Source organism: Methylobacterium sp. WL6 (assembly GCF_008040095.1).
In the GTDB taxonomy this organism is placed as follows: domain Bacteria; phylum Pseudomonadota; class Alphaproteobacteria; order Rhizobiales; family Beijerinckiaceae; genus Methylobacterium.
In genome coordinates this window covers 1-48,559 of sequence record NZ_VRVH01000012.1, presented here as the reverse complement: position 1 = coordinate 48,559, position 48,559 = coordinate 1, and the positions used below count along the sequence as shown (strand labels likewise).

Here is a 48,559-nt window from a genome sequence, read left to right as displayed (position 1 = left end):
TCGCCTTCATGCCGGTCCACGTGCCGGCCGCCCCCTGCGCCGCCACGTGGACCGGCATGAAGGCGACGAGCTTGCGCGCCGCGCCCGGCACGGAGGCCAGCAGCGCATCGAACGCATCGAGCATGGGCATGGCGTCGCCGGCCTGGGCCGGGGGAGGCGTGCCCGGGCCGGCCGTCTCCGGATCGAGCGGGCTGCCGCCGCCGTGGATGTGGCGCGCGGCGCGGACCGGGTCGTAGCTGACCTCCGGCGGCGTGAACACGGAAAACCCGTCGCCGCGGATGCGGGCCGGGGCGAGGCCGAGGCGGTTGAGCGCGACCTGGGCCGCGATCCCGAGGCTCTGCCCGTTCACCTGCCGCAGCCAGCCCCAGGGCGCGCCCTCCGCATAGAGCCAGTCCGGGAACGGATGCGCGGTGCGGCGGGGCGCGTCGGCGGCGCACCACGTCGAATCGAGCGCGAACAGCACCGCGTGCACGGTGTTCCGGCGCAGGAACAGCCGCGCCAGGGTGCGCTGCTCGTCCGGCGTCGCGGCATTGACGGCCAGGTTGGCGAAGCGCGCCCCGAACGCCCGGTCGAGGGCGTTCGGATCGATGAGGCGCGCCGTCGAGGTGCCGAACACCGCCGCATCGTACCCGCCCGCGCGGGCGATCCGCGGATACATGAAGCGCTGGTTGCGATCCATGATCGCCCCCGGCCGGCCCGGGCGCGCGCGAAGGCCGTAGGGGTCCATCGCGGCGACGAAACCGATCGCGGCGAGGCCGGCCCCGAGGCCGGCGAGGGCGAAGGTCCCGGCGAAGCGCCGCCAGCGGCGGGAGGACGACGCCGGGGAGGAGAGGGGAGGGATCACGGCTGGCCTTCCGGCCCAAGGAGGGGGCGTTCGACCGCCGATGCCAGCAGACCATGGCGCCCGCGCGGCACGACGGCGCCCGCGCGCCCCGGATGCGACGCCGCGCGGGCCACGCCCATGTTGACCCGTCCGGCGGCCTCCCCTATTCCACCCACGCCTCCCCGGGCCCGGCCCGCGCGGCCGACCGCACGGCGGACGCGAGCGCGTAGCTCAGCTGGTAGAGCAACGGACTTTTAATCTGTAGGTCTTGGGTTCGAACCCCAACGCGCTCACCAATTATTACAGTGACTTAGCTCCAGGGTACGAAGGCGGTGAGCGCCTCGTGTCCGCGATGTGTCCGCAAATTGGAATTGCTTGACCTTCGCATTCGTCGTTCGGGCGCTTGGCTATCGCCCTGTTGATCGATCCTGAGGAGCTTTTTACGACGGGGCTTCTACAGGGACGGATGTGTGCGCACGCTTACGGCGCGCCATCATCCGCCTTCAGGCTGGCGATCAACTTCATGAGCGCCATCTCCTGCCCCCCCCAGGCCCTTTCCCACCGGCGGCGCACCGAATTTCATCATCGCCGCGCGGTACAGCGAGTACTCTGCCTGCGTTAGGTAGATGGCGACCACGCGCTTCTTCTGCTTGTCCGGGTCCTTAGCGAGGCGATCCTGCAGCGCTTTGACCGTATGCTGGGCAGCCCAATCCACTAGGAACTCGACCTCGGCCGTGGTTAAGACGCTTCCCTTCTCATTCTTCTCGGCCAGGAGGTTGAGCTTCGTGAACCCCACCGCTTCGAGATCCGGTGCGGGGATCTTCGAGGGACCGAAGACCCTCGCGATGCGCACCATCTGATAGGCTCGCCGTCGACCAACGACACCGTTCGTGGTGATCTTTCTGAAGTCCGAGGAGGATGCGGCGTGCAGCTCATGCAGCCGACGAGCAAGATCGTAAAAGCTCGCTGGTTTGCCGGCCAAGTCAGTGACGAGCTTCACAAGTTCGGCGGGGGTACGGGGTACAGCCAACGCTCTGCTCCTGCTGGCCTACTCGATCACGTAGGCGTACGGGCCGCCGGCGCACCTTGGCAACTGGATCCCGCATCCCATCACACAGCCAGTCGCAATCGCAGGGGCAGTAGAACTGCGGCGAAGCTAACTTGTGCAATTAATTGCGCGAAGGGTCTGTCTTATCAGCCCTTGTCCCGTCCAGTACGCGGTGCCACCTAGGCGCTTGATAGGCATTTACGCCGTTATTGCGGCGACTTCGCTCATCGCGATCAGGAGCGATGGCGTCTGCGTTGCGCCAGCAGCGGAATTACACTCGACGCCCGGTAGCGGACATTTAGCGCCAACGGGCTGACCCTCCGGTGCCGACCCCGAGGAGACGCTCACATGGGTCTGCGTGATGACTGAGCCTGACCGAAAGCGATTGGTCCGCTTCCGAGAATGGCCGTCGGACGGCGAGGCCTGAGGTCACCGGCGGCCGCGGTAGCGTTGGCCCTCAGGAGTAGGCTCGCGATGGTAGGGACGTGCGCACTGCGAGAAGCAGCTCGCGCTCGAACGGCTGCAGGTCGATTGCGTTGAGGTCGGTACCTGCGAGCATGCGCAGGCCTTGGTCTACGTCGTCGATGCGACCCCAAGCCCTCATCAGCTTCAACGCGATCTCGGCCGGGACGCCGTACTCGTCGAGCGCGAAGAGACCGGCCGGCATGAAAAGTGAGTCGGCCTGCGCGGCGAACAGGCCGTAGTCGCCGGGGGCACCGCGCCCGCGCCGCAAGACGACGTCGGATTGGATGCGGCTTACGGCCATCAACTGGCGGCCGAAGGCGTAGCCGACGTAGTTGCGCAGGAACGAAAGCGCGGACTCGACGGCCTCGCTGATGCCGACGTCGTCGCGCCGTTCGCGCACGCGCCGGTCGATGAACTTTCTGAGGTCGTCGGCCGCTATGAGGGCCGTGAGCGCCGCCTGAAGCTGGTCGCCCGCGAAGATGCCGTGCCGGCGCAGCGAATTCCCGCGGTCGATGTGGTCGTAAATCAGGTCGCATACTGTCCGGAGTTGCGGCGACGAGGGCACGCCGCGCCACCGGAGGAGGCTCGGGTCCCGGTCGAGGATCTCGGCCACGGCCGCGCAGGCTGCATCCTGCCGCTCGACCGGGACGTACCGGTTCGCCCTGATAGTCGCCGCATCGAGCATCGAGCCATCGAACGCGCCGGCAAGCCGGTCGCGCGAAACCTCCGAAAGGCTGTCCTCGGGTAGGTCGAGGAGAAGCGACAGGGGGGTGGCCGCGTCCTGGCGGCCGACCGGCAGATCGACCGTATGGTCGCCAGGCTCCACCGCCTCTTCAAGCACGAAGACCTTGCCAACAAAGTAGCGGTTCATGCGGCCGGCGCGTCCAGCGATGTTCCGGAACGTGAAGTCGTCGATGGTCTTCGCGTTCCTACGGCGGTCGAATATGACGACGTTCTCAGCGACGGTGTTGACGCCCTCGATGATCGTGGACGTACAGACGAGGATCTTGATCTTCCCCTGCTCGAAGGCGCGGACCATGTACTGCTGGATCGCGCGTGGCACGTTGCCATGGTGGATGCCGACGCCGCGTCGTAACGCCTGGACCACCTCCCATTCCGGCGGGTAATGGTGCGCCAGCCAGTTCGCCGCGTCCCGCGTCGCGTCGCAGGTCCCGAGGTCGCAGCCGACATAGACATGCTTCGCCGCGTCCCGGGCGCTGCGGGGCGATTGGCAGTACACGAGCGTCGGTCCGGCCAGCGTGCCGCAGAGCTCGACCATCTTCTCAACGCGCTCCTCGCCGCGCTGCCGCAGGTTGAAGTGGTGTATGTCGAGCGCGACCGTCGTGAAGTCGGACGGGATAAAGACGTGCCTGTAATCGGCTGCCAGTCCCCCAACCGACGAGATGTTGGGCCCTATGAGGTAGAATTGCGCGCCCTGCCGCGCCAGGCGATGGAAGCACAGGTTGAGGTCAACCGTCCGCTCGTCGTCCTCCTCGCGCAGGTCGAGCTTGTAGAACTCGTCGATGACAAAGAAGTCGACATCGCCAAGATCCTTGCGTCCCAACGCGCGCTCTTGGGTCAGGACGTAGACCGTAGGCCGCCCGTCCTCCAGCCGCGCCTGGCTCGGATGGGTGATGATATCGTGGGACTGGCCCAACGTAGAGGCGATCCTCCTCCGCGTTTCGTCGATCAGCGCGATCGTCGGAACGACGATGACCGCGCGCTTGTGTCGGCGCGTCGCAAGGACCGCGTCGATCACCAGGCTCTTGCCGACGCTGGTGGGCGCGCTCAGGACGACGTTGCGGCCCGCGACGAGCTCCTGGAACACGGAGAGCTGCAGGCTGTGGAAGAAGCGCTCCTCGCCGACCCCGTGCACGCGGTGCGCCTCGACGAGGATCTGGTCCTCCAGGTCACGGCCCTTCGCGTGATCGACGTAGGGGAACAGCCCAACCTCGCGCACCAGGGCGTCGAGCAGCGCGTCGTACCCCTCGGGCAGCGTGGCCTTGTGCGCCAGAAGGCGTATTACGAGCTCGCGGGCCGTCGCCACCGTCCGCTCGTCGTTAGCCAGCCGCGCGACCTCCCGGAAGATCGTGAATCGCTGCGCGGCGAGCTCGTCGGGGTCGGCTAGGCACGCGCGGATGAGGTCCGGATCCATCAACGCCCCCTGAGCCGAGTCGTGAAGTCCCGTTCGAGCGTCTGGGCGCACTCGACCGGGACCAGGAACAACGACACCTCCACGCCGCGCAGCTCGTCGCCGATGCGAGCCTTGATCCTCTCGTACTCATCCCGGACCTCCGCCTGGAGGAGGGTCACGTAGGCGAGGTCGAAACCCGCGCGCAGGGTATCGCTGTCGTATGCGACCAGGATCGGCAGCCGAATGACCCGCAGCAGGTCGGAGGTCTTGCCGGTCGCGCTCAGGACCCTGTCCAGGGTGTCGGCCCGGAGGTGGCGGGGTTCGCGGAGCTGCACGATGATGTCGCGCTCCTCCACCAGGACGTCGCGAGTCAGTGCGGTGCGCAGTTCCGACAGGACCTCGTCGATGACCGCCCGATGGGACTGGGCGGTGACCAGGCGGGAACGCCCAAGCCATATCTCGTCGCCGCCGGGCAGCGGGACGATGTGCGCGCTCGTCGATCGCAACTCCCCCGCGACCAGGAAGAAGATCCGGCATGCGATCGGCTCGGCCCCAAAATGGTGGCGCAGGATGGCGTGTAGCATCAAGCTGGCGACGAGGCGCGGCATGTCGGGCGGCCCGCGCCGATCCAGGGCCCTGAGCGCCTCGCCGGGCAGCCGGCGCGCCGACAGGTGGTTGAAGGTCGCCAGCATGCGGGGCGGCAACGCCACCTCCGGCAGCCAGTCCAGGAGATGCTCAATCAGCTCGTCCTTGCGCCACGCGTCGCCATCGTACTCAACGTCGTAGGCGTAAAGGGCGCGCTTGGCGTCGGCGTTGGTAACGCTGCAGAGTTCCGAGAAGAAGCTCGGGGCGTCCACCAGTTGGTAAACCTTGACGTGTGCCACGACAGTGGCGCGCATCCGGTCGAGCTCGCCCTCCCACCATGCCAGGCATTCGGACCGCCGCCACGCCTTCTTGGTGGGGTCTCTCGCGGCCGCGTCACCCATTGCGCGGGTCTTCGCCGTCAGCCGCGCGTACACCTCGTCGATCATGTGGAACGGGGGGGTGAGGCCGCGACCCTGCGCGAGCCTGAGCAGTGTCGTCGTGTTCCTAGCCTCCAGCGCCCTTTCGTCCGATTCGACCTCCCACAACAGGTTCCGCGACCAATGGGCGAGCGTCCGCCCGGAGCGAGACCTGATATCGGGGTACTTCTTGGCGAAGGCCTGGACTAGCGCCTCGAACTCCGCGTCACCTGAGCGCCGCAGCCGGTCCCGCGTGAATGGTGCCAGCTTGCCCGACACCGCCCGAGTGGTCACGATGCGGTACCATGGCTCATCGCCTCCAGCGTCGCAGAGAAGGGACCGCTCGCAGATAGAGGTGCCTTTTCTGCCCTTGTCGCGCTCCGTCAGCTCCTTGAGGTTCCACTTGCCGTCCGCCTCGGTGGTTTTGACCTGGACGTACTCGCTCACGCTCGACGCGACCGCCCCGCGGCGAACGACGATGTCGTCGGCGGTCTCGCATTCGAGCCGGTGGATCGTCGGGTCCTGAAGCATCTCAAGGGCGATCCTCGCCGCGACGTGGTCCTGGATTCGGAAGCCCCGTCGGGCGGCGATGCCGCCAGCGTCGGATGCTCGCGACGTGTCGGTAGAGCCGTCTGTCACCCTGGATCCCTGGACGCGTTGGCATGGCGGGGTCGGAACGACGTAAGGTTGTGGCAGGCTTTAGGAAAGCCCGTTTCGCGTGGGAGTGGATGGTGTCCGAGTGGTTGTGCCCGGCGAAACGCACAGCGACGCGGCGGCCGCCTGGGCGACGCCGACCGAACAACGGTCGCGATACGATCGAGCGCGGTGTCATCGAGCTGAGGATCACCGCTCTCCCGAAGACTCCGGTCGACGGGGTCTGAGTTGGCTGCTTGTACGCCGCAGGCCCGGTGCGGCGATGGCAGCGCTCGCGGACCTGTCTTATCCGCTAAGCGGACGTAGCAGAGCACTGGAGGCCGCATACTTGTCGTCCTTGGCCGATTACCCGGCACAGACAAGACAACCCTGGGGAAAGCCCTCGCGGCCAAGCGTTCCGCTGCCTACGTCCGCGTGGACGAGATCGAGCATGCGCTGACCCGCCAAGCGAAGCTCGGTCCCGACATCGGTGCGGCAGGCTACATCGTGGCCGCATCGGACCCCACCATGCCTACTTCTATGCATGAGTCGCCTTGATGCGGACGGACAGGAGACCACCGAACCGGACTTAACAAGCTATGTCATAGACAGCCTCGAAGCGGACCTATTAGAGTCTGCAACGGGTCAAACGCTTCCACCCAATCGCGACTTGGGAACGCAATTGAATGCACGAGCTCTGCGCAATTAATTGCACGAAGGCCATATTGCTGAAGCTCCTGGTGGGCTCTGATAAGAGGGAGTTATCGCGAGTTAGGGACAGACGACCCGAGGGTCAAAACCGCATCTATATCTTGCAGGGGCTGCGGTTTTGTATTTTGAAGCCGTCGCTTGCAGTGCGGAGGCGGCAATGGCGGACCTGTCCTGGCTCTCGGAAGCGCAGTGGGTGGTAATCGCGCCGTTCCTGCCCGGTAATCAGCCTGGTCGGAGCACAAAGACGATCGGCAGATCATCTTTGGCATCCTGCACGTGATCACCGCAGGCAGCCGCTGGTGCGACTGCCCCGGCCCCATATGGTCCGTCCACCACGGTCTGCAACCGCTTCAACCGTTGGTCCCGCCGCGGCTTCTGGCGGCGATGCTGGCCGCCCTGGCTCAGGCGGGCTGGGAGGGCGACGCGGTCACCCTCCACAGCGCCTATGTTAGGGCGCACCGCTGTGCCCATGGCGGCAAAGGGAGCCCAAAGCGCAAGGCATCGGCCCTTCGCGCGGCTGGCACACCACGAAGGTCCGCACTCTTACCGACGTCTTCGGCCGTCTCGGCGTCCTCCTGATGACGCGGGGCAACGCCAGCGACGTAACGAGCGCCCCGGCGGTACTGGTCGAAGCCCTGGGCGCCTCCGACGCCTGGCTGCCGACAAGGGCTACGACGCCTATTGGCTGCGCGCCGACCTGTGGGCCAAGAGCATCACGCCATTCATCCCGGGCAGGCACGACCGTAAACGCCGCCACGACCAGCGCCGCTACCACGAGCGCTGGTGCATCGAGGCCATCTTCAACCGCATCAAGGACTTCCGTTGCATCGCCACCCGCTACGACACGCTGGCGCGCAACTACGCCTCATCCCTCTCACTCGCCGCCGTCATCGCCTTCTGGAGTTGAACGAGTCTCGACCTCAATCAGTGCGGCAACTTTCAACCTATCATAGCCACCGGCGGCAGTTACGGCCCCGGATCGACATCATTGTTTGTGCCACCGCCATTTTTCCCGCTTTGCGCCCATTCCAGCTTGTGAACCAGAAGCCCTGCCTTGACTCCTGTCAGACACGACGCAACAAACATGTTAGGCATAATCGGAGGGAATGCACGGCAGTGGAAAATGGCGCTTTTGTTCCCGGCTGCCTATTTCTCTTCGAAGGAATAGATGGTTCTGGAAAAAGTACACAAGTCCGCCTTGCTAGCGCGAATCTCACCGCCAGTGGTATCGCCCATATTATTGTGGAATCCCCGGGACAATCAAAGCTCGCTATTGACGTACTTGAGGTCATTGCACGGCATGACGCATCCTCCCTTACGCCGGCCACCGAGGCATTACTGCACCTGGCAGTAATGCGATCTTCCCTTGAGGAATTTGTTTTGCCGGCCTTGTTGAAGGGCCGCCATGTCTTGATGGATCGATCCCATCTTTCGACCGCTGCCTATCAGGGCGCAGATGACATGGAAGTTTTTACGGCTGCACTCGACAGCGCAGCCATCTGGTTGCAGGCGTTACGGCCCAACAAGATATTCTTTTTCGACATCGACCCGCAGGTGGCTGCCGAGCGTATCCGTCTGCGCGACGACATCCAAGATAAATATGACAATCTCCCGGTCGAACAAAAGACTCTGGTGCGGGAACGTTATTTAAATTTGGCTGAACGTTACAAAGACAATTTTGTTAAGGTTGATACCGAAGCCGGTCTCACGACGATTGCGGACACTCTATTAACTGTCATCCTGAACGAAATTGAACTTAATGCTAAGGAGCTTGGTCGGTGAAAAGGGATTCGGGTAAATTGGTCGCCGGGGTCGGATTGCCAGGTTCCGGCAAGACTTCGGTTCTGTCTGCCACCGCAAAACTTCTAGGTTGCAATTCCTTTTTAGAACCGGAGGAAAACGGCTGGGACCGAGCTGTCATGCAACGGGACGTCTACGGGTTGATTGGTGCGCTGCACTGGTTCCGCTCCCAGCGGGTGCCCAACCTCATTGACGCCCGCAAAATCGCAGATGACGGCGATGTCGTGTTTCTTGACACCTTCTATGACAAGCTCTGCGTGCACTACTTAGGCAAGCCGGGAATGGAGTGGTTAATCCCCACCGCCGACAAGTACTTTGAAAACTTTTATGAAACCGCGAAAATTGATTATGAGACACTCCCGGACGCGGAAATTGTGGTGTTCTTCGACGTAAAAAAAACGGACTGGGAGAAAATGTTAGGCAAGCGTGGCCGTCAACTGGATCGACTTATTAACCTCTTAGACTCCTATCACACGACACAACTTTTTCGCAATGCGGCAGAGCGCTACTGCGAAGACAGTAAGGCGACGCTCATTATTTTTGATAACAATTGGTCGACCGTTGCAGACTCTGCTGCCCGTCTTGCCGATATCCTTAAGAAGCCGTTGGCCGAATGACCAGAAGTTTCGCGCGCGTCATTGTTGTCAATCAAGACGGACAAATGCTGGTGATTTGCCAGCAGCACACTCATGTTTCAAATTATTGCTTTCCAGGTGGCAAAGTCGAGCCGGCGGAAACGCCAAAGGCAGCTGCTGTCAGAGAGCTTTACGAGGAACTTGGCATTAAAGTAGCGAAGCGACACTTGCGCCACTGTCTGACCTCAAAATTCTATTTTGGGAACGAGGCCTGGATTGGACACTTTTACGTTTGCGCCTATGGCGGCAAGCGCCCGACGATCATGGAACTGGATAAGATTTCTTCGGCAGCGTTTTATCATTTGAACGATATGGTTTCGCTTCCGTGCGACGAGCCAAGTTTTATCGAAGTTGCCCGGAACGCTGAAAACACAATTTCCACAACCCAAGCAGAAATTGTCAATGTCAGAATCTTCGCCTAATCCGATCCAGGTGCTGAGATCGCTTAGACTTGGGTCTAATATTTTACCTTACACATCCGGCGAAAACTTTGAAAGCTGGCATGACGCCCAGGTTGGAGCAGCCTCGGTTTTCCTCGGCGACAAAAGAGGGACGTTACAACTTCCATCCGTATTAGTTGACACTATAAATCAGCGCACCCGCAAAGTTGGGAGGTCACTGGCCTCGATCACAAACTTCTGTAGCACTTACTCACACGCGGGGGTAGATTGGACTGGGTTTGCCCGCGACGTGGCGTCAGGCGCTGTCGATGATATTGTCCTAGGTGCGTGGCTAATGAGCGTGGCCGTATCTGGCCTCAATGAAGATGCAACTCACGCTCTAACAAAAGCAATGGCGTTCAGCGGCGACCGATACGACTACCGCTCTGACGTTGGTGGTCGCTTTTTACGGCGCTATCCAACTGGAGCCTTATCTGAAAAAATTGCGCTAATGATGCCAGTTGTCCTCTTGCACTTGCGAGAGCTCTATAACATTGACCTTAAGTCCCCGTTTCTTATCGCACGAGCCCTCGGGCACACGGGAGGCACGCGCGACAAACTCTCCACAATACCCGGCTTTCGTTTACCGGAGGCAGGCAGTGAGACAATTTCGCTGCTTGAGGAAATAGGCGTGTGTTACGTAGCAACATCGGACAACTTCAATCCGGCTGACGACAGGCTTTATTCCCTTCGCAGCTTGACCAATACCATCGAAAGTGAGCCTCTCATTGTTGCCAGCATTGCCAGCAAAATGCTTGCCTGCCCGGTTGACTTGATGCAACTCGATACCCGATGGGGTGAAGGAGCATTCTTCGACAGTAGGAATGCTGCAGAACGAACCGCTGGTAACATTTGCCGGATAATATCGGTCGATCGTCAGTTAGCATTTGCGACGATTACTGGCGCGCACCATCCAGATGGGTCGACCCTTGGGGCTGCTGCTGAGGTTGCTGAGGCTGTTGTCTGTCTACGCGATATAAAATCGGTATTCGATTATCGCGGAGTTTCTTACCAGCAGCGCCTAGTTGCAGACTTTACGGCGCGTTTGGTTGGCGAATTATTTTCTAAAAATATTTCGGAAGTTTACGGAGATGTTTTAAGGGCCTTCGCCGACGACACCTTACGAGCACCTTTCTTTAAACTCCTGATGGCTCATGGCGTATCATTTACTGACGCCAGCGCATTGTGGTCTGACCCGACATTAGCACTTCGAAAACTCAAAATGACAAGGACGGTATCACGTTGCTCAGGTCGCCTTCAGCGGCTCGATCAGGTTGCGTTAGGTGAATTTTTAAAGGGCCACTTTTGCGATTGGTCTATAGTGTTGCACGGGAGGTCAGGAGATTTTTTCCGGGCTGGTGATCCATTATTCGACCTTTATGTTTCCCCCGATTCTAGTGAGACGGCTGCACCTGATGCAAGTTGGGCCATCATGGAATAGTGATTCTTCGATTAATCCTCCGATGCCGCCTTCTAGCTTGGCCATAGCAGAATCAGTTAGTTTGTTATTTTTCCATTGAAATTTCGTCACCATATAATTTTCTTTTCGGTTAAAGGAGAGCGGCAGCGGCATTCTCCGTGAATAGCTCGCCGAAGCGGATGTATCTGCTGAGCATGGCGTCAGACGCGTGTCCTGTCTGCGCTCTAATACGCCAGGACGGAACGCCTGCTCGTGTCGCACTTGTCGCCAAGCCCGCCCGCAGGCTGTGCCCGGAGTAGCCCTGTGGGTCGAACCCAGCCGCGGCCGCGCGTGCCTGGACGATGATCGAGACAGCCTCGCCGGATAGGCGTTGCGAGCCAACCCGACCATGTCGTGTGACGGAGCGGAGAAGTGGCCCGCTGTCGATGCAGGCATCCGACAACCAGGCCTCCAGTGCTGAAACCGGACACCATCGGGTGCGACCATGCGGGATACCGACTTTGCGTCCCTCACCGAACTGGTCCGTCTTGGATCGGCGTAGGGTCACGATTAGGCCCTCACGGACGGTCTCGATGTCGCTGTGGTCGAGCCCCACCAACTCCGAGCGCCGGAAGCCGCCCGCAAATCCGATCAGCAGCAAGGCGCGGTCACGCCGTTCCTGAAGCCCTGGGCCAAGCCCGTCGACGATGGCACCAAGCTCCTCCCTCAGCAGGGGACGCGCTTCACGCCGCGCAGAACCTCGGGTGCGCCGTATCCCTTTCAACGTCGCCCTCACCAGTTCCGAGCGAACGGGGTTTGGGTGGCCGCGAGCTTCATGCGCCTTTCCGATCCCGGTGACCCGCCGCATCAGGGTCGAAACCTTTAGCGTCCCAGCATGATCGGCGAGATAGGCGGCCATCGTGGACGGGGTCGCAGGCAGCTCACCGCCCCATGCCTCGAAGTGCCTGAGATCCGAGAGGTAGGCGCGCTGCGTGTTGGGCGCCAAGCTCTGGCTGAGCAGTTCTACAACGTCCGACGGCAGGGTATGATCGGGCCCTGCCGCGCAATTAATTGCACAGTAATCGCTAAAGGTCAGAGGGCTGCGCATCAGCGAGCCCCACCATTCGGACGTGACGCATCGAACAGGCGCTGGCGGATCTCGTTCAGGTGGTCAAGATTGGCCCTGACGGCTTCGACTAGCGGAAGGACGCCAGCCTGCGGGACGCCCTCGCGCATGAGGTCGTTCTCCATGCCAAGCGTTTCCAGCGACCGCGACTGATCCCAAACCAGGCGGCGGCCAATCGGCGTCGCATCGGCATAGAAGGCTGCGACCCAGGTCGTCTCGCGATGCCGAAACTCGGGGACGTGTTGCTCCAGGCAGTTCCGCACGGCCTCGTTCTCGCGGCTCAAGAGGGTGATGGCGCGCTTGCCGATGCGGGTGTGCTTGTCGAAGGCGTAGGATGGGATCTCCCCCAGCATCCGGGGTGATGGGCACAGATCCTCATCAACGTCCGGGTACTCGCCCCCAAAAGCCGCCAACCAGATCAGCGGCACCATCAGGGTGATCGGCTCACGGGTCTTCAGTGCGGCAAGGCGGGTTGCCGACGCGAAACGATCCGGCACGCCGAGCATCCGGAAGGCATCGATCAAACCTGGCAGATCCCCCCGTCCGACGCGCTTTTCACCGGTCCACTCGATCCCGGAGGCGTACCACGCGGCAGTGGCTCGAACCGGCAGAGGGAGTGCTGGGTCAAGGACCATCGCGAGGCGGTCGGCAACACTGCGGCTCCCGGTGAGTTCGCGCGCCTCCTGTAGGCTGACGTGGTTCCTCGCCGAGCAGATGAGGTAATCGGACGAGCGATCTTTCGGTGCATGGGCAAGACGCCGCGCGAGCCAGACCGCGACCCGCTCTTCACTCCCGGCCGCCGTCCGCGCGTCCTTGTCGGTCCCGAGAGTGACCGCATCACCCACGGCCTCGACGCATCCTGCCCCGACGTCCTCGAAGGCGATTACCATGAAGCGCCGCCAGATTGTGGCGCCACGGGCATCGTGGAGGGTGATCGCTGCACGAGCGGCAAGGTCGGCATCACCACGGCGGATAGCCTTCTGCAGAAGGCTGCTCGCCAGCCAGTGATCTATTGCAAGCGGCCGGACCGGCTCGGCGCTGTCAGTGCATGCTGATGTCAGCTGAGGATGGATAACAAGGGTCACACAGGCTCTCCATGCGAGGCAGGGAGAACCGGGACATCCGATCCCTAGATTGAGACTAACTTGTTGCCATCGCTTTGCAATTTATTTTCCATGCACAATCAAAAATCTCGGGCAGGATCAGCAGGTTCCACCATTGCCGACCTGATCAAGCGTCCTGCCCATTCGATAAGGAATGTCGCCAAGTGTCGTTTGCTTCTTAGACCCGACCTCGAACCAGCGTCCGCGTCCCACACCGTGCCTGGAGCTGTCGTTCCGTCGAAGGCGGCCCCGAACGGCGATGCCGATCCGTCACCGTCGTTACCGCCACACCTTCCAGCGCGGCAACGATACACGGACTCCATTCCATTGTGCTGGTAACCTGGACAGGTCGTACTCATAATGCAAATTTATCTGCGCTCGCTCCTTCCACCTGAGGAACGTTAATTAGCGATCGCGGTACGCCAAACCGGACACCCACGTCCGGTCGGGATCGCACTATCCGAAACACGATGCTTGAGGGAGCCACGGGCATGCGAGTGATGTTGGCATTGTCCGGCCCAGTTGGTGTCGGGAAGACGTGTTTCACCCGGTTCCTCGAAGAGCGCTTCGCCGCCCAGACCCATTCAACCCAAGAAATGCTGCGCAGGCGTGGGGCAGCAGAAGATCGGAAGACACTTCAGGACGCGGGCGAAGATATCGATCAGGCTACCGGCGGGGCGTGGGTCTCGGATGACCTTGCCAAGGTCCTGTCGGACGATCCCAACCAGCTCGTGATCGTCGATGCGGTTCGGATCAAGAAGCAGATCGATCACCTTCGCCGGACCTTCGGTGCCCGGTGGCGCGTATGGCACGTCTTCATCGACGCCGATGATACGGTCTTGCGCCAGCGCTACGCCGATCGACCGAGCCCGCTCCGCGAGTTCGAGAATTACGACCAAGTGAAGGAGAGCGCGACGGAGCGCGGGATCCAGTCGTTGAAGTCCGTGGCCGATCGCGTCGTCGATGCCAGCTGCTGCGAGCTCGATTCTGTGGTCGCCCAGGCGGTTGCCGGTCTCGGGTTCTACCCGCTCGAGGTCGAACGGCTCGTCGACGTCGTCGTCGGAGGCGAGTACGGCAGCGAAGGAAAGGGCCACGTATGCAGCTACCTCGCACCTGGCTACGACCTGCTAGTCCGCGTAGGCGGCCCGAACGCAGGGCACAAGGCGGTTCTGCCGGAACGGATCACATACATTCAGCTTCCCTCCGGCACGGCGGCAAATCCGAACTCCAAGATCGTTATTGGCGCCGGTGCGACGCTCTACGTTCCCCAGATCCTCAATGAGATCGCCGAGCGCGGCCTTACGCCCGAGCGGCTCTCGATCGATCCGCAGGCCATGATCATCGAGGAGGGCGATCGCGAATACGAGTCGGGACGCGGGGATCGGATCGGCTCGACTAAGCAGGGCGTCGGTGCCGCCACCGCCAGGAAGATCCTTGGTCGGTTCGATGACAAACCCCTGGGCATCGCCGTTCGCCTGGCCGAGGGGGCCAACGAGCTCAAGGATTTCGTCCGTCCGACTGCCCCCCTACTGGAAGACGCTTTCGCACGTGGCCGGAAGGTGTTCCTGGAAGGCACGCAGGGGACGGAGCTGAGCCTGCATCATGGTTCCTGGCCGCACGTCACGTCGCGCGACACGACCGTCGCAGGATGTCTCGCGGATGCGGGCATCGCACCGGGCCGCGTTCGGAAGGTGATCATGGTAACACGGACCTATCCGATACGCGTCGGAGGGCCGTCGGGCCCTATCTCGCGGGAGACGAGCTACGAGAGGATTTCGGAACGCTCGGGAATTCCGGAAGCTGAGATCAGGGGGACGGAGACGGGCACGATCTCGCATAATCCTCGCCGTATTGCCGAGTTCGACTGGGAACAGGTGCGACACGCCGCCGTCCTCAACGGTGCGACCGACATCGCTCTGAGTTTCTCGGACTACCTCAGCATCGAGAATCGCAAGGCCCGCAGGTTCGAGGACCTGACCGAGGAGACGCGAGCCTTCATCGAGGGCGTGGAGCGTGTAACCAACGCGCCGGTATCGCTCGTTTCGACGCGGTTCGAACCCCGCGGCATCATCGATCGTAGGAATTGGCGATGACGTTCGAGGAACTCGTCTCCATTCATCCGCGGCTTTGGCACATGGCGACGGACGGTAGTTGGCCGTCAATACGCCAGCATGGCCTGCTCAGCACGAGCGCGTTGCTGGACCTCTACGGCTACGAGGGCGAGGCTCGACGGGTGATTGAATCGACCCGTCGACCCCAGTCGATTCCGATCGTCTCCGACGGGCTTCCAGGAGCGACCGTGCGCGATCAGAAGCCGATGTCGGATGGCGCGTTGGAAAAATGCCTGCTCGACGGTCTGACGCCTGAAGACTGGTACCGGACCCTAAACGATAATTGCTTCTTCTGGCTGTCCCAGAAGCGCCTCCGGCGTCTGCTCGGTGCTCGGGCGTACCGCAACGATCCCCAGCTCGTCCTTACCATCGAAACCGCCAGCCTCGTTAACGAGTACAAGGATTCGATCCTGCTCAGTCCGATCAACAGTGGGTCGACAATCTGGAATCCGGTCAAACGCGGTCGCAGCACGTTCTTGCCCATCGCGGAGTACCCGTTTGCCGAATGGAAGGCAAAAAGAGGAAAGGCGAACGCCGTCGTTGAGCTCGTTGTCACCGGCGGTGCGCCGAACATCGCGAACCACGTCGTCGCAGTTCATCGAGTCGAGCAGACGGTACCGACCGAGCTCTGGCGACGGCCGGGCTCATCGCCCGACGACGGGCCCTGACGATTGCGGGCAGAGGGTTTAGCCAACGACGATCCGTGCAGGCCGGCCGGCCTTCCGGACCACATCGGCGACGTGACTGGTGAGACCGACGTTTCCAACAAGCGCGAGGCCGGTATCTTCCGGCAGCTTGCGCAATGCGGCACGCAGCTTCTCCAATCCGTCCAGCGCCTCGAACCGGACCCATTTTTCGGGGTCACCGGGCACCAGTACCCTGGCGGTGCTTCCGGTCGCACCTAGGTGGAGCTGGACAATCCAAACCTTATTGCCGTCGTGAACCCATTCGAACCGAACCGGTCCGAGCGCATCTTGCAAGCGTCGGTGCGATGCGCGGACGTCCTCGATCACGAAGGCCGGAAGGAGTTCCGGCGCATTGACCCCCAGCATGAACAGGTCGCCTTCGCCCTGACGCCCTTCGACGGCAAGTCCGCCGTCTGCCATTACAATGGCGGCACCCGAGTAGCGCGCGGGCACCGCAGCCTGGCTAAGGACGGAGGAGATCGCGGAGCCGGTGGCATCTTCTTTAGCAAGAAGCGCAAATGGGTCGATCCAGCCCTTTACCGTTGTGTAGAGTCCTGGCTCCGGTTCGCGCGGGCAGGTGCGCGTCCATACCTCCCGACTTCCGGTCAGCGATCCGAAACCGAAGGGGGCGATCCGACGGCTGATAACTGTGGTCGAGGGCGTGGACAGCCCGACAAGGGACGCCATCAGCAAACCGTAGGCCTTGTCGCCGATATGCCGGCTGAAGTTATTTGGCCAAGTCAGGCCTGGAACATGCACCTCGGGGCCGATCTGCTCGTACTCCCACAGCAGCGTGTGCTTCTGGCGCCAGCCGCGCGGCCTTGGGTGGACGCTGAACTCAAGCCTGGCTCCATGCGTGTCGCCGAGGTCCGGCCGGAAGCCGTAGACCGTCTCCAGCATCGCCAGACCGAGGTGGAGAGGAAGGGACGCGACGCCGTCCTTCTCGACGCATCGCGGCGTATCATCGGGCGAGAATTCGAGCACACCTCCCTGGGCCACGCCGGAGACGCCGCCATCACGGACATCCACAGTCTCGTTGGCGATGACGAAGACACCCTCGCCCAGAAGACGTCCTAGCGCCGAGACCGCGTCCTCTACGTTGGTAATCCCGTAAATAAATTCGCGGCTTCGCGGGTTGTCTGGACTGAAGCTCCGCAGATTAATCGAGGCCTCGGGGCTGAGCCTCAAGAGCGTCTCCAGCGCGAGGCGTTCCGACAGGAATGGGTCGTTCGGCGTATGCCCGGCGATCCGGCTGTATTCCTGCCGCACCCGGCCAGCAGCCGGCGAGAAGCTGACGAACTGGGCGACGTTGCCTGTTTCCGCCAACCGGTCAAGCGAACGGTCCTTTCGGATCGTCGAAGATTCATCCTGTTGTGACATAAGCAATTCGTCGTTCACCCACTATTCGGCTACCGGTCTCGAACGCGCCGCTCAGGCGACGCGAACATGACGGCGGAATACCGTAGGGGTCAGCTCGTGGAAGCGGGCTAAAAAAGCCTCGCGCGCCTCTTCGGGCGGAAGATGCCGGACGCGGATCTGCGCCACCTCCACGCGGTCATAGGAGGCCCAGCGCGAGGTCTCGGGAGGCATGATTTGCATCTGCTCGGCGGCCAACACGCGCAGATCCGCCAGCTTCACGTCCTTGGGCATGGGCATCGGAACGTCGAAGCGCTCAAAGATGGCCCGTTCGACCCGAGCCTCGATTCGTTTGAAATCCGGTAGAAGCTGCTTCAGCGGGCGCGTGACGTCGCCGATGAAGGCTTCCGCGGCGTCGTGCATGAGGGCTGCGTAGGCGTGCTGATGTGCGACCTCGCTCACCAGCAGGCTGTGCTCGGCGACCGAGAAGAAGGCGCTGCACTGGCCCGCATAGCGACAGGTCTTGGACAGGCCCGCGGCAATGTCCTCAATGGTAAAAGCGCTGCTTTCGGGATCCAGGAAATCGAACCAAGCCCCGCTCTGCAGCATCATTCTGGGGCCTACGGCAACGTTGACTGCGATCATCGATCTGCCCTCCGCCGACAGACGCACTGGAACATCGAACGACCGCCTTGGCGCAGGGGGGGGTCGACTTGTTCCCGCTTCCAAACTCCGGCGATCCGTTCTGCAAAGCAAGCTTGCGGATCACCTAAGATGATTGTTATGCAGAATAGTGAATGAAACAAGGGGCGCGGATTGGACCCGCTTTTCCTCCGACGACTCCGCAATGCACTCGGAGTCAGTCAGACCGAGTTCGGCCGGGCGATTGGCCTGTCCCAGGCACAAACGTCGCGCGCATTGAGCGGAGCGAACCGCGTGAAAAGAAGAACGGCCGAACTCGCCTTTGCACTCGCCGAAGCGCACGCACCCGAGATCGCATGCGAAGCCCGCCTGTTGGACGAGACCGCGAAAGCCCTCCAAGAGTCCGAGAAGTTTCGATCTTTGGTACGCGCCGCGCTCGATCTTATTCATAAAAACGAATGAACTTTACTCTCTCGACCCGTGTCGATGTCGCCGCGAACATCCTGTCCAAGTCTGGCTGCCGAACCCCTACTAGGACGTTATCGTTCGAACTTTTTGAGCCCGATCGTGCATCGACCGGTGACGAGGGGAATGCATTCGTGGGCGCTTGCGGCGCCCGGCTTCAGCGCACGGTCGTACAACCTTCGGCGATGCTCCCTCAAATCGAAACTTGTTGGATCGAGCAAACCCTACGAACGTCATCCCATCGAACGACATCGTGCAATTAATTGCACACGTCATCGAAAGTGATGCCTTGCTTCATTGGCTCAAAAAGGCTCGTCAACCTCGTGTAGCTATCTGCCTGCCTTGTCGGGCTTCCGGCGCTGAACGAGTTGCTCGATGTCCATGTCGAGGACCGTCGCAATCCGGTCGAGGACGACGATGGTTGGATTGCGCTTCCCGCGCTCGACCCCGCTCAGGTAGGTCTGATGGACGGACGCTAGATGGGCAAGCTCCTCCTGCGACAGGCCACGCTGCCGCCGGGCGTTCTGCAAATTCAGGCCGACGCGGACCCGCACATCCATGAGGCCATGGACGGAACGCCCGCGCTTGCGGCCATAGACTATCAGTCATAAACGTACGGTCGGGTTGGGCGCCGTATGCCCTTGCCGGACATCTCGGCCGCGCGGAGCACGTCATCAGTGCCACCATCGTCACGGCATGCTGTTCCGACCCTGATCCAGGATGGTCTCCCCGTTCAGCCCCTCCAACGGATCGTGCTGGGACAGGACGCTGATAGCGGGACGAAGCGCGAGGCTTTCATCCAGGACCTGATCCATCGGCATCCCGAGATCATCCCCATCACGGAAATCGAGCCGGCGTTCTCGCCCCTGATCTCGGTGTGCCGAGAATTGCCGACCCCCGCAGGCTTTCTCGACAACCTCTGGCTGACCCCGAATGGTGGCATCGTCCTGGGGGAGGCCAAGCTGTTCCGAAACCCGGAGGCGCGACGCGAGGTGATCGCCCAGGCCCTCGACTACGCCAGGGCCATCGGCGGGTGGCACTACGCCGATCTTGAAGCCGCGGTGAGGAAGGCCACAGGCTGTCCCGATTGTTGTCTCTTTGATGTCGTCCGGGACAGCTCCGATCTGGACGAAGCGTCTTTTATCGACGCGGTCGAGCGGAGGTTGCGTCAGAGCCGGTTTCTCGTCCTGATCATCGGCGACGGCATCCAAGAAGGCGTCGAAGCCCTCACGAACCACCTCCAACTCCATGCGGGCCTGCACGTCGGCTTGGCGCTCGTCGACCTCTCGGTTTGGAAGGTCGGTGACGGGCTCCTTGTTGTCCCGCGCATTCCGCTTCGGACACTGCTGGTCGAACGCGGCATCGTGCTGTTCACGCCAGAGGCCGGCGTGCAGATCCAGGCTCCCGCCCGCATGGTCTCGGCGGCGAAGGGATCTCCTCCCAAGCCCTACACGGCGTCTGAGCCCGAGTTCTACGAGGTGCTGGAGCAGCGGCGGCCTGGGCTCGCGGCCCAACTTCACCCCTTCATGGATGGCTTATCCGAAATCGGGGTGATCCCCGAGTACCGGCGCTCGGTCGTTCTGCGATGGCAGGCCGGCCCCGACACGGTTGGCTCGCTGGGCTACATCGACACCGACGGCCGGGGCTCGTTCGGTGACGCCTGGAACACGGCCGTGAAGCTCGGACGAGCGGACGTCGGGGATCGCTACCTCGATCAACTCGCTTCCCTCGCATCGGGCTCGGTCCGTCGATCGGACAAATCCGTGCCGCGGGTTCTAGGCGCGGACGGCAAGACCGTGGATGTTGTTCAGCTTCTGCACCAACCCTTGGCATGGCACGAGGCAATCAGTCTGTTCGTTCGGTCCCTGGCTTAATCCGCGTGAGAAGCCAGCAACGACCTTAGTGCAATTAATTGCGCAAGACAGGAAGCGTTTCTGCGGTGTGAGCACTGAACGGTTCCCTTCAAGGCTTAAATTCGGTCAGCCGTGAGGCTCCCACGATCTTCGACCAGCCTTCCCATAGAGCTTCGGGGTTCCACCAGGATTGTGCATACAGCTTCAGGTGAGCTCGGTATTTCGCCCTCCGCTCTTTGGGTAGAAGGGCAAGGGCAGCAGCAAGCCCTCGGACCTGTACGCTGTCGCCGAAGATACGCCACTCCCAAAATTTCATGTCGGCGGCGGGAGGCGGAAGAGCGAACGTCATTACAAGGCCTGAGAAGGGATTTGCGAGCTCTGAGAGCTTCGAAAAACCATAAAATGTTGGGTTTTTGAGCCGGCGTTCAACGCGGATCTTCGTCTTTCCCGACCAGCCCTGCTTTTTGTTCAGGCGCTTAGCTTTGACATTGTAGATCGACGTCTGATCACCCTTCTTACCAAGGGTGATTGTCTGCACTTGGCCATTCACACCCCACACCGTGCTCGTGATGCCTTGCTTTGGCAGGCACAGAAAATTCTCGACCCGAACCCCGACAACATCGACGGCGATGTCGATGCGCGTGACATGCCCGTTGGTGACGACGTACTCCCAGCCGTCCGGCAGGATGCTATCCATCCAGGCTGCCAGTTCCGTTAGCCCTTCGCCCCCCAACTTCCTCGGATTAAACTCCAAACGGATCCGCTCAGCTTTCCCGGGTTCACTTCGTCGATATTGAATGAGTGGCCGAGCAGGAGTGCTCTTGATATTGATGAGACGTGCCGCGTGGTAGCCGTTGGTTGCCTGAGCGGACGCGAGCTGGAAATCAGCTTTGTCCAGGAATGCCGTCCATAGGGCCTTGTGTATGTTCTCGGCATCAGCGTCGTTGGCCGGCTTCACTACGATGCTGATCTTATCGATGAACGGAGGTGATACCGTTATGGTGGTGGCTGCCTCCCCTATCGGCTTTGCGGGTAGAAAGCTGCTTTCCGCCCCGGTTTGGTTCTTGTTAGAGGAGCCTTTGTGGACGATCTTTATGGGCATTCCGTCTCAGCGCCTCCTTGCACTCCGATACCGCGAAAGGGCGCTTCAAAGGATTGATGTAGTTTCGTGAGCTAGGAGCCACGCTTCTAGAGCACTCACGCGGTATCGGACCTGACGACCAACGAGGATCCGCGGGGGCCCCTCGCGTAGGAGATGCCACCGGTCGAGCGTACGTGGAGACACGCCAAGTAGCTCGGCGGCCGCGGTTCGGTCCACCAGTTCCGCGAACAGGTCTCGCCGCTGAGGGTTTGCTGTATGCGCCATAACGATCACCCCAAGATGCCAAATTAATTGGCCGTCGGGCTTGGCCACGGAGGACAGCCCGACGGAATACACCGTCGACGTCCTGCCCTCCTTGGCCGATCTGCGGGGATAGGATTGCTTCGAGCTTAGTTGCTCGATCTGCAGCCACCCGCTGGATCAATGACGCGGATCTGAAATGGGGGAGGGGACACGCGCTGTCAACAGGATGACCCAACTATTCTCAAGACCGCACAAATACGCACTCATGACTGTGCAATTAATTGCATAATACATGTGTATTGATATCTGAGCGCAGTTCCGATGAGGTTGTCTAGCGTGAGCCCTTGCGTTGCAATGCCATGATGCTGCTGCCGAGGCGCTCGACGGCAGCCCGCTGCGGATGATCGAACAAGTGCGCGTACCGCATGGTCGTCTGCGCTTGGGTGTGCCCCAACAGCGTTCCGATGAGCGGAAGGTTGGCCCCGTCCGACACAAGGGTCGACGCAAACGTGTGACGGAGATCGTGGAGGCGCACGCCATCGATCTCGGCGGCCCGACATAGCGATGCCCAAAATTTCTTGATGTCGGTGATGGCGGTCTCGCCGTCGCGCCCTGGGAAAACCGCCGAGGCGCCCGGCGCATTTCTCTTGCGCTTCTCCAGGAGTTCAATGGCGGAGCCTGACAGGGGAACTCGATGCAAACGCCGCTGCTTTGTGCTCGCCGACGGTTTCGTCCACACGCCTTCAATCAGATCGAATTGATCCCAGGTGGCCGACAGCACCTCCATCCGCCTCGCCCCGGTAAGGAGCAGGAGAAGCACCGCGTCGGCGGCCGTTCGGTTCGGATGGTCGACGAGGAGATCGAGCAGCCGTCGTAGTTCATCCTCGGACAGGTACCGTTGGCGCGCCTGCTCCGGGTTTCTCTGGACACCCTTAGCGGGATTGGTCGTGATCACCTCCCACCTGATCGCGAGAGTGAACAGCTTCGACAAAAGCGCGACGACACGGTTCGCGCGGTAGGGGGTCTCTTGAGATACGATTCGGTGCAGATCCTCGATGTCAGCGTACCGAACGCTGGCCGCCTTGAGGCTGCCGAGGCGAGGTAGAACGATCTTGCGGATGATCGCCATATCGTCCCGTCGCGAGGCGGGGCTTTTGCCGGGGAGATGACGGGTCTCGTAAAGGACGCACAACTCCCGAACGGTAAGAGCCGCTCGATCCTCGTGCCGTTTCGCCATCGGGTCGTCGCCGACGTCGATCCGACGCTTCAGTCCCTCGGCGTGCTTGCGAGCGGCAGCGGAGGACCATTCGGGATAGCGCCCGATGGTAAGGCGTCGCTCGATGCCGCCCGCCCGGTAGTTCAGTACGAAGGCCCGAGCACCCGCAGCGGTGACGCGCAGACCGAAGCCCTTCAACTCGGTGTCGTAGATGATGACGTAACTAGAGGCCGGTCGAGGGGCACCTTTCGCGAGGGTCTCCGTAATCCGTTTCGCAGTGCTCGCCATGTCCGTACCGTGTCCGCACTTGGAAAGGTATTTTGTGGCGATCGGTGGCTATCCCTGTCAGGAGATAGCCACAAGAAAAACCATGCCAGACAACGGTTTATGCACTAAGGGCTTGATGTACAAGGGATCCGCTGAGTTCGACAGCTACTTCCTTTTAATCTGTAGGTCTTGGGTTCGAACCCCAACGCGCTCACTAATTTCCTATATTTAACAGTGTTTTATAACCGCTTACAAATTCGGTGCTTCCTCGGCATAGGGCGGGGTTGCACCGGGGAAGCACGGTGCGGACCTAACGCGATTGAGCCGTGTGCGCCGTTTTTTTTGCGGCCGGTCGGTGGATCGTCCATGAGACGTTCGGTCGTGGCGACACGTCGCTCTAGCCGGGGCAGACGGATCGCAAAGGACACCATGCGCCGGATCGTGCCCCTCCCGATCCTCTTGACCACCCTGTCGGCGCCTGCGCGAGCCGCAGGAGATGCAAGCCGGGACGTGCTCTGGGCCGCCCTCAAGACGTGCGTCCTCGCCAAGTCGGTCGCCAACCGGACCTTCCCCTGCCTCGACGTAGATCTCGGCGACAAGGATCGCCCGGGGACGGCAGTGCTTCGCGCACCGGGCCAACCGACCCACGTCGTTGTCATGCCAACGGATACGGTCGTGGGACTGGAAGCGCTTGTGCTGCGGGGCGAAAGGGGGACCGCCTACTGGCGCGCCGCCCTCGCTGCCCGGCGATTCGTATCGGACCCGCCCAAGGGCCGCATACCAGTCGCGGAGGTCGGCCTGGCGGTGAACTGGGCGCAAGGCCGGAGCCAGGACCAGCTCCACATTCATCTCGACTGCATCAAGCCGCGGGTGCTGGCCGCTCTGCGGACGCACGGCCACGGCATCCGCGCCACTTGGGCACCGTTCGCGGTTCCACTCGCGGGCGACCGCTACGTCGCCATGCGGGTGACGGCTGCCGAGGCGGAGCGCTTCAACCCTTTCGCGGCACTCGTCCGCCTGCCGGGGCGTCAGAATCTGCGGCAGACCAGCCTCACGGCGGTCGCGACCCCGGCCGGCGATCCGGATCCCGGCTACTACGTGCTGGCCTACCGGGCGCCGCGGGCAAGCGCCGAGGACCTGATGGATCACACCTATTCAGCTGGCGGTAGACCAACGGCCAACGCGATCAGCGCACCTGATGCAGAATGAGGGAAAGCGGGACTGCCCAAGACCTAGCTTTTCTCGAACTCGCCCTAGAAAACGCCGAGCCGCGCCTTCAACTCACGGAGGCGCAGGATCAGCTCATTGAGATGGCGGTCGACGCCGGCGAGCTGCAAGTCCTTGTAGAGGGCTTGCAAGCCGAGCTAGCTGAGGCGCGGGAGGAGCGAGACGCATGGCGGGTCCGGTCGACGCGCCTCGCTTCGTAGGGCAGGTTAGCGCCCCTGCTGGGGCACCGGCTGCTGCGCCTGACGCGTGGCCTGCTCATTGGCGAGGTGGCGGCCGACGGCGCATCCGCCGATAGCTCCTAGGACGCCGTGGCCCGCGTAGTGCCCGGCGATCCCACCGAGGATGGCGCCCTTGATGCAGCCCCTCGCCTCCGCCCCCGTGCTCAGGGTGATTGCGGAGAGGCCCATAGCGGCGACAACGAACAAGCGCTTCATGACGACTGCACCCCTTCAGTGGGACACGGAGGACAGCTACCGGCCGCCCAGTGCAGATGTTGGGTGAGGAGACCTCCTACACAAGGCGGTCAACCTCAGCGGCATGTCAGGGTCGCCTTCGACCGTTATCTCGACGTTAGATTTCTAGACACGCAATCCCGACAGGAAGCAGCAACCCGGCAGCTGCCTCACGAAGCGCACTTCGCTCGTCCGAAAAACGGTCGGATCCCCGACATGTCGTTCAGGTTGCTATCGACACGTTGCAGAAGTTGGGAATGTCCGTTTGCAGCCTGCCTTGGTGAGGCTGGGCCTGGCCTGTCGACAGGGGGGCAAGGTCGGCGCTACGGAGCGCTTTCGCCAATGCCGGCAAGGCGGGCCTCGATCCAGGCCTGCGCCGCATCAAGGTCGGCAAAGATCGGCGGTCGATAATCATCGATGCGGCCGAAGCCAGCCTCCAGGAACCACTTGCCTGCGTCCTCGCCGTGCTGCTCGGACAGCTGCACCAGCACCGCGGCAAGGAACCCGTCGGCGAAGACGAGTCGGCTCTCCTGGTCGTCGCTTCCCGTGGCGACCTGCACAGCCTGGAGATGAAGGTTCATGCCGCAGCACGCTCTCCCAGATGCAGGTAGTTGGCCTTGAACTCGGCCAATGCCTTGAGGCGGGGAAGGTCGAGGATCGTCAGTCGGCGGCGTTGAAGTTTGATTAGCCCCTGCCGGCGGAGTTCCTGAAGTGTGCGGTTGAGGTGCACGCTCGACAGGCCGGTGGTGTCGGCGAGGGCCTCTTGCGTCAGTGGCAGGTCGTAGCTTTTGTCCTCGGCCAGGCCTACCGCCGCCAGCCGAACCTGAAGCTCGCAGAACAAGTGCGCGACCCGCTCCAGCGCCGAGCGGCAGCCGACGTTCACCAGCCACTCGCGCAGCGTCGCCTCGTCCACCAACGTGGTCATCCGCAGCGCGCGGGCGATCTGAGGATGGTTCTCCATCACCTCGGCAATCGTCTCCGGCGCGATGCGGACCACGCGGCAGGCCGAAAGCGTCGTGATCGAATGGTCCATCGTGTCGAGCAACGCTACGTCCAGGTCGCAGAGGTCGCCGGGCACCAGGTAGGCAGTGATCTGGCGGGCGCCGTTCGCTCGCACCTTGTGACGGCAGGCCATGCCTTCCAGGATCAGGAACACGCCCTTCGGTGCCTCGCCCTCCCGGACGAGATCGGCCCGCAACGGGACGGCCTGCGAGGGGACGCTGATCTGCTTCAGCACCGCCTTATCGGCCTCCGACAAGGACGCGAAGCCCTCCAGCTTGCGCACCAGCGGATTGCCCTTGTCTTCCGCAGCTTCGGCCGGCCAAGGCGGCGGGGGCGCTTGAGTGCTGAAGGATGCAGCACCGCACAGGGCCAACTCGTCCACCAGGGCGACCACATCCTCTGGTAAAGCCGGCTTGATCAGCCAGGGCGCGTTGCGGAAGCTGGTAGCTACGGGGTTGTCGCGGGAGACGCCGGTGTGGATCAGGAAGGGGATCTGGAGCTGATGCAGCTCGCGCGTCAGGGGAGTGCAGGGGCCGTCCCGCAGTTTTACGTCGAGGACGACCAAGGTCGGCTGCTCGCGCTCAAGGGTCTGCAGGGCGTCCGCCGTCGTCGCGCAGGGGCCGAGCACCCGGTAGCCTGCCGTCTCCAAAGCGTCGCTGAGGTCCATGGCAACGATCGCGTCAGGTTCCGCGAGCAGCACAGACGCCTGCTGACTCATCGGATCCATGCATAGCTCCCGTTCACGGCACTGCAGAGCCACTTGCCGATCGCGTGGGCCCCGCAACTGGTTTATAAACCTTGGGCCATAACACCGGATAGAGATGCGCAACCTTCGGTGTGATAGCCGACACTGCGCAATGCCGTGTTTCACATTTGTTTATGTCTGGTTCTTGACAGTTGACCTATCGGAACCCATTCGCTTACTTGGCGTGTCGCCTGCCGGTCATTCTGGGCGTAGGCGGTTAGGAGACAGCGCGTGCTCTTGCCCTCCCTGGGAGCGAGAGCGTGGTGTCCCGGCCTCAGCAATCCACCGTCCAAAACCGTCTGCTGAAGGCCCTGCCTGCCGACGATTTCGCGCGGCTCCAGCCGCACCTGAAGCTCGTCACCACTGAGCTGCGCCAGACGCTCATCACGCCCGATAAGCCGATCCAAACGCTGTTCTTCCCGGAGAGCGGTTTCGCCTCGATCGTCAGCGCGGGCTCCGGCAAGGTCGAGGTCGGGCTGATCGGTCGCGAGGGTCTCGTCGGGGGCGCGCCAGTGCTTATGGGCGTCGATCGGACGCCGCTTCATCACTTCGTCCAGAACGCGGGTGAAATGCTGGCGATCAACGCCGCGGATCTGGATCAGGCGATCGACGCGAGCCCGTTGCTGCGCAAGCTGTTGCTACACTACGCCCAAACTCTGATGCTGCAGACGGCGCAGACCGCCTTCGCCAACGCCGCCTACAACATCGACGTGCGCCTCGCCCGCTGGCTGCTGATGTGCCACGACCGGCTGGACGGCGATGACCTCGCACTCACACACGAGTTCCTGTCCACGATGCTGGGCGCGCAGCGCAGCAGCACGACCCTGGCGGTGCAGGCCCTGGAGGGGCACGGCCTGATCCGTGCGCGGCGAGGTCGCATCACGATCCTGAACCGCGCAGCCCTGGAGGCGGTTGTTGACGAGGGCTACGGCCTGCCCGAGCGTGAGTATGCGCGACTGATCGAGAGCAGTTGATGCCCCGGTTCTTCTTCAGCGTCCGGCACCGCGAAGGTCCATCAGGGCTGGCGATCGATGAAGAGGGCGATGAGCTGCCCGACGTGGCAGCTGCCCGCGACCACGCCCTGTCCGAGGCTCGCAAGATGATCGCGCGGGACAGGCTGACGATGATCCGCGACTGGATGGTGTGCTCGTTCGAGGTCACCGACGAAGCCGGCACCCACGTGCTCACGGTACCGTTCAGCGAGACCGTCCCGCTTGAGGATGGCCTGGACTGACCTTGCAGGGTTCTCGCGCGATGGCGGCCAAAACCGTGCTCTACATACTCATGCCCACGGCGAATGCGGTCCGCTCAGCGGCGAACGCCGGGAAGCTGATCACATTTCGCCTGAAGGCGCGTGACGAGATCCTGTGAAGCTTGGATCAAGAGACGGGTCGCCTCAAGAGTCGTGGCAAGCTCGGCTCGATGTGTTTTGGACCGATCAATAAGGGCGCGTGTCGTCCGCAACGCGTTGGCTTCCAGGGGGTGCATGGCTGGCCCTCTAAGTACCTGAGCACCATGGTACATTAGCGCATGACCGCTGCGTTCGTTTCTGACCTAGGTTAATGCGCGAGCGGTTTCGGGTAGCTTAGGTGCTCGGCGCCTGGAGGTGCCCGTGCCGCGTTACTTCTTCGACATCCAAGATGGCAGCTATACTCGAGACGATGTCGGCGTTGAGTGCACCGACCTGCAATCCGTTGCCATGGAGGCCAAGAAGCTGCTTCCGACCGTCGCGAGGGATGAAGTTCCAAAGGGCGGCGAGCACCGGGCCGTGACGGTTCTGGTGACCGATGAGGACGGTCGCGCCGTCTACTCGGCAGCGCTCACCTACACGGGGCTTTGGCTGCTGCGGTAGGGCGATGAGCATCCGAGCTGCCTCGATTTTTTGATAGCTCTGGCAATATCATTTGTTAAAAGAGCGCATTGTCGGCACGCTGATTGGGCGCCGATGACCGGGGGCCTGTGCTCTCGCCCATGAGGCAGAGCGCAACATGGCGGATGACGCAGCGGGGGCTAGCCCAGGCTATAGTGTCTCTTGGATCCCTAGCTACCGCGTGATCCTCTTCAACGCCCCTGGCCTTGGCTTCTCGATCTCGGAGGTCGATGCTGCATCCGACAATGAGGCTTTGCTGATGGCCCGCGCGATGGCGAACGGGCGAGCCTTCGAGCTTTGGGATGCCCTCGTCATGCTCGGGCGATACGACCCGCCCGGCTAGGCAGCCTTGCTACTCCATGCTGCGCTTTTGAGCCGACACAGCCGAGCTTTGTGGTAACGAGAGTTTGGCTTTCCCCCGAAGGTCAAACAAAGCCTAGCTTGGCGTGCCTCCACTCGGCGCGCCTTTTTATTGGCGTGCTCGTTGCCTAAGGCAGGCACAATGCGGCTCACCTACTATGTCCACGCTTCTCGATATGTGGAGCGGAAGGTTGTGCGGTGCTCGGCGGCTTGGATCGCGGTGGAACAACGAGATCGGCTCATGCGGCAGGGCTGGAGAGTGACCGTTCACGACGCGTCGATGAAGCCCGTAAGCCCCGAAGATTTAATCGAGCTGATGCTGGCTGAGGAGCGCGGCTCCAAGGGGGCCTAACTCTGTCCTTGGCCGGAGCGCCTTCCCGGTGGGCTTGAAACTGAGCCGGCCTCTTCGCCGTAGAGACCGGAAATGGCATCCGCGGAGAACCGCCTTTTGGCCAAGCCGCATTACATCATCCGACGTAGCCGGTCCGACCGGTTCAACTTTGCATTGATCACCGACGCCGGGCGCCTTACAGGATCCGTTTCCGTTCCACTTAAAGACCAAGCGAACGCTGAGATGGAGCGGGAAGCTCGCGATAAAATCCGTGCTCTCGCAGAAAGCTTCGTCGAGGCCACCAGCCTGACACTCAAGGCGGGGCCCGCGCTACACCATTCGGAGGCAGAGCCATCCCTGCCAACCCCCGCACCAACGCTTTTGGGTGAGGTTCCTGCATAATAACGACCGATGCCCAATGTGGATCATGGTCAGCCACGCTGTGATGTGTATTAAATGGGAGCGGTCGGATCGAGGAAGCCCTCTGGCATGGGTCAGTCCGCGAAAGTCGCTGCTTCAACCGCGAACACCCAGCAGTGGGCCACCTGAGTCTTTGCCCTCCGCAAAGTCTGAACCGGGCGTATGTGCGAACGGTATAATCGCTCGAGGCGTTATCTCACGCGAGCAGATGAGCTAGGCCCAACCGTCAGTTTCGTCCGTTCGATCATCGACACGACGACTGTGCGGAAGGCTTTTTGCCGATCGGAGCCGCTGTTGGTACCTGCTTCACTCGCAAGAACCAGTAGCAGTTCATCCATGGCCGCTGCTCTGGCCTGTAGCTCGGACTGGTTCATGGCGAACCGTAGAATAGCGTTCTGGGCCGCACCCAGATCCTCGCGTTGCGCCTTTTCGATCAGAGCCCGGAGGACGCACGTGCATTCGTGTATGCGCATGATTGTTCGTCCTGGGATCTGAGAAGCGCCCGCTACCGAGAAGCTCTGCCGGAAGCGATCGAAGCAGGCCTTAAGCCGGCGCGCCGGTTCCTGTTCCCCGCAGCACCGACCTTCACGCAATCACCCAGCACGAGGCTTCACGGCCACGGCGCAGGGAACTGGCCTCTACCGACCTGTCATCGCGTACTCTCTGTGCCGGGCTGCCTGTCGGCGTTCGCAACCGCCGCGCGGCGCGCAAGCGTCAGGAAACGGGTGCTGTAGCAGATCGAAAAGCCTTCTGCTCACCTCGATGAGGTGATCCATATCCTCATTCTGAGCAGCGTGTGGGATGAGCGGTCGCATCGTTGGTAAAAGTGGCGCCATCTCGGTAGCATGGTCGCCTGAGCACTCTGATCTTGCTACCCGAGAGACTGCTCGAGGGACGGCTGCACGGCTCAGGCTTAGGCCGTGCGAAGGTCCAGGTGAAGGTAGTTCGAGTCAAAGTCGCAGAGGGTCCTAACCCGCGATAAGTCTAAAATCTTCAAATGGCTGTGCCTGAATTCGATAAGACCTTGTTTGCGCAACTCTTGAAGTACGCGATTGACATGTACCGACGAGAGCCCAGCCACGTCGGCAAGTTCGAGCTGCGTCAGTCGCAGATCGTAGCCGCTCGCCGTGGCATGGCCCACAGCCTGCAAGCGAAGAAGCAGTTCGCAGAAAAGATGCGCTATCCTCTCTAACGACTGGCGCTTTCCCAGCCCCGTTAGCCACTCGCGCAGAATGCTCTCATCAACGAGCGTCGCCCACCAGAAGGCACGGGCAACGTTGGGTAACCTGGTCGTTATGTCGAGGATCGTCGCGCTACGGATTTCCGCGATCCGGCAAGGGGTGAGCGTACCAATGCTGTGGTCCCGTCGAGCTAGGATCGCTACCTGGAAATCGCAGAAGTCGCCTGGCAGCAGCAGCCCCAGGATCTGCCGCTTCCCGTTTGGCAGAAGCTTGTAGCGGAAGGCACGGCCTTCCATGACGAGGTGCACGGTCTCAGGACGATCACCTTCGTGGCTTAAAGCGCAATGAGCCTCGACCTGTCGCGTCACGGCGGACAACGCCATGAGCGTCGCTCTATCCGCATCTTCGAGGCCGCCCGCGTGCTCAAGCTTCATGATCAGCGGATTTGACATCGTCTCCTCCGCGCTGGAACTGATATCCACTTGTACATCAAAAGATATCTTATGTGAAATTTTTATATTTCTACGAAATTTTGCCGTTGAGGATTTGGTGGCTTTCGACAACGATTTTCGTCGCTTACGCCGTGGTTGTCGGCAGCTTGCTTGATGATCTCGACGGCTGGCTTGCGCAGCGCTGGTACGTAGACGGCAGGCGCCTGAAGAATAATCGCGGTCGCTAAGTGCCGTTGGATCGCGGTGATCCGAGCGCCGGCAAAGTCAGCTCGAACGTGCTGACCACGTTCCTGGAACCCGCTGCCAACGGATCAGCCGCTGACCCGGAGTAACGGGGGAGTACGAGGGGTTGGGTGTCAGCGACTGATCGAGAACGGCGCTACCTTCCCGGCACCTGCTGAACCAGCGTGCTGGTGACAGGACCGACACCTGATAGGGTCTCGAACGCTCAGGTCGAACGCTGCGCGCTCACAAGGAGTAACCCTTTGCTGAAGACCATGTTTCTGGCGCTAAGCCTGCTCATCGCAGGTTTATCTCTCGCACCTGCTCCGGCTTCCGCCGCACAGATTGGGGTCGCCGCCATCCCCGAGACGGCGCCTACGGTCGAGCCTGTTCAGTTCGGCTACGGCTACGGCCGCGGTGGTTATGGCCGTGGCGGTTACGGTCGGGGCTACCGTGGTGGCTACGGTTATGGTGGACGTGGCTACGGCGGACCGCGCTTCGGCCGGGGCTATGGCGGTTATGGCCGCGGCTACGGCGGGGGTCGCGGCTACGGCTACGGCCGTCGAAACTTCTACTGAGTGATCTAAGCGCTCCGCCGAAATGCGGAGCGCTCCTCATGCCCTCGTTTGCTGAGTACGGGTGTCGAGGATCTTCTGAAGGGCTGCATTGGTCGGTCGCTGTGTCTCATCGACCAGCACGAACAGGGCTTCGGCAGTAACCAAGGCATGAGGGGGTGGATTGCTGTGTGGCTGCCCCTGAACGTCGGCATATCCGACCGGCGCCCCGTAGTTCGCTTCGAGCACGGCCATGACAACATCGGACCAAGCCATCTCATTCAACATAACATCGAAGCGCAGACACTCGTCGCCTTCGCTGGAGAACAGGCGCTCGACGACCCATTCCGTACCGGGCGCAACGATGGCGCGAACGATCATCTCCGGGTAGCCGCGTAGCGGCCGGACAATGGCGGAAGCACCTGCCCGCTTCAGTCGATCCCGGTTCATGTCATCGACGCACTCGTCGACGATCCGAGCCGTGATCCCCCACCTGCGCCCTACGGGAGGCGATAGCGCCACAACCACAGGTACAGAAAAGGCCGCTCGACGAGTCGGCGCCCGCGTAAGTCACACAGGCGCTCCATCAGCCGGCCACCGCGATCGGCCGCTCGCCGACCTGCGTCGTGTAGCGCGGCGTGCGCATCTCGAACTTCGTGCTCCAGGACCGCCTCTCCACGAGGCCTGCGCGGGCGGGGACGACGCTGCCGCGGCCGAAGCGGGCGTTGCAGGCGTCGATCGCCGCCATCAGCGGCCCGGAGCGCGCGCGGTCGAGCTGCCCGATCAGGGCGCGCGGGCTGGCGTCGAGCCGCATCAGATCCGTGGTGACGATCCCGGCCTTGCTGAACCGCCAGGGCCGGACGCCGGGCTCGCGCCAGATCTTCGCGACGCCGAGCCGGGCCGCCCTGATCAGGGCCAGCGTGTCGTTCGTCGCCTCCGACAACGCCACCGTGGTCGATACCGAGCGCATCGGCGCGCCGCGGTCGTGCTCGCTGGTATGCCCGACCGGGCTGGGTCGGCGGGGGGGCGATGGGAAAGAAGACGACGTTCGTGGTCAGACCTTCGTGGTGAAGCGCAAGCGCTTGGTGCCCTGCGACCGCGAGGTGGTGCGGACCGAGAGCGGGGCGCTGAAGAAGGCGCAGGCCATGGCTGGCCGGATGCCCAGCACTGCGGCGCCGAAAGTGGTAGCTTGCGACTGTCACGATGGTGTGCCGGGCGGCGCTGCGCGATCCCGTTCTGCTGTCGGCGCACTACCGCTCGCGGAAGCCGGGCTGGCCGCGCCGGATCAACGAGCCGAGCGCGGCGTGAGGCGGCGCTCCTGATCGCTGAGGAGACGGTCATGACGAAGCCCCTGCTCTTCTTCGAGACCGTTGTCATCCCGAACATCCATGCTGTGGAGGCCGCGCCAGACGACATGCGCTTGGTCGTCAACGCGATCCTCACTCTCGACGCTCTTGTGGGCATCCTGCTCGAGCATCTACGCGCCGCAGGGCACCCCGAGGTTGCCGATCTGAAGGGCGACGAAGGGTTCCGGGACCGTCTTGCTGGACGCTGTCCCGGCTACGCTGCTATCCGCGACGCCTCCGCCGCGCTGAAGCACGGAGCGCTGACCTACGGGAAGAAGGCTCGGGTCATCCGCATGCCCGATCAGATCCAGTCGACAGAAAACGTCCTCGGCCTGTTCGCCAACGACGATGAAAATGGGGGGGCACATCGCCGTCTTATGCCTGGAGGGCGGCGTTGATGCCGTGCGCGTCGACGACGCGATGGCAGCAACGTGCCGAGAGGTCCTGCCGCTTTTGCGTTGGGCGCCGGCATCATGAGCTTTCCTACCGGGCAGCACTTCATCCCGAAAATGCTGCAGAAGCGGTTCGCCGATGCTGCCGGCATGTTGTGGGTGTACGACCGGCGCTGGCCGGAACGCGGCTACTTTCGCAGCGCACCGGCCGGCATCTTCAAGGAGCGCCACCTCTACACGGTGACAGGTCCCGATGGAGCGCCGAGCGATCTCGTCGAGCGCACGCTCGGAGCGGTCGAGAATGCGGCAGACCCTGTCATCGATCGCATCGTGAAGCACGTCCATGCGGGCGGTGGCTGGGATCTCACCGAAGACGAGCGGGCGATCCTCCTCCTATTCCTCCACGTTCAACTCAAGCGATGCCCAGAGTTCTTCCGGGGCCTGTCGTTCGATGCCCCCATGCGCGACCTCGCCGAGCAGTCGATCGCCACATGGGAGGGTATCCACGGCGCCATACAGCCAGAAGAACGCGAGCGGCACCTGTCGCCGAGCAGCTTGGCAGATTTCGAACGCTCCGCTCGGATGGGAGCGCTGATGTCACTTTCCCCGACCATCGTGGAAGCACTGGACGCACGGGGTCTATCGATTGCTCGCATCACCCGGCCTGACCGACGCTTCATCCTGGCCAGCTACCCAGTGGTTCGCCTCATGTCCCGGAGCGGGCGGCGGGATCTCGGCGACCCCGATGTAGAGCTTTGGCTACCAATTGCACCGGATGTGGCGATCGGGTCCTATGGCGTCCGACACCTTAATCAGGTCATCGGGATTGCGCACGATGCGTCCATCCGGAAGGTGAACGGTGAACTCGCACACCTAAGCAACACGATCGCCTCCTCGTCTCGGGATCTGCTGCGATCGCTGGTCCGGCGCCTACCACCGCGATCCTGACCCGCACGGCGGCGGAGGCCTCCGACGGTTCGGCCCCGCCCCGATCTGCTCATGGGACGGGGGAACCCCGGATCTCACCAGCGTGGGCCGATACGCGACGCGGCCCTGATGCAGGATGCCGCGCCGCGGTTAAGCCGGCACCTGCGCAGGACGATCGCCCCTGTGCCAGGACGGGGCGCCGAGCGGCGTCAGGCCGGCTTGGCGGTCCGATCTCCGCCCCACCACCCTGCCTGCCGATCCACGTCACTTCGCCGGCTGCGTTCGCACGGTCAGCTTGTTCCCATCAGGATCGCGCAGGTAGGCCACGAACGACCCGTTGGGGCGCTCGGCGGGCGGGCTCTCGATCGCGGTGCCGCCATGCGCGTTGCCGGCCTCGTGCCAGGCAAGGACGTGATCGCGGCTCGCGGCGGCGATGCCTATGGTCCCGCCGTTGGCCGCGGTCGCCGGCTTGCCGTCGATCGGCGTCGTGACCATCAGCCGGCCGCCATCATAGACGTAGATCAGCCGACCCCTGGCATCCATCTCACCGGGCTTGCCGCCCAACGCGGCGAACGTGGCGTCGTAGAAGGCCTGGGCCCGCGCCAGGTCGTTGCTGCCGATCATGACGTGAGTGAACATGCTTCGTCTCCACAAGGCGGCCGGCAGAGATAGCTTCTGCCGAGCGCGGAGACGAGCGGCTGAACGGCATGACGGCCGCCCGGAAGCCCCGGACCGCAGGGTCGGCCGGGGCATCGACTGTCATTCTTCTGGGCGAGGCATAAAGACCTGCTTGCCGTTCCAGCCGCAACCGACCGTGCTAAGGACCAAGGCGGCTCTGCGCTGAGCTTCTGAGCCCGCCTGGCGCTGAGCTTCGGGATCGTTCAGTGCTCCATGAGCCTCGATAGCCCGGTCGTGGAAGTTGGCGCCGTCGTTGCCCTCGACGTTGGCGAGCGGGATCGCGTTGCGGGGAAGGTCGGCATCGGCCGCCTTCACAGCCAGCTCGGCCTCGGCTGCAACACGGAGAAGCGAGACCAGATCTCCGGCGAGCTGGGGGTACATCTCCGCGAGTGCCCGGCGAGCATCGTCGGCCTGGGCGCGAGCGGCCTCGTAGCGCTCGACACGGGCGAACTCGGCATCGCGAGCCCGGGCCTCGACCTCCTTCTCGCTGAAGGCCTTACAGAGCGCCTGCGCCTGGTCGAGCCGTACCGCGGCCACACGGCGAGCGGCATCGAGGGCAACGGCATCGGCCGTGAAGTCGAGCAAGCCGCGGCTGTATTCGTCCTCTGCGGCCCGGACATCCGGCGCTGGCTTGGCCATGCTTCCCGGTCCCGGCTGACCGCGTGCCGGTGGCGCGATTGACCGAGGTGTTCCGGCAGGCAGCCGAGAGCCGGATCATCGTCAACGCCCACCGCATCAATCAGGGCCAGATGCCGGAGCGGCCACAGCCGGGCGAGAAGGTCGACTTCTACCTGATCGAGATCGACGATCCTGACGTCGGTGTCGCTAAGCTGATCGAGGTCGTGACCAAGCGCATCCCACGCTCGTTCGGTCTTGATCCGATCCGCGACGTACAGGTCCTGACGCCGATGCTGCGTGGCTCGCTTGGATCGCGCAACCTCAACCACGAGCTCCAGCGCGTGCTCAATCCGAACCCGGCTCAGCAGATCGAGCGCTTTGGCTGGCGCTTCGCCCCCGGCGACCGGGTCATGGAGACCCAGAACGACTACGACCGCGACGTCTTCAACGGCGATCTGGGCATGGTGGCGCGCATCGACGAGGAGGACGGCGCGGTCGTGGTCACCTTCGACGGGCGGGAAGTCGTCTACCCCTACGGCGAGCTCGACACGCTGGTACCGGCCTTCGCCACCACGATCCACAAGAGCCAGAGCTCGGAGTATCCCGCAGTGGTGATCCCGATCGTGACACAGCACTTCAACATGCTGGCTAGGAACCTCCTCTACACCGGCGTCACCCGCGGCAAGCAGCTCGTCGTGCTGATCGGTCAGCGCAAGGCGATCGGCATGGCAGTTCGAGGTGGCAGTGTGAAGCGACGCTGGACGAAGCTACGGGAATGGCTGGCTGGGCCAAATCAGGTGCCATCGCTACGCGATCCACGAGCAACCTCCATTATACCGGCGTCTGGCAGCGGCCGCTGAAGCTGCAATGCCCCCTCCGCCGGCGCCTTCAAGCCACGTGCGCCACTCCTCCGGCGTGGTCAGCAGAAGCCCTACGACGCACAGCAGCAAGCGCGGTTCGAACAGGTCAGGCGGCCGCGCTTCTGTCGACGACCGCCTTACCGGCAGCACTCAAACAAGCATCCACGCCGTCGCGTAGCGAAGAAACATAGGCATCCGCCCCAACCTGCCGGCCGAGCGCAGCATTGGTGAGAACCTCTTCTCCGACGGGCCACAGGCCGACTAGCACGGGTACGCCGGGCGCCCGTCGTTTCAGCCGCTCCAGCAGGTAGCGCAGGTGCGATGGGTTCCCGGTGATGTCGAGGTAGGAGATGCAGATCATCGCTACGCCGGAGAGTTCGAGCTCGCGGATGCCCTCGCGCGAGGCGGATTGATAGGGCGTCACGCGCGCGCCGAGCCCGTGCTTGCGCAGTAGCTGCGCCAACATCGCCGAGGAGGCCTCATCGAGCGGGCCGCGTCCGGCAAGGCACAACACCGGCGCCTCGCCGCGCCACGCCTCTGGGAGTGCATCCCGCGGTGGGGCCTGGGCCGGCACCGCCTCGGTCTTCGTGTGCGTCCTTTCGGCCAGCGTCGGGGTGTCGGACGGATTGACCGCCTTGGCATCGACGGCCGGCTCAACGTCGTCGTGGCCTTCGAAATCCTCGACTAGCGAACGGGCGGAAGCGCGGATGTTTTCCAGTTGGGCGGGGGTAACGACCCCGCGCGCGAAGTCGTTGGCGGCGAGCTGCAGGCCCTTCAGCGCCACCTCATCATAGTACGAGGACAGCGAGCGATCCTTCAGCATGCCTTCGGCCACCTCCCGTACCTCGTCCGGGTCACCGGCGAGCATGCGTTGGTAGAAGTTCTCCACCGGGGTGAGTGGCGGGCGGTCACCGAGCAAAACGTCGAAGAACTCCAAGCTGTCGACGTGACGGCCGAGCACAACGAGGCAAACGGTGAACGGGGTGGCCAGGATCAAGCCGATGGGACCCCAGAGGAAGCCCCAGAACAAGGTCGAGACGATCACCGCGAAGGGCGAGAGCCCGGTCGAGTGACCGTACAGCAGCGGCTCGATCACCTGCCCGAAAATCGGCTCGGCGATCAGGAAGAGCGCCGCAGTCGCGATGACCATCGACCAGCCCGGGTCCACCGCGGCTGCCAGGGCGACCGGGAAAACTCCTGAGATGAAAGCGCCGATGTAAGGCACGAAGCGCATCAGCGCCGAGAACACGCCCCACAGGAGGGGGTTGGGCACGCCGATGATCCAAAGGCCGACGCCGACGATGACGCCGAAAGCGGCGTTCATGCCGAGCTGGGCGAGGAAATAGGTGCCGAGCCGGCCCGCGGCATCGTCCATCGCCACCGTCGTGCGGTGCAGGTCGCTCGACCCGAACAGGCGGATCATCCGGTTGCGCAGGTCCTCGCGCTGGAGCAGCAGGAACACCACCACGACGAGCACGATGCCGACCGTGGTCAGGGGCTCGAAGATTGGGCCAAGCACCTTCTCAGCCAGCGCCAACGGGGAGATCTCAGGTTCCTGGACGCGGACCAACTGAGCCTTCGGCGTGTCGCCCGCGGGGCCTGTCGCGGCCGTGGTCCCTGCGGCATCCGCCTTTTGAGTGGCGTCGTGAACCTCGTGGCTGAACTTCGCGATGACCTTGTTGGCCTCGCCGAGCCAACCCTGCTGAAGCCCAGCGAACTTCTTTTGCACGGTGGCCTGGTATTGCGGCAGGTTGCCGGCAAGCCCCGCGACCTGGGTTCCGATGACCGCGCCGATGCCACCGATGACGCCGAGTGCTAGCAGCACCGCGACGATAACGGAAGGCACGCGTCTAAGCTTGATCCGACGAAGGAGGTTGACTACCGGGGCCAGGACGAAGCTGAGAAGCACCGCCAGCACCAGGGGGATGAACACCTCGCGACCGAAGTACAGGGCGGCCACCAGCACCACGCCGACCGCAAGGGTCAGGAGCCCGCGCAAACCCGGGACAAGGGGCGGCGGTACCTGGGCAGGCGGCTTCGGAGCTTCGGTCGCGCTGGTCGGCATACGGCGGTTTCCTGGAAGCCCGACGCGATCGCAGGGCGCACCGCCGTCAACGCCAGTGACGAGATTTCGTCCCGTATCCTTTATACCCCAGGCCTTGAGGCCCGGTGGCCCACGCGATGATGGCGTTGGTTGATCGGGCTTAGTCCTCCACCGCGACCGGTAGCTCGCTGACCTGCGTCGTGTAGCGCGGCGTGCGCATCTCGAACTTCGTGCTCCACGTCCGCTTCTCGACGAGCCCAGCGCGGTCGGAACGACGCTGCCGCGGCCGAAGCGGGCGTTGCAGGCGTCGATCGCCGGCATCAGCGGACCGGAGAGCGCGCGGTCGAGCTGCCCGATCAGGGCGCGTGGGCTGGCGTCGAGCAGCATCAGGTCCGTAGTGACGATCCCGGCCTTGCTGAACCGCCACGGCCGGGCGCCAGGCTCGCGCCAGGTCTTCGCGACGCCAAGCCGCGCTGCCTTGATCAGAGCGAGCGTGTCGTTCGTCGCCTCCGGCAGCGTCACGGTGGTCGAGACCGAGCGCATCGGCGCGCCGAGATCGCCTGCTCTGCCATGGCCCGCCCCAAGGAAACGGCACGCGACAGCGAGTGCTCACGTTGGGTTTCACTTTCGCGCGCAGAGGCTCGAAACACGACCTGCGGCATGATGCACACGGTCGGCATCAGACACCTTTTTCGGCGCCCATTACCAGAACACTTAACCTCTCACGCCTCAGCTGAAGTGGCGAGGTGACGATGAATGCAATTTTTAGCTGTGTTGCAGCCTTCCACAACGAGAAACTTCTGTTGCTCGCCGGAGCGGTATGCATCGTAGGTATTTATGCTTCGTCCGCCATTGCGGCTCATGCCGCACGCTCCGAGGGGGTGCTGCGGCGCAAGTGGGGCATCGTCAGTATCGTCGCCGCCGGTTGTACGGCTTGGGCGACGCACATGATCGCCCTACTCGCCTATCAGCCTGGCATGCTGGCTGGCTTCGAGCCCGTCCTCACGGCGATCTCGCTCTTCCTCGTGATCGGCGGGATCGGCGTTGGGGTCGGTCTATCCATCGGCCAGCGTGCCCGATCACGTCGCTTCGTGGCCGGTGTGATCCTGGGCTCGGGGGTCACGGCCCTGCATTACGTCGGACAATCTGCATATCGGGTGACCGGGCACGTCGGATGGGATTGGTATTTCATCGTCCCGTCCGTCGCTATCAGCCTTGTCCTGTTCGGCGTCGCGATGGTTGCGGCCGGCGAACGCAATCGCGCCCTACGTCGTTTCGCTGGCCCATTGCTCTTCGGTTCGATTGTCGTCCTTCACCTTGCTGGGATGACCGCGATCGCCATCGTCTACGATCCGACGGTGGCGCTTCCTGCCACCGCGATCGCCCCCGAGACGATCGCGCCGATCATCGCCCTCGTCTCGTTCGGTCTGCTCAGCCTTGCTTTCTTTGGCCTGCGTTCGGCACTGAACGCGCGAGCGCAGATGCGCCGGGACAGCGCGCGCCTACGGGAGCTGGCGAGCCTCGCCCTCGAAGGCCTGGCTGTCTGCGACGGCGAGACGATCACCACGGCAAACCGCAGCCTCGAACAGATGGCTGGTCTGAGCCAGGCACAGTTGGTCGGGCGCAACCTGAAGCGACTGCTGCCTGGTCTCGTCTTGGCCGAGTTGCCGGAGCACGAGGAACGCGAGGTCGAGCTCGTCGATGCCGAGGGCGGGTATGTTCCCGTCCGCGTCGTGCGGAAGGACATCTCGCTGGGGCACCAGCGCCAGACCGTGATCGCTTTCCGCGACCAGCGCGAACGCCTGCGCTCGGAGGCACGGCTGCGCACACTCGCTTTCACCGACACCATCACCGGATTGCCCAATCGGGCACGGTTCAGCGATCTGCTGGATCACCATGCCGCCGCCGTGCGCAACGGTGGAGACGGCTTCGCGGTGCTGATGCTCGACCTCGATCGCTTCAAGTTCGTGAACGATACCCTCGGCCACGGCATGGGCGACGAGCTCCTACGCAAGGTCGCTGCGCGTCTGCGCTCGATGGTCGCCGAAACGAACGTGGTCGCGCGTCTTGGCGGCGACGAGTTCGCTATCCTGCTCTTGGATCTTCCCGACGTCGATCACGTGCGGGCCGTCGCCGCAGCTCTCGTCAACGCCATCGACCGTGCCTTCTTGCTCGACGGGCAGCTCGTCCATATCGGCGTAAGCATCGGTGTCGCGATCGCCCCCCTGGACGGCACCCAGCCCGAAGAGCTTCTGCGAAACGCCGACTTCGCCCTGTACAAGGCCAAGGGCGAAGGCAAAGGAACCTTCAGCCTCTTCGAGCTGGAGCTTGCTGAACGGATGCTGGCGCGCACGCGCATGGCGGCCGACATGCGCCGCGCCTTGGACACCGGCGAGTTCGAAGTTCATTACCAGCCCCTTGTCGATGCTGGGACGGGCACGGTCACTGCAGCCGAAGCCCTGGTTCGTTGGCGTCATCCCGAACGCGGCCTGATTCCACCCGTCGAGTTCATACCCCTGGCCGAAGAGACCGGTCTGATCCTCCCGTTGGGCGCCTGGGTGCTGCGCACGGCCTGCACGCAGGCGATGACTTGGGCGAACACGATCAAGGTTGCCGTCAACCTCTCGCCCGTTCAGTTTCGCGACGACCGCCTCGCGGAGACGGTCGCCTCCGTCCTCGATCAGACCGGCCTTTCGGCGGAACGGCTGGAGCTTGAGATCACGGAAGGCGTCATGCTCGACGACGAGGATCGCACGCTCTCAATGCTGAAACGACTTAAGACGCTCGGCGTCAGCCTCGCTATGGACGATTTCGGCACAGGGTACTCCTCACTGAGCTACCTGCGTCGCTTTCCCTTCTCCAAGATCAAGATCGACCGCTCGTTCGTTCGCTTGCTACCGGAGGATCCAGAGAGCGCGGCGATCGTGCGGGCCATCATCACCATGGGGACGTGCCTCGGAATGACGACCACCGTGGAAGGCGTGGAGACCGCGGAACAGTACGCGTTCGTCGCTGCGGCCGACTGCACGCAGGTCCAGGGCTATCACGTCAGCCGCCCCCTCCCGTACGTGGACTTCCTTAGCTTCCTCGACGGCATGAAGGCCGCCGCTTAGGTATCAGCAGCCCCGAAGCGGGCTCCTTCGCAGAAGGGCGCTGCGATGATTAACGCGTTGATCCCGGCCGCGATCCGCGCGACCGCCTCGTCCCGCAGACGTTGGAGCACAGCGGTCGAGCCGGAGGTTCCGAGCACCGGCAGGTCGCCTCCTGGATGCTCGGCGGCTCGGCACCACATCGCACCCAGCCCTAGGCAGATGTCGCGCTTGGTCGGCCAGTCCGGATCGACCGTCGAGAGGGTACCGTTCGCTCGGGCAATCGGCCGGTCTCAGCCGCTTTAAGGGTGCACGGCTCGTTGGAGAAAGACCGCTCCGTTCAGAGCAGCCTGTCGCCGCCCGTCCAGCTCCGGAGGATCTGGCCGAGAGCCTATAGGGTGGATGACGCAGCAGACTGCCTGATCCCCGCCGCCCGGACCGATCACAGGTCGGCGGGGGAAAGTGTCGAAGCCTTATGAAGACTTTTGGGCGAGGTAGGCTTGTGTGATGTTCGGCAATTTGCTGCCGAGCCAGTCGCCCATCTCCTGCTCTTCCTTCATCGATTGCTCTAGAACCGACTTGTCGTCGCTCGCTCCTGCTGCATCAGCCAGTACGAGCAACACCTTATAGGAGCTGATCTCGTAGGCCTTGAAGCCGATCGCCGCGAGGACGTTCTTCAGAACCTCGTCGTCGGAGCCGGCGTGGATGAACCCAGCAACGGTCGCGACGGCACCCGTCACAGCCTGCTTAATGACCGACTTGCTCGATCCATGCTTGGCGAGAAGATCATCAAGGCGAGCGGCCTGCGTGACCGATCGCTCATGATCCGCTTTCATCTTCGCATACAGATCCGGGTAGGGCTCCATCCGAGGCATCTCGTTCTGAAGCGTTCCAACGGCCTGCATCTCAACCGCGTGCTGATTGCGGAGGCCATTGAGGTAGACATCCATCGCAGCTTTGACGTTGCTCATGTGCTGATCCCTGACTAGCGGCGCGTTTGGTACGCCCGACAATTTCATGGACAGCACATCTCGCCGTGGCAGATGCATTCAACCGGATGGAGTGACGCAGGACAGTGACAGCGACGACGGTTCGGCCCCGTCCCGATCCGCTCACGGGGCGGGGGAACCCCGGATCTCACCAGCTAGGCCGATACGCGTTACATGGCCCAGTTGTAGGATGGCGGCGCTTGGTTAGGGTCTCATCACCGTGACGGGCACCGTGATGTGCCGGAACGGGGCTCTGAGCGGCGTTAGGCCGTCTCAGCGACCTTCTTACGCCCGCGTACTTTCGGAGCCGCCTCGGACGCTCCTCCGGTCTTGGGCTTCCGACCACGGGTCTTGGGCGCCTTAGCGACCGTCTCATCGGCAATGGCAGCCACGGGGGCCGCTTTACGCCGTTGCTGGCCGAGGCCGAGAGCGCGGGCCAGCTCGGAGCGCCTGGCGGAGTAGTTGGCAGAGGTCGATGGGTAGTCGGCCGGCAGGCCGTAGCGCGCCCGGTATTCTTCGAACGTCAGGCCGTTGCCCGTCAGGTGGCGCTTCAAGGTCTGATAGGTCTTGCCGTCGATGAAGCTGACCAAACCCTCAGGGCGGATCGACTTCTTGACCTGGGCCGGTGTCGGCTTCTCAGGCCCGGCAGGCTCGGCAACCGCCCCATTGCTGAGACCGGACAAGGAGGCATGCACGCTAGCAATGATCTTTGGAAGCTCCGACGCCGGCACGCTGTTGTTCGACACGTAGGCAGCGACAAGGTTGGCAGCGAGTTCATCCAAACCCGTCTTCGCCGCGGCGAGATGGAACACGCCGTCAGCGCCACCCGAGCAGCACGAGGTAGCCGGAATAGGTGAGGGCGGTGGCCATCAGGGCGAGCGCGGTCGGATCCATGGCGGGCGGATACCGGGGGGAGTCCCGCGTGGCCATCCCGCGATCCGTCGCTGCGGCGGGATGCCCTGGCGCGGGCGGACGCTCAGGCGGCCTGCATCAGCACGAAGTCGTCGGGCACCGCGTCGGTGTGGACGTCGAACTGCGCCAGCAGCGCCGTGCCGAAGCTGGTGGAGATCGCGACGTCGGTGGCGTCGCGGCCGCGCGCGATGACGATGCGGCCGATCCGGCGCGCGTCGTGGCGGGCGTCGAAGGTGTACCAGCGGCCGCCGTTCGGGCCGTTCAGGTAGACCTCGAACCAGGCGGAGAAGTCCATCGGGTTGATGTCGACCGGCACGCCGATGTCGCCGAGATAGCCGGTGCAGTAGCGCGCCGGGATGTTCATGCAGCGGCACAGGGCGACGGCGAGGTGCGCGTAGTCGCGGCAGACGCCGACCTGCTGGTTGTAGCCGTCGAAGGCCGAGCGGGTGGCGTCGGCGAGCTGGTAGTCGAAGCGGATGCGCTGGTGCACCCAGGTGACGATCGCCTGCACCCGGGCCCAGCCCTCTTGCGTGTTGCCGAACAGCGACCACGCGATGCCGGAGAGCTTGTCGGTCTCGCAATAGCGCGAGCCCAGCAGGAACACGAGCACGTCGTCGGGCAAGTCCGGCACCGCGAATTGCTGCGCGGTCGGCTCGTAGGCGTCGAGCTCGCCGCTGTCGACGATCAGTAAGTCGGCCGACACCGTGATGCGCCCGCCCGGCGACAGCAGCCGCACGCAGGTGTTGCCGAACCCGTCGGTGTAGGTCCGCATCGGCACCGGCGGATCGACCCGCATCGCGTCGGAGGTGAGCAGGTCGATCGCCCGCGAGGGGTGGACGTTGAGCTGGTAGGTGAGCGCCGTTGGGCCGAACGTGTCGTAGCCGATCGTGTAGCCGGTCCGGATCTTCATGGGGCGCTCCGCCGCGAGGAGGAAAGACTTTCCAAATACCGGTAGAGGTGAATGTTCCTCATGCGGAAGTGCCGGAATGGGCATTCGGCGCTCAAAGAGTCGGCAAATGGCGCGGAACCGTCATTCGAGGCTCCCGAAACGTCGGGTGCGTGCCGGCCGGCGGCCGGAACGCGTCGTCGCCGAGGGGTGTAGTGGGCGTCGGTTCACTCCGCCGCGGCCTCGTAGCTGTCGGGGGCCGGGCAGGAGCACATCAGGTTGCGGTCGCCGTAGGCGTTGTCGACGCGGTTGACCGGCGGCCAGTACTTGTCGATGCCGCGCGCGCCCGACGGGAAGCAGGCCACCTCCCGCGAATAGGGCCGCTCCCAGGCGCTGATCAGGTCCTGGACCGTGTGCGGCGCGTGCTTGAGGGGGTTGTCCGCCCGGTCCGCGCGGCCCTCCTCGATGGCGCGGATCTCGTCGCGGATCGCCAGCATCGCGTCGCAGAAGCGATCGATCTCGGCCTGGGTCTCGGATTCGGTCGGCTCGATCATCAGCGTGCCGGCCACCGGCCAGCTCATGGTCGGCGGGTGGAAGCCGCAATCGATCAGGCGCTTGGCGATGTCCTCGACCGTGATGCCGGCGCTCTTCTGGAAGGGGCGCACGTCGACGATGCACTCGTGCGCGACCCGGCCGTTGGCGCCAGCGTAGAGGATCGGGTAGGCGCGGCCGAGCCGGGCGGCGATGTAGTTGGCGTTGAGGATCGCGACGCGGGTCGCCTGGGCGAGGCCGCGCCCGCCCATCATCAGGCAGTAGCTCCAGGAGATCGGCAGGATCGAGGCCGAGCCGTAGGGGGCCGCCGAGACCGCCCCCTCCTCGCCCGAGCGCGGATCGGAGGGCAGGAACGGGATCAGGTGCGCCTTGACGCCGATCGGCCCCATGCCGGGCCCGCCGCCGCCGTGCGGGATGCAGAAGGTCTTGTGCAGGTTGAGGTGGCTGACGTCGGCGCCGATGTCGCCGGGCCGGGCCAGCCCGACCAGCGCGTTGAGGTTGGCGCCGTCGAGGTAGACCTGGCCGCCATGGGCGTGGACGACGTCGCAGAGCTCGCGCACCCGCACCTCGAACACCCCGTGGGTCGAGGGGTAGGTGATCATGCAGGCCGCGAGGTTGTCGGAATGCCGCTCCGCCTTGGCGCGGAAATCCGCGACGTCGATGTTGCCGTTCGCGTCGGCGCCGACGACCACCACGCTCATCCCGCACATCTGCGCCGAGGCCGGGTTGGTGCCGTGGGCCGAGGACGGGATCAGGCAGATCGTCCGGTGCGCCGCGCCGCGGGAGAGGTGGTAGCGCCGGATCGCGAGCAGCCCGGCATACTCGCCCTGCGCGCCGGAATTCGGCTGCATCGAGATCGCGTCGTAGCCGGTGATCGCGCACAGCTTCCCGGACAGGTCGCCGATGAGCTCGTGATACCCGGCGGCCTGATCGGCCGGCACGAACGGATGGATCTCCGAGAATTCCGGCCAGGAGATCGGCAGCATCTCGGCGGTGGCGTTGAGCTTCATCGTGCAGGAGCCGAGCGGGATCATCGCCCGGTCGAGCGCCAGGTCGCGGTCGGCGAGGCGGCGCATGTAGCGCGTCATCTCGCTCTCGGCCCGGTTCATGTGGAAGATCGGGTGCGTGAGGTAGGCGGAGGTGCGGACCAGGCCGTCCGGCAGCCGGGACGCGGGCCAGGCCTCGTCGTAGATCGGATCCGTCGCCCCGAAGGCGCGCCAGACCGCCTGCAGGATGTCGGGGCGGGTGCGCTCGTCCACCGTGATGCCGATCCGGTCGTCGCCGACCTTGCGCAGGTTCACCTCGTTGGCGACCGCCTGGGCCAGGATCACGCCCTGGAACGCCCCGACCCGGACGGTGATCGTGTCGAAGAAGTGCTCGGGCTCGACCGTGAAGCCCAACGCCGCGAGCCCCTGGGCGAGGCGCACCGCGTCGCGGTGGACGCGCTGGGCGATGGCCTTCAGCCCGGCGGGGCCGTGGAACACCGCGTACATCGAGGCGATGACGGCGAGCAGCACCTGCGCGGTGCAGATGTTCGAGGTCGCCTTCTCCCGGCGGATGTGCTGCTCGCGGGTCTGCAGCGCGAGGCGGTAGGCAGGGCGTCCTTGGGCGTCGACCGAGACGCCGACGAGGCGCCCGGGCAGCGCGCGCTTGTGCGCGTCGCGGGTCGCCATGTAGGCGGCGTGCGGTCCGCCGAACCCCATCGGCACGCCGTAGCGCTGCATCGAGCCGATCGCGATGTCGGCGCCCATCTCGCCGGGCGACCTCAGCAGTGTCAGAGCCAGCGGATCGGCCGCGACCGCGGCGATGGCGCCGGCCGCGTGCAGGGCCGCGATCGGCCCCGAGACGTCGTGGATCGCGCCGCAGACGCCGGGATACTGGAAGATCGCCCCGAAGACCGCTTCCGGGTCGAGGTCGGCGAGGGGATCGCCGACGACGATGCGCCAGCCCATCGGCGCGGCGCGCGTCCGCAGCACCGCGATGGTCTGGGGCAGGCAGTCTCGGTCGACGAAGAAGGCCTCGGCCTTCGAGCTGGCGACGCGGCGGGCCATGCCCATCGCCTCGGCGGCGGCTGTGGCCTCGTCCAGCAGCGAGGCGTTGGCGACGTCGAGGCCGGTGAGGTCGCAGACCAGCGTCTGGAAGTTGATCAGCGCCTCGAGCCGTCCCTGGCTGATCTCCGGCTGGTAGGGCGAGTAGGCGGTGTACCAGGCCGGGTTCTCGAAGATGTTGCGCTGGATCGCCGGCGGCATCGTCGTGCCGTGGTAGCCCTGGCCGATCAGCGAGACGAGGACCCGGTTGCGGTCGGCGATCTCGCGCATCCGCTCGATCGCCCGGCGCTCGGTCAGCGCGGGGCCGAAGGCGAGGTCGTCCGCGAGCGGCCGCGCCTGCCGGATGTCGGGGGGCAGGGTGTCGTCGATCAGCGCCTCCAGGCTCGGGGCCGCGACCACCGAGAGCATCGCGTCGATCTCGGCATGGGTCGGGCCGATGTGGCGGCGGTTGGCGAAGTCGTAGGGGTCGTAATGCGCGGTCATGGCGGCATCCCGGCTTGGAAGGGCGATAAGGCCGCCGGCGCGTCGGCGCCGGCGGCGGAGCGTCGCAGGCGGTTACTTCGGCAGGGCGGCGTAGGCGGCCTCGTCCATCAGCCCGTCCATCTCGGACGGGTAGTCGAGGCGCAGGCGGTAGAACCAGCCGGCCCCTTGCGGATCGGTGCCGACGGCGGCCGGGTCGCCCGCCGCCGCGTCGTTGACCGCGACGACCTCGCCCGAGAGCGGGGCGTAGACGTCCGAGGCCGCCTTGACCGATTCGACGACGGCCGCCGCCTCGCCCTTCGACAGCTTGGCGCCGACCTTCGGCAGCTCGATGAAGACGAGGTCGCCGAGCTGCTCGGCGGCATGCGCCGTGATGCCGACGGTGACGACCTCGCCCTCCGCCCTCAGCCACTCGTGCGCGTCGGTGAATCGCAGCATGGTCTTGTTCCTGACGGGATGTTTCAGATCCGGCCGCGCTTGAACCCGGCCGGGACGAAGGGGAGGGGGACGACCCGAACCGGCAGGCGCTGGCCGCGGACCTCGGCGAAGACGCGGGTGCCGTCGGTCCCGAGCGCGACGGGCAGCATCGCCATCGCCGCCGGCGCGCCGAGGCTCGGGCCGAAGCCGCCGGAGGTGACGGTGCCGACGGGCTCGGTGCCGGCC

The 48,559-nt window shown here is 63.6% G+C and carries 43 protein-coding genes, 1 tRNA gene and 5 pseudogenes; 21 read left to right on the top strand and 28 right to left on the bottom strand.

Annotation, left to right across the window (positions count from 1 at the left end; genetic code table 11):
* A partial coding sequence (locus FV230_RS03530) for a hypothetical protein (RefSeq protein WP_147841277.1) occupies nt 1–844 on the bottom strand: 844 nt, incomplete at its 3' end.
* A 199-nt stretch (nt 845–1,043) separates the two neighbouring features.
* Here FV230_RS03530 and FV230_RS03525 point away from each other — a divergent pair.
* Nucleotides 1,044–1,119: transfer RNA gene (locus FV230_RS03525), tRNA-Lys, on the top strand.
* Nucleotides 1,120–1,316: 197 nt separating this feature from the next.
* Here FV230_RS03525 and FV230_RS03520 read toward each other — a convergent pair.
* The 3 genes from FV230_RS03520 to FV230_RS03510 form a co-directional block, all read right to left on the bottom strand.
* Nucleotides 1,317–1,853: a hypothetical protein gene (locus FV230_RS03520; RefSeq protein ID WP_147841276.1), complete on the bottom strand. Its 537-nt coding sequence runs from the start codon at nt 1,851–1,853 to the stop codon at nt 1,317–1,319.
* A 475-nt stretch (nt 1,854–2,328) separates the two neighbouring features.
* The gene (locus tag FV230_RS03515) at nt 2,329–4,491 is read right to left on the bottom strand and encodes a DEAD/DEAH box helicase (protein WP_147841275.1); all 2,163 of its coding nucleotides are present in this window, start codon (nt 4,489–4,491) and stop codon (nt 2,329–2,331) included.
* Nucleotides 4,491–6,110, bottom strand: a complete 1,620-nt coding sequence (locus FV230_RS03510) for a Hachiman antiphage defense system protein HamA (protein WP_187275368.1) — start codon at nt 6,108–6,110, stop codon at nt 4,491–4,493. The genes FV230_RS03515 and FV230_RS03510 overlap by 1 nt, the downstream gene beginning before the upstream one ends.
* Nucleotides 6,111–6,972: 862 nt before the next feature.
* Here FV230_RS03510 and FV230_RS03500 point away from each other — a divergent pair.
* From FV230_RS03500 to FV230_RS03480, 5 genes and pseudogenes are all read left to right on the top strand, one after another.
* Nucleotides 6,973–7,722: pseudogene (locus FV230_RS03500) on the top strand (IS5 family transposase).
* A gap of 209 nt (nt 7,723–7,931) precedes the next feature.
* Nucleotides 7,932–8,597 carry a dTMP kinase gene (tmk, locus tag FV230_RS03495; protein ID WP_187275367.1) on the top strand — a complete coding sequence of 222 codons (666 nt, stop codon included), beginning with the start codon at nt 7,932–7,934 and terminating at the stop codon, nt 8,595–8,597.
* Nucleotides 8,594–9,232, top strand: coding sequence for an ATP-binding protein (locus FV230_RS03490; protein ID WP_147841272.1), 639 nt, complete (start codon nt 8,594–8,596; stop codon nt 9,230–9,232). The genes tmk and FV230_RS03490 overlap by 4 nt, the downstream gene beginning before the upstream one ends.
* The gene (locus tag FV230_RS03485) at nt 9,229–9,672 is read left to right on the top strand and encodes an NUDIX hydrolase (RefSeq protein ID WP_147841271.1); all 444 of its coding nucleotides are present in this window, start codon (nt 9,229–9,231) and stop codon (nt 9,670–9,672) included. Before FV230_RS03490 ends, FV230_RS03485 begins: the two co-directional genes overlap by 4 nt.
* A 313-nt stretch (nt 9,673–9,985) precedes the next feature.
* Complete coding sequence (locus FV230_RS03480) at nt 9,986–11,131, top strand: hypothetical protein (protein WP_246694716.1); 1,146 nt, start codon at nt 9,986–9,988, stop codon at nt 11,129–11,131.
* 109 nt (nt 11,132–11,240) lie between these two features.
* On the opposite strand, the gene FV230_RS03475 is transcribed toward FV230_RS03480, so the two are convergent.
* Complete coding sequence (locus tag FV230_RS03475) at nt 11,241–12,197, bottom strand: site-specific integrase (RefSeq protein WP_210248611.1); 957 nt, start codon at nt 12,195–12,197, stop codon at nt 11,241–11,243.
* Nucleotides 12,197–13,300, bottom strand: a complete 1,104-nt coding sequence (locus FV230_RS03470) for a hypothetical protein (protein ID WP_147841269.1) — start codon at nt 13,298–13,300, stop codon at nt 12,197–12,199. The genes FV230_RS03475 and FV230_RS03470 overlap by 1 nt, the downstream gene beginning before the upstream one ends.
* 488 nt (nt 13,301–13,788) lie before the next feature.
* Between FV230_RS03470 and FV230_RS03465 the strand changes: the two genes are divergently transcribed.
* Together FV230_RS03465 and FV230_RS03460 are read left to right on the top strand one after the other, a co-directional pair.
* On the top strand, nt 13,789–15,411 hold the full coding sequence (locus tag FV230_RS03465) for an adenylosuccinate synthetase (RefSeq protein ID WP_246694715.1): 1,623 nt from the start codon (nt 13,789–13,791) through the stop codon (nt 15,409–15,411).
* On the top strand, nt 15,408–16,097 hold the full coding sequence (locus tag FV230_RS03460; protein WP_147841268.1) for a hypothetical protein: 690 nt from the start codon (nt 15,408–15,410) through the stop codon (nt 16,095–16,097). The genes FV230_RS03465 and FV230_RS03460 overlap by 4 nt, the downstream gene beginning before the upstream one ends.
* A gap of 18 nt (nt 16,098–16,115) precedes the next feature.
* Here the strand turns inward: FV230_RS03460 and FV230_RS03455 are convergent, their stop codons facing one another.
* Both FV230_RS03455 and FV230_RS03450 read right to left on the bottom strand, forming a co-directional pair.
* A complete protein-coding gene (locus tag FV230_RS03455; RefSeq protein WP_246694714.1) occupies nt 16,116–17,513 on the bottom strand; it encodes a hypothetical protein in 1,398 nt (465 codons plus the stop codon).
* 33 nt (nt 17,514–17,546) lie between these two features.
* Nucleotides 17,547–18,116, bottom strand: a complete 570-nt coding sequence (locus FV230_RS03450) for a hypothetical protein (protein ID WP_147841267.1) — start codon at nt 18,114–18,116, stop codon at nt 17,547–17,549.
* A 171-nt stretch (nt 18,117–18,287) separates the two neighbouring features.
* Here FV230_RS03450 and FV230_RS03445 point away from each other — a divergent pair, with 171 nt between their 5' ends.
* Nucleotides 18,288–18,575 carry a helix-turn-helix transcriptional regulator gene (locus FV230_RS03445; protein WP_147841266.1) on the top strand — a complete coding sequence of 96 codons (288 nt, stop codon included), beginning with the start codon at nt 18,288–18,290 and terminating at the stop codon, nt 18,573–18,575.
* Between the two features lie 332 nt (nt 18,576–18,907).
* Here FV230_RS03445 and FV230_RS03440 read toward each other — a convergent pair whose 3' ends face one another.
* Nucleotides 18,908–19,138 carry a helix-turn-helix transcriptional regulator gene (locus FV230_RS03440; RefSeq protein ID WP_147841265.1) on the bottom strand — a complete coding sequence of 77 codons (231 nt, stop codon included), beginning with the start codon at nt 19,136–19,138 and terminating at the stop codon, nt 18,908–18,910.
* 192 nt (nt 19,139–19,330) lie between these two features.
* Here FV230_RS03440 and FV230_RS03435 point away from each other — a divergent pair, with 192 nt between their 5' ends.
* On the top strand, nt 19,331–20,452 hold the full coding sequence (locus tag FV230_RS03435) for a hypothetical protein (RefSeq protein WP_147841264.1): 1,122 nt from the start codon (nt 19,331–19,333) through the stop codon (nt 20,450–20,452).
* Between the two features lie 88 nt (nt 20,453–20,540).
* Here FV230_RS03435 and FV230_RS03430 read toward each other — a convergent pair whose 3' ends face one another.
* Together FV230_RS03430 and FV230_RS03420 are read right to left on the bottom strand one after the other, a co-directional pair.
* Nucleotides 20,541–21,533, bottom strand: coding sequence for a hypothetical protein (locus FV230_RS03430; RefSeq protein WP_147841263.1), 993 nt, complete (start codon nt 21,531–21,533; stop codon nt 20,541–20,543).
* A gap of 574 nt (nt 21,534–22,107) precedes the next feature.
* Complete coding sequence (locus tag FV230_RS03420) at nt 22,108–23,280, bottom strand: site-specific integrase (protein ID WP_147841262.1); 1,173 nt, start codon at nt 23,278–23,280, stop codon at nt 22,108–22,110.
* Nucleotides 23,281–23,688: 408 nt separating this feature from the next.
* Here FV230_RS03420 and FV230_RS03415 point away from each other — a divergent pair, with 408 nt between their 5' ends.
* A complete protein-coding gene (locus FV230_RS03415) occupies nt 23,689–24,468 on the top strand; it encodes a CDP-diacylglycerol diphosphatase (RefSeq protein WP_147841261.1) in 780 nt (259 codons plus the stop codon).
* Between the two features lie 224 nt (nt 24,469–24,692).
* Here FV230_RS03415 and FV230_RS03405 read toward each other — a convergent pair whose 3' ends face one another.
* The 3 genes from FV230_RS03405 to FV230_RS03395 form a co-directional block, all read right to left on the bottom strand.
* Nucleotides 24,693–24,920, bottom strand: coding sequence for a hypothetical protein (locus FV230_RS03405; RefSeq protein WP_147841259.1), 228 nt, complete (start codon nt 24,918–24,920; stop codon nt 24,693–24,695).
* A 341-nt stretch (nt 24,921–25,261) separates the two neighbouring features.
* Nucleotides 25,262–25,519 carry a hypothetical protein gene (locus FV230_RS03400; protein WP_147841258.1) on the bottom strand — a complete coding sequence of 86 codons (258 nt, stop codon included), beginning with the start codon at nt 25,517–25,519 and terminating at the stop codon, nt 25,262–25,264.
* A complete protein-coding gene (locus tag FV230_RS03395) occupies nt 25,516–26,667 on the bottom strand; it encodes a helix-turn-helix domain-containing protein (RefSeq protein ID WP_147841257.1) in 1,152 nt (383 codons plus the stop codon). The genes FV230_RS03400 and FV230_RS03395 overlap by 4 nt, the downstream gene beginning before the upstream one ends.
* A gap of 281 nt (nt 26,668–26,948) precedes the next feature.
* Between FV230_RS03395 and FV230_RS03390 the strand changes: the two genes are divergently transcribed.
* The 4 genes from FV230_RS03390 (at nt 26,949) to FV230_RS29360 (ending at nt 28,898) form a co-directional block, all read left to right on the top strand.
* The gene (locus FV230_RS03390) at nt 26,949–27,659 is read left to right on the top strand and encodes a Crp/Fnr family transcriptional regulator (protein ID WP_147841256.1); all 711 of its coding nucleotides are present in this window, start codon (nt 26,949–26,951) and stop codon (nt 27,657–27,659) included.
* Nucleotides 27,659–27,919 (top strand): hypothetical protein, encoded by a 261-nt coding sequence (locus tag FV230_RS03385; protein WP_147841255.1) that lies wholly within the window; start codon nt 27,659–27,661, stop codon nt 27,917–27,919. Before FV230_RS03390 ends, FV230_RS03385 begins: the two co-directional genes overlap by 1 nt.
* A gap of 378 nt (nt 27,920–28,297) precedes the next feature.
* Nucleotides 28,298–28,537, top strand: coding sequence for a hypothetical protein (locus FV230_RS03380; protein ID WP_147841254.1), 240 nt, complete (start codon nt 28,298–28,300; stop codon nt 28,535–28,537).
* Between the two features lie 199 nt (nt 28,538–28,736).
* Entirely contained in the window at nt 28,737–28,898 is a 162-nt protein-coding gene (locus FV230_RS29360; RefSeq protein WP_187275366.1) for a hypothetical protein, read from the top strand.
* A gap of 1,681 nt (nt 28,899–30,579) precedes the next feature.
* Here FV230_RS29360 and FV230_RS03370 read toward each other — a convergent pair.
* A complete protein-coding gene (locus FV230_RS03370; protein WP_147841252.1) occupies nt 30,580–31,299 on the bottom strand; it encodes a Crp/Fnr family transcriptional regulator in 720 nt (239 codons plus the stop codon).
* Between the two features lie 485 nt (nt 31,300–31,784).
* Here FV230_RS03370 and FV230_RS03365 point away from each other — a divergent pair, with 485 nt between their 5' ends.
* A complete protein-coding gene (locus FV230_RS03365) occupies nt 31,785–32,099 on the top strand; it encodes a hypothetical protein (RefSeq protein WP_246694713.1) in 315 nt (104 codons plus the stop codon).
* A 36-nt stretch (nt 32,100–32,135) separates the two neighbouring features.
* Here FV230_RS03365 and FV230_RS03360 read toward each other — a convergent pair whose 3' ends face one another.
* Together FV230_RS03360 and FV230_RS03355 are read right to left on the bottom strand one after the other, a co-directional pair.
* Complete coding sequence (locus FV230_RS03360; protein ID WP_246694712.1) at nt 32,136–32,525, bottom strand: hypothetical protein; 390 nt, start codon at nt 32,523–32,525, stop codon at nt 32,136–32,138.
* A 136-nt stretch (nt 32,526–32,661) separates the two neighbouring features.
* Nucleotides 32,662–33,075, bottom strand: a pseudogene (locus tag FV230_RS03355) (DUF4113 domain-containing protein); the annotation flags it as partial.
* Between FV230_RS03355 and FV230_RS29355 the strand changes: the two are divergent.
* The 3 genes from FV230_RS29355 to FV230_RS03345 all read left to right on the top strand — a co-directional run bounded on the left by FV230_RS29355 (nt 33,026) and on the right by FV230_RS03345 (nt 34,761).
* A complete protein-coding gene (locus FV230_RS29355; protein ID WP_187275370.1) occupies nt 33,026–33,397 on the top strand; it encodes a hypothetical protein in 372 nt (123 codons plus the stop codon). The pseudogene FV230_RS03355 and the gene FV230_RS29355 overlap by 50 nt on opposite strands.
* Nucleotides 33,398–33,414: 17 nt before the next feature.
* Complete coding sequence (locus tag FV230_RS03350; RefSeq protein WP_147841251.1) at nt 33,415–33,819, top strand: hypothetical protein; 405 nt, start codon at nt 33,415–33,417, stop codon at nt 33,817–33,819.
* Nucleotides 33,820–33,894: 75 nt separating this feature from the next.
* The gene (locus FV230_RS03345; protein WP_147841250.1) at nt 33,895–34,761 is read left to right on the top strand and encodes a DUF4238 domain-containing protein; all 867 of its coding nucleotides are present in this window, start codon (nt 33,895–33,897) and stop codon (nt 34,759–34,761) included.
* A gap of 243 nt (nt 34,762–35,004) precedes the next feature.
* Here FV230_RS03345 and FV230_RS03340 read toward each other — a convergent pair whose 3' ends face one another.
* Nucleotides 35,005–35,379, bottom strand: coding sequence for a VOC family protein (locus tag FV230_RS03340; RefSeq protein WP_147841249.1), 375 nt, complete (start codon nt 35,377–35,379; stop codon nt 35,005–35,007).
* A gap of 120 nt (nt 35,380–35,499) precedes the next feature.
* Entirely contained in the window at nt 35,500–36,057 is a 558-nt protein-coding gene (locus tag FV230_RS03335; protein WP_147841248.1) for a hypothetical protein, read from the bottom strand.
* A 23-nt stretch (nt 36,058–36,080) separates the two neighbouring features.
* Here FV230_RS03335 and FV230_RS03330 point away from each other — a divergent pair.
* A pseudogene (locus FV230_RS03330) lies at nt 36,081–36,818 on the top strand (ATP-binding domain-containing protein); the annotation flags it as partial.
* Nucleotides 36,819–36,829: 11 nt separating this feature from the next.
* Here FV230_RS03330 and FV230_RS30495 read toward each other — a convergent pair.
* The 3 genes and pseudogenes from FV230_RS30495 to FV230_RS03320 all read right to left on the bottom strand — a co-directional run.
* Nucleotides 36,830–36,965, bottom strand: a pseudogene (locus FV230_RS30495) (SOS response-associated peptidase); the annotation flags it as partial.
* A gap of 37 nt (nt 36,966–37,002) precedes the next feature.
* Nucleotides 37,003–38,961 carry an AI-2E family transporter gene (locus FV230_RS03325; protein WP_147841247.1) on the bottom strand — a complete coding sequence of 653 codons (1,959 nt, stop codon included), beginning with the start codon at nt 38,959–38,961 and terminating at the stop codon, nt 37,003–37,005.
* A 139-nt stretch (nt 38,962–39,100) separates the two neighbouring features.
* Nucleotides 39,101–39,489, bottom strand: a pseudogene (locus FV230_RS03320) (DUF4113 domain-containing protein); the annotation flags it as partial.
* Nucleotides 39,490–39,743: 254 nt separating this feature from the next.
* Between FV230_RS03320 and FV230_RS03315 the strand changes: the two are divergent.
* Nucleotides 39,744–42,053, top strand: a complete 2,310-nt coding sequence (locus FV230_RS03315) for an EAL domain-containing protein (protein WP_246694711.1) — start codon at nt 39,744–39,746, stop codon at nt 42,051–42,053.
* A 449-nt stretch (nt 42,054–42,502) separates the two neighbouring features.
* On the opposite strand, the gene FV230_RS03310 is transcribed toward FV230_RS03315, so the two are convergent.
* The 6 genes from FV230_RS03310 to FV230_RS03285 all read right to left on the bottom strand — a co-directional run.
* Complete coding sequence (locus FV230_RS03310; protein WP_187275365.1) at nt 42,503–43,000, bottom strand: DUF892 family protein; 498 nt, start codon at nt 42,998–43,000, stop codon at nt 42,503–42,505.
* Between the two features lie 281 nt (nt 43,001–43,281).
* Nucleotides 43,282–43,830 (bottom strand): MucR family transcriptional regulator, encoded by a 549-nt coding sequence (locus FV230_RS03305; RefSeq protein WP_147841244.1) that lies wholly within the window; start codon nt 43,828–43,830, stop codon nt 43,282–43,284.
* Nucleotides 43,831–43,994: 164 nt separating this feature from the next.
* Nucleotides 43,995–44,840, bottom strand: coding sequence for a transglutaminase family protein (locus FV230_RS03300; RefSeq protein ID WP_147841243.1), 846 nt, complete (start codon nt 44,838–44,840; stop codon nt 43,995–43,997).
* 203 nt (nt 44,841–45,043) lie between these two features.
* Nucleotides 45,044–47,899: an aminomethyl-transferring glycine dehydrogenase gene (gcvP, locus tag FV230_RS03295; RefSeq protein WP_147841242.1), complete on the bottom strand. Its 2,856-nt coding sequence runs from the start codon at nt 47,897–47,899 to the stop codon at nt 45,044–45,046.
* Nucleotides 47,900–47,971: 72 nt separating this feature from the next.
* Nucleotides 47,972–48,334, bottom strand: coding sequence for a glycine cleavage system protein GcvH (gene gcvH, locus FV230_RS03290; RefSeq protein WP_147841241.1), 363 nt, complete (start codon nt 48,332–48,334; stop codon nt 47,972–47,974).
* A 23-nt stretch (nt 48,335–48,357) separates the two neighbouring features.
* Nucleotides 48,358–48,559: glycine cleavage T C-terminal barrel domain-containing protein (locus FV230_RS03285; protein WP_281408246.1), on the bottom strand; the 202-nt coding region annotated here is incomplete at its 5' end.

Coding starts and splice junctions, on each gene's coding strand:
- FV230_RS03515 (WP_147841275.1), bottom strand. CDS start 4,491: ATGGATCCGGACCTCATCCGCGCGTGCCTAGCCGACCCCGACGAGCTC.
- FV230_RS03485 (WP_147841271.1), top strand. CDS start 9,229: ATGACCAGAAGTTTCGCGCGCGTCATTGTTGTCAATCAAGACGGACAA.
- FV230_RS03480 (WP_246694716.1), top strand. CDS start 9,986: ATGAGCGTGGCCGTATCTGGCCTCAATGAAGATGCAACTCACGCTCTA.
- FV230_RS03475 (WP_210248611.1), bottom strand. CDS start 12,197: ATGCGCAGCCCTCTGACCTTTAGCGATTACTGTGCAATTAATTGCGCG.
- FV230_RS03465 (WP_246694715.1), top strand. CDS start 13,789: ATGCTTGAGGGAGCCACGGGCATGCGAGTGATGTTGGCATTGTCCGGC.
- FV230_RS03460 (WP_147841268.1), top strand. CDS start 15,408: ATGACGTTCGAGGAACTCGTCTCCATTCATCCGCGGCTTTGGCACATG.
- FV230_RS03450 (WP_147841267.1), bottom strand. CDS start 18,116: ATGATCGCAGTCAACGTTGCCGTAGGCCCCAGAATGATGCTGCAGAGC.
- FV230_RS03440 (WP_147841265.1), bottom strand. CDS start 19,138: ATGGATGTGCGGGTCCGCGTCGGCCTGAATTTGCAGAACGCCCGGCGG.
- FV230_RS03430 (WP_147841263.1), bottom strand. CDS start 21,533: ATGCCCATAAAGATCGTCCACAAAGGCTCCTCTAACAAGAACCAAACC.
- FV230_RS03420 (WP_147841262.1), bottom strand. CDS start 23,280: ATGGCGAGCACTGCGAAACGGATTACGGAGACCCTCGCGAAAGGTGCC.
- FV230_RS03415 (WP_147841261.1), top strand. CDS start 23,689: ATGCGCCGGATCGTGCCCCTCCCGATCCTCTTGACCACCCTGTCGGCG.
- FV230_RS03405 (WP_147841259.1), bottom strand. CDS start 24,920: ATGAAGCGCTTGTTCGTTGTCGCCGCTATGGGCCTCTCCGCAATCACC.
- FV230_RS03400 (WP_147841258.1), bottom strand. CDS start 25,519: ATGAACCTTCATCTCCAGGCTGTGCAGGTCGCCACGGGAAGCGACGAC.
- FV230_RS03395 (WP_147841257.1), bottom strand. CDS start 26,667: ATGGATCCGATGAGTCAGCAGGCGTCTGTGCTGCTCGCGGAACCTGAC.
- FV230_RS03385 (WP_147841255.1), top strand. CDS start 27,659: ATGCCCCGGTTCTTCTTCAGCGTCCGGCACCGCGAAGGTCCATCAGGG.
- FV230_RS03370 (WP_147841252.1), bottom strand. CDS start 31,299: ATGTCAAATCCGCTGATCATGAAGCTTGAGCACGCGGGCGGCCTCGAA.
- FV230_RS03360 (WP_246694712.1), bottom strand. CDS start 32,525: ATGAACCGGGATCGACTGAAGCGGGCAGGTGCTTCCGCCATTGTCCGG.
- FV230_RS03350 (WP_147841251.1), top strand. CDS start 33,415: ATGACGAAGCCCCTGCTCTTCTTCGAGACCGTTGTCATCCCGAACATC.
- FV230_RS03345 (WP_147841250.1), top strand. CDS start 33,895: ATGAGCTTTCCTACCGGGCAGCACTTCATCCCGAAAATGCTGCAGAAG.
- FV230_RS03340 (WP_147841249.1), bottom strand. CDS start 35,379: ATGTTCACTCACGTCATGATCGGCAGCAACGACCTGGCGCGGGCCCAG.
- FV230_RS03335 (WP_147841248.1), bottom strand. CDS start 36,057: ATGGCCAAGCCAGCGCCGGATGTCCGGGCCGCAGAGGACGAATACAGC.
- FV230_RS03325 (WP_147841247.1), bottom strand. CDS start 38,961: ATGCCGACCAGCGCGACCGAAGCTCCGAAGCCGCCTGCCCAGGTACCG.
- FV230_RS03310 (WP_187275365.1), bottom strand. CDS start 43,000: ATGAGCAACGTCAAAGCTGCGATGGATGTCTACCTCAATGGCCTCCGC.
- FV230_RS03300 (WP_147841243.1), bottom strand. CDS start 44,840: ATGAAGATCCGGACCGGCTACACGATCGGCTACGACACGTTCGGCCCA.
- gcvP (WP_147841242.1), bottom strand. CDS start 47,899: ATGACCGCGCATTACGACCCCTACGACTTCGCCAACCGCCGCCACATC.
- gcvH (WP_147841241.1), bottom strand. CDS start 48,334: ATGCTGCGATTCACCGACGCGCACGAGTGGCTGAGGGCGGAGGGCGAG.